The organism is Yeosuana marina (genome assembly GCF_011762485.1).
Taxonomy (GTDB): Bacteria; Bacteroidota; Bacteroidia; order Flavobacteriales; family Flavobacteriaceae; genus Yeosuana; species Yeosuana marina.
The window spans coordinates 116,029-173,699 of the sequence record NZ_JAAKGI010000046.1 but is presented as its reverse complement, the minus strand read 5'-3'; the positions used below and the strand labels follow the sequence as shown (position 1 = coordinate 173,699).

Annotated in this window: 50 protein-coding genes (2 of these 50 only partly in view); 27 read left to right on the top strand and 23 right to left on the bottom strand. The window is 33.3% G+C overall.

The window, feature by feature from the left end:
- The 7 genes in view from G5V56_RS18440 to G5V56_RS18410 are tightly spaced (at most 29 nt apart) and all read left to right on the top strand, a layout consistent with a single transcriptional unit that may run on beyond the window.
- Nucleotides 1-1,313 carry the 3' portion of a helicase HerA-like domain-containing protein gene (locus G5V56_RS18440; RefSeq protein ID WP_166967931.1) on the top strand. 232 nt of this gene lie to the left of the window's left edge, so only the last 1,313 of its 1,545 coding nucleotides appear in the window; its start codon lies beyond the left edge, outside the window; its stop codon occupies nt 1,311-1,313.
- A gap of 29 nt (nt 1,314-1,342) precedes the next feature.
- Nucleotides 1,343-1,903, top strand: coding sequence for a hypothetical protein (locus tag G5V56_RS18435; RefSeq protein WP_166967930.1), 561 nt, complete (start codon nt 1,343-1,345; stop codon nt 1,901-1,903).
- Between the two features lie 12 nt (nt 1,904-1,915).
- The gene (locus tag G5V56_RS18430; protein WP_166967928.1) at nt 1,916-2,890 is read left to right on the top strand and encodes a YitT family protein; all 975 of its coding nucleotides are present in this window, start codon (nt 1,916-1,918) and stop codon (nt 2,888-2,890) included.
- Between the two features lie 12 nt (nt 2,891-2,902).
- Entirely contained in the window at nt 2,903-3,265 is a 363-nt protein-coding gene (locus G5V56_RS18425) for a cupin domain-containing protein (protein WP_166967926.1), read from the top strand.
- Nucleotides 3,265-4,092 carry an alpha/beta fold hydrolase gene (locus G5V56_RS18420; protein WP_166967924.1) on the top strand — a complete coding sequence of 276 codons (828 nt, stop codon included), beginning with the start codon at nt 3,265-3,267 and terminating at the stop codon, nt 4,090-4,092. Before G5V56_RS18425 ends, G5V56_RS18420 begins: the two co-directional genes overlap by 1 nt.
- Nucleotides 4,093-4,110: 18 nt before the next feature.
- Nucleotides 4,111-4,872, top strand: a complete 762-nt coding sequence (gene rluF / locus G5V56_RS18415) for a 23S rRNA pseudouridine(2604) synthase RluF (protein ID WP_166967922.1) — start codon at nt 4,111-4,113, stop codon at nt 4,870-4,872.
- Nucleotides 4,869-5,294, top strand: coding sequence for a VOC family protein (locus tag G5V56_RS18410; protein ID WP_166967921.1), 426 nt, complete (start codon nt 4,869-4,871; stop codon nt 5,292-5,294). The genes rluF and G5V56_RS18410 overlap by 4 nt, the downstream gene beginning before the upstream one ends.
- Nucleotides 5,295-5,298: 4 nt before the next feature.
- On the opposite strand, the gene G5V56_RS18405 is transcribed toward G5V56_RS18410, so the two are convergent.
- The 4 genes from G5V56_RS18405 to G5V56_RS18390 form a co-directional block, all read right to left on the bottom strand.
- Nucleotides 5,299-6,177 (bottom strand): bifunctional 5,10-methylenetetrahydrofolate dehydrogenase/5,10-methenyltetrahydrofolate cyclohydrolase, encoded by an 879-nt coding sequence (locus G5V56_RS18405; protein ID WP_166968025.1) that lies wholly within the window; start codon nt 6,175-6,177, stop codon nt 5,299-5,301.
- A 74-nt stretch (nt 6,178-6,251) separates the two neighbouring features.
- Entirely contained in the window at nt 6,252-6,623 is a 372-nt protein-coding gene (locus G5V56_RS18400; protein WP_166967919.1) for a four helix bundle protein, read from the bottom strand.
- A 44-nt stretch (nt 6,624-6,667) separates the two neighbouring features.
- Entirely contained in the window at nt 6,668-7,996 is a 1,329-nt protein-coding gene (gene ffh, locus G5V56_RS18395) for a signal recognition particle protein (RefSeq protein WP_166967917.1), read from the bottom strand.
- A 171-nt stretch (nt 7,997-8,167) separates the two neighbouring features.
- Nucleotides 8,168-9,916 carry a hypothetical protein gene (locus tag G5V56_RS18390; protein ID WP_166967915.1) on the bottom strand — a complete coding sequence of 583 codons (1,749 nt, stop codon included), beginning with the start codon at nt 9,914-9,916 and terminating at the stop codon, nt 8,168-8,170.
- Nucleotides 9,917-10,030: 114 nt separating this feature from the next.
- Between G5V56_RS18390 and G5V56_RS18385 the strand changes: the two genes are divergently transcribed.
- The 6 genes from G5V56_RS18385 (at nt 10,031) to G5V56_RS18360 (ending at nt 17,865) form a co-directional block, all read left to right on the top strand.
- Complete coding sequence (locus G5V56_RS18385; RefSeq protein ID WP_166967913.1) at nt 10,031-10,546, top strand: RNA polymerase sigma factor; 516 nt, start codon at nt 10,031-10,033, stop codon at nt 10,544-10,546.
- 71 nt (nt 10,547-10,617) lie between these two features.
- Nucleotides 10,618-11,508, top strand: coding sequence for a FecR family protein (locus G5V56_RS18380; RefSeq protein ID WP_166967911.1), 891 nt, complete (start codon nt 10,618-10,620; stop codon nt 11,506-11,508).
- 37 nt (nt 11,509-11,545) lie between these two features.
- Nucleotides 11,546-13,819, top strand: coding sequence for a TonB-dependent receptor plug domain-containing protein (locus G5V56_RS18375; RefSeq protein WP_166967909.1), 2,274 nt, complete (start codon nt 11,546-11,548; stop codon nt 13,817-13,819).
- 61 nt (nt 13,820-13,880) lie between these two features.
- Nucleotides 13,881-14,849: a hypothetical protein gene (locus G5V56_RS18370; RefSeq protein ID WP_166967907.1), complete on the top strand. Its 969-nt coding sequence runs from the start codon at nt 13,881-13,883 to the stop codon at nt 14,847-14,849.
- Nucleotides 14,850-14,863: 14 nt separating this feature from the next.
- On the top strand, nt 14,864-15,751 hold the full coding sequence (locus G5V56_RS18365; RefSeq protein WP_166967905.1) for a dienelactone hydrolase family protein: 888 nt from the start codon (nt 14,864-14,866) through the stop codon (nt 15,749-15,751).
- A gap of 101 nt (nt 15,752-15,852) precedes the next feature.
- Nucleotides 15,853-17,865 carry a M13 family metallopeptidase gene (locus G5V56_RS18360; RefSeq protein WP_166967903.1) on the top strand — a complete coding sequence of 671 codons (2,013 nt, stop codon included), beginning with the start codon at nt 15,853-15,855 and terminating at the stop codon, nt 17,863-17,865.
- Between the two features lie 13 nt (nt 17,866-17,878).
- Here G5V56_RS18360 and G5V56_RS18355 read toward each other — a convergent pair whose 3' ends face one another.
- Nucleotides 17,879-19,234, bottom strand: a complete 1,356-nt coding sequence (locus G5V56_RS18355; protein ID WP_166967902.1) for a UDP-N-acetylmuramate--L-alanine ligase — start codon at nt 19,232-19,234, stop codon at nt 17,879-17,881.
- A gap of 187 nt (nt 19,235-19,421) precedes the next feature.
- Nucleotides 19,422-20,375, bottom strand: a complete 954-nt coding sequence (locus G5V56_RS18350; RefSeq protein WP_166967900.1) for a tetratricopeptide repeat protein — start codon at nt 20,373-20,375, stop codon at nt 19,422-19,424.
- 150 nt (nt 20,376-20,525) lie between these two features.
- Between G5V56_RS18350 and G5V56_RS18345 the strand changes: the two genes are divergently transcribed.
- A complete protein-coding gene (locus G5V56_RS18345; RefSeq protein ID WP_166967898.1) occupies nt 20,526-26,594 on the top strand; it encodes an alpha-2-macroglobulin family protein in 6,069 nt (2,022 codons plus the stop codon).
- 135 nt (nt 26,595-26,729) lie between these two features.
- Here G5V56_RS18345 and G5V56_RS18340 read toward each other — a convergent pair whose 3' ends face one another.
- From G5V56_RS18340 to G5V56_RS18325, 4 genes are all read right to left on the bottom strand, one after another.
- Nucleotides 26,730-27,455, bottom strand: a complete 726-nt coding sequence (locus tag G5V56_RS18340; protein WP_166967896.1) for an SDR family oxidoreductase — start codon at nt 27,453-27,455, stop codon at nt 26,730-26,732.
- 84 nt (nt 27,456-27,539) lie between these two features.
- Nucleotides 27,540-28,061 (bottom strand): DUF4136 domain-containing protein, encoded by a 522-nt coding sequence (locus tag G5V56_RS18335; RefSeq protein WP_166967894.1) that lies wholly within the window; start codon nt 28,059-28,061, stop codon nt 27,540-27,542.
- Between the two features lie 121 nt (nt 28,062-28,182).
- Nucleotides 28,183-29,181 carry a GTPase ObgE gene (obgE, locus tag G5V56_RS18330; protein WP_166967892.1) on the bottom strand — a complete coding sequence of 333 codons (999 nt, stop codon included), beginning with the start codon at nt 29,179-29,181 and terminating at the stop codon, nt 28,183-28,185.
- Between the two features lie 79 nt (nt 29,182-29,260).
- Nucleotides 29,261-30,370 carry an adenylate kinase gene (locus G5V56_RS18325; protein WP_166968024.1) on the bottom strand — a complete coding sequence of 370 codons (1,110 nt, stop codon included), beginning with the start codon at nt 30,368-30,370 and terminating at the stop codon, nt 29,261-29,263.
- Between the two features lie 226 nt (nt 30,371-30,596).
- Between G5V56_RS18325 and G5V56_RS18320 the strand changes: the two genes are divergently transcribed.
- From G5V56_RS18320 to G5V56_RS18300, 5 genes are all read left to right on the top strand, one after another.
- The gene (locus G5V56_RS18320) at nt 30,597-31,751 is read left to right on the top strand and encodes a 5-(carboxyamino)imidazole ribonucleotide synthase (RefSeq protein WP_166967890.1); all 1,155 of its coding nucleotides are present in this window, start codon (nt 30,597-30,599) and stop codon (nt 31,749-31,751) included.
- Between the two features lie 10 nt (nt 31,752-31,761).
- Nucleotides 31,762-32,244 carry a 5-(carboxyamino)imidazole ribonucleotide mutase gene (gene purE / locus G5V56_RS18315; protein ID WP_166967888.1) on the top strand — a complete coding sequence of 161 codons (483 nt, stop codon included), beginning with the start codon at nt 31,762-31,764 and terminating at the stop codon, nt 32,242-32,244.
- A 121-nt stretch (nt 32,245-32,365) separates the two neighbouring features.
- Nucleotides 32,366-34,405, top strand: coding sequence for a M3 family metallopeptidase (locus tag G5V56_RS18310; protein ID WP_166967886.1), 2,040 nt, complete (start codon nt 32,366-32,368; stop codon nt 34,403-34,405).
- Between the two features lie 50 nt (nt 34,406-34,455).
- Entirely contained in the window at nt 34,456-35,010 is a 555-nt protein-coding gene (locus tag G5V56_RS18305) for a sigma-70 family RNA polymerase sigma factor (protein WP_166967884.1), read from the top strand.
- 2 nt (nt 35,011-35,012) lie between these two features.
- On the top strand, nt 35,013-35,282 hold the full coding sequence (locus tag G5V56_RS18300; protein ID WP_166967882.1) for a hypothetical protein: 270 nt from the start codon (nt 35,013-35,015) through the stop codon (nt 35,280-35,282).
- Here G5V56_RS18300 and G5V56_RS18295 read toward each other — a convergent pair.
- Nucleotides 35,257-36,102: a UbiA prenyltransferase family protein gene (locus G5V56_RS18295; protein ID WP_166967880.1), complete on the bottom strand. Its 846-nt coding sequence runs from the start codon at nt 36,100-36,102 to the stop codon at nt 35,257-35,259. The two genes, G5V56_RS18300 and G5V56_RS18295, sit on opposite strands and share 26 nt — an antisense overlap.
- Nucleotides 36,103-36,221: 119 nt before the next feature.
- Between G5V56_RS18295 and gcvP the strand changes: the two genes are divergently transcribed.
- From gcvP to G5V56_RS18275, 4 genes are all read left to right on the top strand, one after another.
- On the top strand, nt 36,222-39,071 hold the full coding sequence (gene gcvP, locus G5V56_RS18290; protein ID WP_166967878.1) for an aminomethyl-transferring glycine dehydrogenase: 2,850 nt from the start codon (nt 36,222-36,224) through the stop codon (nt 39,069-39,071).
- 103 nt (nt 39,072-39,174) lie between these two features.
- The gene (locus tag G5V56_RS18285; protein ID WP_166967875.1) at nt 39,175-40,233 is read left to right on the top strand and encodes a 3-oxoacyl-ACP synthase III family protein; all 1,059 of its coding nucleotides are present in this window, start codon (nt 39,175-39,177) and stop codon (nt 40,231-40,233) included.
- A gap of 61 nt (nt 40,234-40,294) precedes the next feature.
- Nucleotides 40,295-40,822: a class I SAM-dependent methyltransferase gene (locus tag G5V56_RS18280; RefSeq protein ID WP_166968022.1), complete on the top strand. Its 528-nt coding sequence runs from the start codon at nt 40,295-40,297 to the stop codon at nt 40,820-40,822.
- 58 nt (nt 40,823-40,880) lie between these two features.
- Nucleotides 40,881-41,729: a glycosyltransferase family 2 protein gene (locus G5V56_RS18275; protein ID WP_166967873.1), complete on the top strand. Its 849-nt coding sequence runs from the start codon at nt 40,881-40,883 to the stop codon at nt 41,727-41,729.
- On the opposite strand, the gene G5V56_RS18270 is transcribed toward G5V56_RS18275, so the two are convergent.
- Nucleotides 41,722-42,531 (bottom strand): DNA/RNA non-specific endonuclease, encoded by an 810-nt coding sequence (locus G5V56_RS18270; protein ID WP_166967871.1) that lies wholly within the window; start codon nt 42,529-42,531, stop codon nt 41,722-41,724. The genes G5V56_RS18275 and G5V56_RS18270 overlap by 8 nt on opposite strands.
- A 1-nt stretch (nt 42,532) precedes the next feature.
- Nucleotides 42,533-44,197 carry an alkaline phosphatase PafA gene (gene pafA / locus G5V56_RS18265; RefSeq protein ID WP_166967869.1) on the bottom strand — a complete coding sequence of 555 codons (1,665 nt, stop codon included), beginning with the start codon at nt 44,195-44,197 and terminating at the stop codon, nt 42,533-42,535.
- Between the two features lie 111 nt (nt 44,198-44,308).
- Between pafA and G5V56_RS18260 the strand changes: the two genes are divergently transcribed.
- Nucleotides 44,309-45,046, top strand: coding sequence for an MlaE family ABC transporter permease (locus tag G5V56_RS18260; RefSeq protein WP_166967867.1), 738 nt, complete (start codon nt 44,309-44,311; stop codon nt 45,044-45,046).
- Nucleotides 45,046-45,813: an ABC transporter ATP-binding protein gene (locus G5V56_RS18255; protein WP_166967865.1), complete on the top strand. Its 768-nt coding sequence runs from the start codon at nt 45,046-45,048 to the stop codon at nt 45,811-45,813. The genes G5V56_RS18260 and G5V56_RS18255 overlap by 1 nt, the downstream gene beginning before the upstream one ends.
- 54 nt (nt 45,814-45,867) lie before the next feature.
- On the opposite strand, the gene G5V56_RS18250 is transcribed toward G5V56_RS18255, so the two are convergent.
- Genes G5V56_RS18250 through G5V56_RS18240 form a run of 3 tightly spaced genes read right to left on the bottom strand, consistent with a single transcriptional unit; the run spans nt 45,868 to nt 47,135 of the window.
- On the bottom strand, nt 45,868-46,272 hold the full coding sequence (locus tag G5V56_RS18250) for a hypothetical protein (RefSeq protein ID WP_166967863.1): 405 nt from the start codon (nt 46,270-46,272) through the stop codon (nt 45,868-45,870).
- Nucleotides 46,250-46,846, bottom strand: coding sequence for an archaeosortase/exosortase family protein (locus tag G5V56_RS18245; protein WP_166967861.1), 597 nt, complete (start codon nt 46,844-46,846; stop codon nt 46,250-46,252). The genes G5V56_RS18250 and G5V56_RS18245 overlap by 23 nt, the downstream gene beginning before the upstream one ends.
- The gene (locus G5V56_RS18240) at nt 46,833-47,135 is read right to left on the bottom strand and encodes a PID-CTERM protein-sorting domain-containing protein (RefSeq protein WP_166967859.1); all 303 of its coding nucleotides are present in this window, start codon (nt 47,133-47,135) and stop codon (nt 46,833-46,835) included. The genes G5V56_RS18245 and G5V56_RS18240 overlap by 14 nt, the downstream gene beginning before the upstream one ends.
- A gap of 429 nt (nt 47,136-47,564) precedes the next feature.
- Here G5V56_RS18240 and G5V56_RS18235 point away from each other — a divergent pair, with 429 nt between their 5' ends.
- Nucleotides 47,565-48,707 carry a N(5)-(carboxyethyl)ornithine synthase gene (locus G5V56_RS18235; RefSeq protein WP_166967857.1) on the top strand — a complete coding sequence of 381 codons (1,143 nt, stop codon included), beginning with the start codon at nt 47,565-47,567 and terminating at the stop codon, nt 48,705-48,707.
- Nucleotides 48,708-48,752: 45 nt separating this feature from the next.
- Here the strand turns inward: G5V56_RS18235 and G5V56_RS18230 are convergent, their stop codons facing one another.
- From G5V56_RS18230 to G5V56_RS18200, 7 genes are all read right to left on the bottom strand, one after another.
- Complete coding sequence (locus G5V56_RS18230) at nt 48,753-49,478, bottom strand: polysaccharide deacetylase family protein (protein ID WP_166967855.1); 726 nt, start codon at nt 49,476-49,478, stop codon at nt 48,753-48,755.
- Complete coding sequence (locus G5V56_RS18225; RefSeq protein ID WP_166967853.1) at nt 49,471-51,246, bottom strand: glycoside hydrolase family 9 protein; 1,776 nt, start codon at nt 51,244-51,246, stop codon at nt 49,471-49,473. Before G5V56_RS18225 ends, G5V56_RS18230 begins: the two co-directional genes overlap by 8 nt.
- Before the next feature lie 146 nt (nt 51,247-51,392).
- Nucleotides 51,393-52,484 carry an SGNH/GDSL hydrolase family protein gene (locus G5V56_RS18220; protein WP_166967851.1) on the bottom strand — a complete coding sequence of 364 codons (1,092 nt, stop codon included), beginning with the start codon at nt 52,482-52,484 and terminating at the stop codon, nt 51,393-51,395.
- A 33-nt stretch (nt 52,485-52,517) separates the two neighbouring features.
- On the bottom strand, nt 52,518-53,981 hold the full coding sequence (locus G5V56_RS18215) for a DUF389 domain-containing protein (protein WP_166967849.1): 1,464 nt from the start codon (nt 53,979-53,981) through the stop codon (nt 52,518-52,520).
- 64 nt (nt 53,982-54,045) lie between these two features.
- Nucleotides 54,046-55,125, bottom strand: a complete 1,080-nt coding sequence (locus G5V56_RS18210) for a mannose-1-phosphate guanylyltransferase (RefSeq protein WP_166967847.1) — start codon at nt 55,123-55,125, stop codon at nt 54,046-54,048.
- A gap of 1 nt (nt 55,126) precedes the next feature.
- Nucleotides 55,127-55,726, bottom strand: coding sequence for a SprT-like domain-containing protein (locus G5V56_RS18205; RefSeq protein ID WP_166967843.1), 600 nt, complete (start codon nt 55,724-55,726; stop codon nt 55,127-55,129).
- 55 nt (nt 55,727-55,781) lie between these two features.
- Nucleotides 55,782-56,549 (bottom strand): DeoR/GlpR family DNA-binding transcription regulator, encoded by a 768-nt coding sequence (locus tag G5V56_RS18200; RefSeq protein ID WP_166967840.1) that lies wholly within the window; start codon nt 56,547-56,549, stop codon nt 55,782-55,784.
- Nucleotides 56,550-56,833: 284 nt separating this feature from the next.
- Between G5V56_RS18200 and G5V56_RS18195 the strand changes: the two genes are divergently transcribed.
- A protein-coding gene (locus G5V56_RS18195; protein WP_166967837.1) for a glycerol-3-phosphate dehydrogenase/oxidase crosses the window boundary here: on the top strand, nt 56,834-57,671 show its 5' portion. Its footprint extends 722 nt past the window's final position; 838 of the gene's 1,560 nt are visible here — the first part of the coding sequence; the start codon lies at nt 56,834-56,836; its stop codon lies beyond the right edge, outside the window.

Here is a 57,671-nt window from a genome sequence, read left to right as displayed (position 1 = left end):
TTTTACTTATGGACATTAAAGGTGATTTAAGTGGTTTGGCCCAACCAAGTCCTGGTCATCCAAAAATTGATGAACGAATGGAAAAGATTGGCTTACCATTTGAAGCTAAATCGTTTCCTGTAGAGGTTTTAACGTTATCAGAACAAAATGGGGTTCGTTTAAGAGCAACTGTTAGTGAATTTGGACCCGTACTTCTTTCAAGAATTTTAGATTTATCTGAAACGCAAGCTGGCGTTGTTGCTGTTATTTTTCAGTATTGCGACAACAACAAAATGCCTATTCTAGATTTAAAAGATTTTAAAAAGATTTTACAATACGCAACACAAGAAGGTAAAGAAGAATTTGACGACGCGTATGGCAGGATTTCTACCGCTTCTACAGGTGCTATTTTAAGAAAAATCATAGAACTTGAACAACAAGGTGCCGATTTATTTTTTGGAGAAACTTCGTTTGAGGTTGATGATTTGTTGAGAATTAATGACGAAGGTCGTGGCTATATTAATATTATGAGGCTGACTGATATTCAAGATAGACCCAAGTTATTTTCTACGTTTATGTTGAGTTTGTTGGCAGAAATTTATTCTACATTTCCTGAACAAGGTGATAGCGACCGACCAGAATTAATTATCTTTATAGACGAAGCGCATTTAATTTTTAATGAAGCCTCTAAAGCATTACTTAGTCAAATTGAAAGTATTGTAAAATTAATACGAAGTAAAGGCGTTGGCCTCTATTTTGTAACGCAAAACCCAACCGATGTTCCTGAAGCTATTTTAGGACAATTAGGTTTAAAAATTCAACATGCGCTAAGAGCCTTTACAGCCAACGATAGAAAAGCTATTAAATTGACGGCACAAAACTATCCAGACTCTGAGTATTACGACACTACCGAAGTACTTACATCGCTTGGAATTGGTGAAGCGCTGGTTTCTGCTCTTGATGAAAAAGGGCGCCCTACTCCATTAGCCGCGACCATGATGCGCGCTCCAATGAGTAGAATGGATGTTTTAACAGATACCGAATTAAGCAGTTTACTTTCAAAGTCAAAACTAGTTAAAAAGTACAATGAAACTATTGACCGAGAAAGTGCTTATGAAATGCTGAATGAAAAGATAGAAAAAGCTGAAGCTGAAGAAGCCAAAGAAAAAGCAAGACAGGAAAAAGAAGCGCTTAAGAAAGCAGAATCAAAACAAAGAACAACAACAAGTTCAAGAAGACGAAGTACCGCAATGAATCCTGTTGTTAAAGTCCTAACAAGTGCTACTTTTATAAGAAGCGTTTTTGGCATTTTAACCAAAGTTTTAAAAAAATAATTCATTAATCAATTAATTTTAAGTCCCACATGAACAAATCATTTTTATTTTTTAGTCTTATTTTATGTATTGTTTCAAGTTGCAAACAAGAACAAGATCCTTTTCAAATAGGTAAACAACATATTGGATTGCTTACGGATTCAACACAGGTAAAAGATCTTAAAGCTATTTATGCAAATGACTCTCTCGTAAATTATAATGGCAATCAATTTACAGGACTGATTAATGATATTGATGTTTTTGAAAAAGGAGGCAAAAAATTATTAAGCATAAGTCCACGTAACCCGTCTGATTCCACCTCATATATTCAAAGCGTTAGAGTTTTTGATCCTCGCTTTAAAACTGAAAAAAACGTTTCTGCAGAAAGCACATTTAAAGACATTTCTAAAAATTATAAAATATCACGAATCGATAATTTAATAAATACCATTGTTGTTTCCGTGAATGAAATAAATGCTTCATTCACCATTGATAAGGAAGAATTACCTGCCAATATGCGCTTTGATAGGAGTTTATCTATTGAAGCAACTCATATTCCAGACAATGCTAAAATCAAGTATTTTTTCTTGAATTGGAGCAAAACTAAGTAACCAGAAAACACAATGAATCCAATTTTTTCAAAAATATTAATTGATGTTGCTCGTAAAAAACTCGGGGCAAAAAAGGGTTCGAAAAGTGTAAGTGACAAAGAAATTAAACCTATTGTAAAAAATCTTCAGGTAGAATTATCGCATGCTATCCAAGACTATATTTTTATAATTATTGGTGTTTTTTCAGCAGGTTTTGGTTTAAAAGGCTTTTTATTACCCAATAAGTTTATTGATGGTGGTGCTACAGGTATCTCGCTACTTTTAGGAAATATTACAACACTTGATTTAAGCATACTATTGATATTAGTAAACCTTCCTTTTTTGATTCTGGCTTCTAAAACTATTAATTTTAAATTCGCCATTAAAAGCGTCATAGCCATTACACTTTTGGCTATTGTTGTACATTTTGTTGAGTACCCAATTATTACAGAAGACAAATTACTTATTGCTGTATTTGGCGGTTTCTTCTTAGGATTAGGAATTGGGATGTCGATGAGAGGTGGTAGTGTAATTGATGGCACCGAGGTTCTAGCTATTTTTTTAAGCAGAAAATTATCTTTAACGATTGGGGATGTTTTATTAGTTATCAATATTATTATATTTTCTTTTGGCGCCTATATTCTATCTGTTGAGACAGCCCTTTACGCCATTCTTACGTATCTAGCGGCAGCAAAAACGGTAGACTTTGTAGTAGATGGTGTTGAAGAATATGTAGGTGTTACTATTATTTCTAATGAGAATAAAGCAATCCGAACTATGCTTATTGAAAAGTTACAACGCGCTTGCACTATTTACGCTGGAAAAGGAGGATTTGGAAAACATAAAGAAAGTTATGATAAAGATATTATCTACACCGTGGTTACACGTCTGGAACTTGCAAAACTACAAACTGAAATAGATAAGATTGATAGAAATGCCTTTATAGTCATGGGCACAGTAAAAGATTTAAAAGGAGGTATGATTAAAAGAAAACCTCTAAAAAAATAATAAGAAACACAAATGAAAAAATACACTATTCAAAATAATCCTTTTGTAGTGCCAACAACAGATGGCAAAGTCATTAAAGAGCATTTTGGTTTAGCTTCAGATGGAAATTCTAAAATAAGCATTGCTCATATGATTGCACCTGCAGGCTGGAGCGAACCTTTTCAAATACCAGAATTTGAAGAATTCACGTTCATCATAAAAGGAAAAAAACAATTTATTATTGAAGATGAAACCATCGTCTTGGAAGCAGGACAATCTATTAAAATTGAAAAAAACACCAGAGTTCAATATTCCAATCCATTTACAGAACCTTGCGAATATTTAGCGATTTGTAAACCTGCTTTTTCGATAGACAAAGTTAACAGAGAAGATTAATGGCTTCTATTTTTGTAAAACTTGTAGGCCTATCAATTAATGGGTTAAGTTATATTTCAAAAAACTATGCCGCCGATAAAGCCTTATCCTTATTTTCAAAACCTAGAAAAGGTCAAATAACTAAAATACAAACTGAATTTCTGAAAACTTCGGTCAAGGAAACGCTTTATTATGAGGACTTTGAAATAATGACATACAAGTGGCCTGGAAACAAACAAACTATATTATTGGCCCATGGTTGGGAAAGTAATTCGGGCAGATGGAAACCTCTTGCAAAGCACCTAAAAAAGAAAAATTATACTATTATTTGTTTAGATGCGCCAGCGCATGGTAACTCCGGAAGTGCGCATTTCAATGCTATTTTGTATTCAGAATTCATCAATATAGCTGCCCAACATTTTAAACCAGATATTATTATTGGGCATTCTGTTGGTGGTATGGCTGCTGTTTTTTTTCAACACAAATACCAACTACAACATTTAAAAAAATTAGTGCTTCTTGGTGCGCCCTCAGAATTTACAGGTGTTTTCAAAAGCTATACCGACATGTTAAGTTATAATCAACGCGTTATAAAGCAAATTAATAAGATTATTCTAGAACGCTTTGGAGCATTACCTGAATCCTTTTCAACCGCAACATACATTAAAAAAATTGATGCAGAAGGCCTGATTATTCATGATGAAGACGATAAGATTATTCCCTACAACGATGCGCTTCTCATTAAAAATAATTATAAAAACAGTCAACTTATCACCACAAAAGGTTTGGGACATTCTCTTAATCATAAAAGCGTAACATTACATATTTCGGAGTTTATTGATGATTAAACTTATTATCTTTGTTCTATGGAAGAACCTTTAAAACGAATTAATAAATATTTAAGCGAAGTAGGCTATTGTTCTCGTAGAGAAGCGGATAAACTTATTGAAGCAGGCCGTGTTACTATTAATGATGAAGTGCCTGAAATGGGAACCAAAATAACTCCAAACGACCGTGTTTCTGTAGATGGAAAACCCATAGAAAACACTAAAGAATCGTTTGTTTATTTGGCGTTTAACAAACCTGTTGGTATTGTTTGCACTACCGATACCTCTGTTGAAAAAGATAATATTATTGATTTTATTAACTACCCAAAACGTATTTTCCCTATTGGAAGGTTGGACAAACCCAGTGAAGGCTTAATTCTTCTTACTGATGATGGTGACATTGTCAATAAAATTCTTCGCGCTAGTAATAATCACGAAAAAGAATATCTTGTAAAAGTTGATAAACCTATCTCTCAAACCTTCATTGAACGGATGTCTGAAGGCATTCCGTTAGCGGACTTAAACCGAACCACAAAAAAATGTAAGGTTAAAAAAGTAAATACTTACGAATTTAAAATTATTCTAACACAAGGTTTAAACCGGCAAATTCGACGTATGTGTGAGTATTTAAATTATGAAGTTGAGACACTTAAACGTATTCGAATTATGAATATCGAGCTCGATATGCCACTTGGAACGTATCGAGAATTAACAACAGAAGAACTTAAAGAACTGAATGTTTTAATTGAAGATTCAACCAAAAGTTATAGTCCAACATCTCAAAAAACATCTAAAAAATGACATCCATTTCTCCATTTCATTTAGCCATTCCTGTTCATAATTTAGCAGACTGCAGACTATTTTATAGAGACGTTTTAGGCTGCGAAGAAGGACGAAGTAGCGACCATTGGGTAGATTTTAATTTCTTTGGGCACCAATTGGTGATTCATTATAAACCCAAAAAAGAAGAATCAGAATTACATACCAATCCAGTAGACGGAAAAGACGTTCCTGTACCTCATTTTGGAGTAGTGTTGCCTTGGAATGATTTTCAAACGTTTGCAGACCATTTAAAATCGAAAAACATTCAATTTGTTATTGAACCTTATATTCGATTTGAGGGACAAGTTGGAGAACAAGCTACCATGTTTTTTTATGACCCTGCAGGAAATGCTTTAGAATTTAAAGCTTTTAAAGATTTAAGTCAGTTGTTTGCTAAATAAACTGTTACTTTAAGTGACGCTCTCTTGCTAACAATGTGTTTTTTAACAACATAGCAATTGTCATTGGACCTACACCTCCTGGCACAGGCGTTATATAACTGGCCTTTTTACTAACACTTTCAAAATGAACATCTCCAGCAAGACGATATCCAGTCTTTTTTGTGGCGTCTGGTACTCGTGTAATTCCCACATCAATAATTACAACGTCCTCTTTAACCATGCCACCAGTTAAAAATTCAGATATTCCAATGGCAGCAACAATAATATCGGCATTTCGTGTAATCTCTTCTAAATTTTTAGAGCGACTATGAACTACTGTAACGGTAGCATCACCAGCCTTACGTTTTTGACTCATAAGGATACTCATTGGGCGGCCAACAATATGACTTCTACCCATAACGACTACATTTTTTCCTGAAGTTTCAACTTGATAACGCTCCAATAATTCTAATATTCCAAACGGTGTAGCTGGTAAAAATGTTGGTAAGTCTAAAGCCATTTTCCCAACGTTTACAGGATGAAATCCGTCAACATCCTTATCTGGGTTTACAGCCATTAAAACTTTTTGCTCGTCGATTTGTTTTGGCAATGGTAGCTGTACAATAAAGCCATCTATATCAGTATTGCTATTGAGTTCTTGTATTTTTTCGAGTAATTCGCTTTCGGTAGTATATTCAGGTAATTCAATTAGCGTGGAGTTAAATCCAATACGCTCGCATGCTTTTACCTTTGCGTTTACGTAGGTCATACTAGCGCCATCAGACCCAACTAAAATAGCGGCTAGGTGAGGTACTTTTTCGCCTTTAGAAATCATTGCTGATACATGCTCTGCAATTTCATCTTTTATGTCGTTACTAACTTTTTTACCGTCTAAAATTGTCATATTCATTAAGTTTTCAGTCACAGTCATGGTCGAAGTTTTTCACTCTCCTGAACACCTTTCCTGCAAATAATTATCTATTCTATTTTTACTCCAAACTTCGATGGATTATGAATCATAAAATTTAGTAGTTTACCAATCTCTTTTCCTTCTTTAGAAAATTTAGAATAATCTTCATCTGAAATATATTTACAGGACAATGCAAAATCTAACCAGGTATTAGTTTCTGAATTTTCAGCATCAGCATCAGTAAGTTTACTAACAAAATGTTTAGGATATCTTCTCTTTCTATAAGCTTCAGATATGTTTGCACAAACTGAACGCGAGCTTCGTCTTATTTGATCTGTCAAAGAATATGTCTCCTCTTTTGGAAAAGATTTTGAAATTTCAAAAATAGCCATCGCTAAATCAAACGATTTTTGATAAGCTAGTAGTTTTTTGAAATCCATTACTTTTATTATATAAAACTGAAAACTGCGACTGCAAACTTATATTAACGCATATTCTGCATCATTTGCATCATTTTCTTTCCGCCGCCGCCTTGCATCATTTTCATCATTTTGCTCATTTGGTTAAATTGCTTTAACAACTGATTAACTTGCTGAACAGAAGTTCCTGAACCTTTTCCAATACGCTTTTTTCTACTTGCATTAATAACCGAAGGATTTGTTCTTTCTAATGGAGTCATAGAATGAATAATGGCTTCAATTCCTTTAAAGGCATCATCGTCAATATCAACATCTTTAAGCATTTTTCCAGCACCAGGAATCATCCCCATCAAATCTTTCATGTTCCCCATTTTCTTGATTTGCTGAATTTGCTTTAAGAAATCATCAAACCCAAACTGGTTTTTGGCTATTTTCTTTTGAAGTTTTCTCGCCTCGACTTCATCAAACTGCTCTTGTGCCCGTTCAACTAAAGACACTACATCACCCATACCAAGAATACGGTCTGCCATACGTGACGGATAGAACACATCAATCGCTTCCATTTTCTCGCCTGTACCAATAAACTTAATTGGTTTATTAACTACAGATTTTATAGATATAGCAGCTCCACCGCGGGTATCACCATCTAATTTAGTAAGAATAACACCATCAAAATTCAACACATCGTTAAACGACTTTGCTGTATTGACGGCATCTTGCCCTGTCATTGAATCAACTACAAACAATGTTTCTTGTGGTTGAATAGCTTTATGAATGTTTGATATCTCGGTCATCATCACCTCATCAACAGCTAAACGACCAGCAGTATCTATAATAACCACATTAAACCCGTTAGCTTTTGCATGGGCAATACCAGCTTTTGCTATGGCGACAGGATCTGTATTTCCTTTATCACTAAAAACCTCAACATTAATTTGATCTCCAACAACATGCAATTGGTCTATTGCCGCAGGACGATACACATCGCAGGCGACTAACAAAGGCTTTTTTGTTTTTTTATTTTTAAGATAATTGGCGAGTTTACCAGAAAACGTTGTTTTACCAGAACCCTGTAAACCCGACATTAAAATAACACTTGGCGTTCCAGAAAGATTGATACCTTCAGCATCGCCTCCCATCAATTCGGTTAACTCGTCTTTAACGATTTTCACCATTAATTGACCAGGCTGTAATGTTGTTAATACATTTTGACCGAGTGCTTTTTCCTTAACTTTTACAGTAAATTCTTTAGCTATTTTAAAGTTAACATCGGCATCTAAAAGGGCTCTCCTCACCTCTTTTAGAGTCTCTGCAACATTTACTTCTGTAATACTTCCATGTCCTTTTAAAACATGTAACGCTTTATCTAACTTCTCGCTTAAATTATTAAACATAGTTCCTTTTCAATTTTTAAGATGCGCAAATTTAAGGATTTGAAGTGTATTATAGAAGTATCATTCTATAAAAATAAAAAGCTGCCAAAACATATGTTTTGACAGCCTTTATAAAGGAAACTTAAATAAATAATTAACCTAACCAACCGAATATGAAAGTCTCCCTTTTATTTATTTTATTTCAAGAACTAATATTCGTTCTACCTCACCAGTAAAACTATAATCTTTAAGCTCTATTCTGGTTTGTGAAATTTCTTTAATTCTCCAACGATGGTTTAATACTTGAAATGGTACTTCTATGCCAAAGTTTAATCCTAAAAATAAGCCATCATTTCTGTATGCTAACCACGATCCATCAATTAAACCGTTATTAGGATCGGTTACTGCAACAGCACCACTTTCAAGGAAATTTATAGTATACATAAAATAGTCGCTTGTTTTATCAACATCACCATCTTGATATAGGGCTACTTGCCAATCTGATGAAATAATGACATCATTGATATAGTTTATATCATTATCTCCATCAGGACAATATCGTCTTATAATCATAGAGTTGGTTAAACTTTCGAGCTTTATTAAATCTGGTTCTAAAAATGCTACTAACCATTCTAATTCTAAATCTGGCCTTCCATCTAAATGAATTTGTAATACAAACCCAAGATTAGCGTCTTGGACTTCCCATGTTCCTGTTACAAGTTCTCCTTGCACTCTTAATTTTACAACGCCATCATCTTCAAATTTTAATGGAGTTCCTATATAATCGCTTTCCTTATCGGTTCCAGCAATTCTTAAACGTTCAATACGCCAGAAACATTCTTTTAAATAGTTTTCTATTCTAGTTTTAGTTTGATCAAAAACGATATCGCAATTTTTTGCTAAAATAATTTTGTTTCCACCTTCTGCTAGAAGTTTGATTCTTCCGTATTCAATATCATACACTAACCATTCTAATGTAAAATCCTCTGCACCTTCTAATTGAAGATTAATCATAGCGCCCTTATCTGTGAGTCTTGTAGTCCAAGTTCCTGAATACACTTCACCATTTCTAGCTCGTACTTTAACAACACCATCTTCATTAAATATCATCAAATATTCACGGTATTTATCACTTAATTCAACGGCATTTCTATTAAAATCTCGCACAACCCATGGGCAGGTTACCAATAAAGCATCTAAGCGCTCTAAGGTAAAGTCTGTATCATGGTAATCATTATCATCATCTTCATCACAAGCATTTTTAGCTTCTTCAATAGTGTTTTGTAATTCTAAATTATTATACACAGAAATTGTAGATCCATCTGATAAAACCATTGTTACAGGAAAATCAAGACTTGCAAATACTTCACCTTGCTTAACTCGGTGAATAAACATAAATAACTGTCTATCGTTTTCTATTGTAATATTATCAATAACCTGAAATTGGGTGTTATAAACTGAAAACGAAATAGGGTATTGAAAATCGATACATTCTATATCATCATCAGGCTGGTTATTATCTTGGCATTGAGCAATTAGATTTTCTAAGGCCTGACGATCTTCAAGAACTATTTCAGAATGATCTGCTAAAATAATGGTAATTGGAAAAACAATATCAAGATTATCATTATCATCTTCAAATTCATCAAAAATGGTTTTAATAACTTGATAATCGTCTTCAGAATCTATAGTAATTTCAACACCATTAGCTATCACTGTTACTGGTAATTCAACAGACATGCAACTGGCTTTGTCAATTATATTGTCTTTAGACCCATCCATTTTGGCAGCAGAACTGATTAATGTTGTTAATTCTGAATCGGCAACCAACGCTTCTGATTCTGCTGGTGGCGTTACATCAACAACTTCTTGTTGACAAGACATTAAAAAAGAAAGGGCAAAAAGAGGTAATAAGAAAAGAAATTTAAGTTTAGTTTTCATATTTAGTAATTTTGGGTTAAACATAGCATTTTGATTATAGAACATCTTAATAATAAAAATTCCTACCCTATGTTTAGTTTTTTTTTACTTTAGTGCAAACTATCACCAATAATAATGGGGAAACAGCTACATGACACTATTTGCGAAGAGTCTATTTTTTCGTCAATATTCAATAAACACTCTAAAGATTTACATAACTTTTTATATTATAAGTTTGGCGAGTTGCTTAACCCTAAAGATAAAGTACAAGAAGCTTTTATTAAACTTTGGCAAAATTGCTCAAAAATATCTCCTGATAAAGCTAAAAGTTTTTTGTTCACCACCGCGAATAATTTAATGCTTAATGAAATTGCCCACCAAAAGGTCGTTTTAAAACACCAACAAACAAAGCCAAAAACATACACCAATGAAAATCCTGAATTTTTAATGCAGGAAGATGAATATATGCAAAAACTCCAAAAGGCACTTTCTAATTTAACAGAAGCGCAACGGGTTGCTTTTTTAATGAATAGAATTGAAGGAAAACGTTTTAAAGAAATAGCAGAACTATTAAACATATCGACTAAGGCTGTTGAAAAACGTATTTACGGAGCTTTAGAAAAATTACGGAAGGATATTAAAGAATTATAAGTAATAAAAATAATTTTAATTCTAGGTAGGAAAAAAATAAAGTTAACTGTTATATAGTTGTATTAAAGATTATGAAACGAGAAATTTTAATATCAAAATGGCTAGATAATGATCTGAATGATCAAGATCTTGAAGCGTTTAAAAACCTTGAAGACTATGATGATTTGGTAAAATTATCTAATAATGTTAAAGCTTTTAAAGCAGATGATTACAATGCTTCTGAAGAGCTAGATCGTGCTTTAAAGACTATTAGAGAGAATACAACAACACATTGGTTTAAACCCGCCGTGCGTGTTGCAGCCATACTTGCTGTTTGTTTTAGTTTATACTATTACACAACTACTTTAGATACTACTATTTCTACAGATGTAGCTCAAAAAACAACTATTGAATTACCTGATGCGTCTATCGTTTCCTTAAATGCTAAAACGGTTTTGTCCTATAATAAAAAATCTTGGAAAGATGAACGTGATGTTGAACTCAATGGCGAAGCGTTTTTTAAGGTAGCCAAAGGTTCTTCGTTTAACGTAAAAACAACCTCTGGAACAGTTACCGTATATGGCACTCAATTTAATGTAAAACAAAGAAACCACTATTTTGAAGTTATTTGCTACGAAGGCATCGTTGGCGTTACTTATAATTCTCAACTTACAAAATTAAAGGCTGGAGACAGCTTTTTAATTATTGATGGGAAACTAATTGCTAAAGAAAAAGAAGCTAGTTCAACGCCTTCGTGGTTAAATAATGAAAGTCAGTTTAAAAGTTTGCCGTATAAAGAGGTATTGTCTGAGTTTGAAAGACAATACAAGGTGACCTTTAAACTTGAAAACATTGATATAAACCAATTATTTACTGGTAGTTTTGCTCATAATAATATAGATATTGCATTAAAATCAATTACACTTCCCTTACATTTAACATTTAGTAAAACCAATAATACTGTTATACTTAAACGTGAGTAGTAAAGGTTATCTTTCTCTTTTCATTTTTTTATTTTTTTTGAATGTTACGATACTAAAAGCGCAAACTATTCAAGAAGAAAAGCAATCTCTTATTGCTGTTTTAAAAACTCTAGAAAGGCGATACAATATTCGTTTTTCATATATAGATAAAACTATTAAAGACAAGAAAACCATCTTACCATCAGATGGATTAACTATTGAAGATGTTTTAAATATTTTAAAGAATGAAACCGATTTAGACTTTCAGATTTTAGATAACCGATTTGTGGTTATTAAAGATTTTGACACCCCAAAAGTATCTGTTATAACACAACAACTTGATGAAATTATTATAAACAATTACCTTACTAAAGGTATTACTAAACTCAATGATGGAACAACAACCATAAAACCAGAAACTTTTGGAATTCTTCCCGGACTTATTGAACCAGATATTCTACAAACTATACAAGCGCTCCCGGGGGTTTATAGTATTGATGAAACGGTTTCAAATATTAATATAAGAGGTGGCACCCACGATCAGAATTTATTTCTTTGGGATGGTATAAAAATGTACCAATCTGGTCATTTCTTCGGATTAATTTCTGCTTTCAATCCATACACAACCAAACAGGTTAATATCTCTAAAAATGGTACAAGAGCAAAATATGGCGACGGTATATCAAGTGTTATCGATATGCAACTTTCAGATAATATTGATAATAAATTTAAAGCCGGAGCGGGTTTTAATTTAATTAATGCAGATGCCTATGCTAAAATTCCTTTGTCAAAAAAGACCGAACTACAACTATCAACAAGACGTTCATTAACCGATTTAATTGTTACACCAACCTATGACCAATATTTTAAACGGGTTTTTCAAGATTCTGATTTAACTGATACCAAAGATGACAATTATTCTATCTCAAAAAATGAAGACTTCTATTTTTATGATGTCACCGCAAAATTTTTATACGATATCACCAAAAAAGATCGCATTAGAGTTCATTTTTTAAATGTCAATAACAACTTAAATTATGATGAACAGTCTACTGTCAATGATAATAGCGAAGCTCTAAACAGTAAATTATCACAACAAAATCTTGCCACAGGAATTACTTACACCAAAGATTGGAGCAACACTTTATCAACTTCAGCTCAAGTTTACATGTCTAATTACAATTTAGACGCCACTAATTTTGACATCCTTAACAATCAGCGCTTAATTCAAGAAAACAAAGTCACTGATTACTCTTCTAAACTTGATGTTAATTATGAAGTCAATCATCAATTAAAATTTAATAGTGGTTATCAATTTTCTGAAATAGGTGTTAGCAATCTTGAAGACGTAAATAATCCTATTTTTAGAAGCTATATCAAAGAAGTGATTCGAAGTCATGCTCTTTATGCTGAAACCTCTCTTCTATCTAATAGTGCAAAAACCAATTTAAAATTGGGTACACGCGTTAATTATTACCAAAAATTTAATCTTATTTTGGTAGAACCACGTCTTAGTTTTAGTCAACGATTTTTAAACGATTTCAGATTTGAAATTTTAGGAGAATTAAAAAGTCAGACAACCTCTCAAATTATAGACTTACAAAATGACTTTTTAGGCATTGAAAAACGTCGATGGATTTTATCAAATAATAGTGATATCCCTGTTATTAAGAGCAAGCAACTATCCGCAGGCATTCACTATCACAAAAATAAGTTGCTCGTTAGTGCCGAAACCTATATAAAATATGTCGAAGGAGTTACGACACGAAGTCAAGGATTTCAAAACCAATATCAATTTGTAAAAGACATTGGAAGCTACCAAATTAAAGGAGTTGATCTGCTAGTGAACAAACAATTTAATGATGTGGTTAGCACCTGGATTGGCTATTCTTACAGTAAAAATGATTATACATTTAGCACCGTAAACAATGGCAACTCCTTCCCTAACAATGTTGACATTCGTCATACCCTTACTTTGGCAGGAACCTATACGTATAACAACCTTAAGTTAGCTTTGGGTCTCAACTGGCATTCAGGAAAACCTACTACTAATCCAATAGTTAATAACGAAATGGTGGATGGCTCTATTAATTATGAATCGCCAAACAGTTCTCATTTAAAAGATTATTTGCGTACAGATTGTTCTGCAACGTATGATTTTAACATATCAAATAATACGCTTGCAACTATTGGCGCTTCCATTTGGAACGTTACCAATAAAAAAAATGTAATTAACACCTACTATACTTTAGAAGACAACGATGTTGTGAGTAAAATTGAAAATCTGTCACTTGGTATTACCCCAAATGTTAGCTTCAGATTGCAGTTTTAACCTAATATTCTTATATTTATTAAGTTACATAAGCAATTTCAACCAACCAATATTTTAAATTATGAAAACTCAACCACATCTTTTCCCTTTCAAGAACATCTTATTGCCACTTTTAATTATAAGTTTTACGGCGACTTTGTATTCCTGTAAATTTGATAAAAAAGAAAGAAAACCTGAAGAACCTAAAATTGAAAACGAGCAGGTTATTAATATTCTTACTGAAAATATGGATTTTCAAATGGCTGATACCATTCCTTCAGGTTGGAACACTTTTAGATACAAAAATGCCTCAACACAAACTCACTTTTTTCTGATAGATAAATATCCTGAAGGCATAACTTTAGATAGCGTAAAAGCTCGCGTTTTACCTCCATTTGACAAAGGCATGAAGCTTATTAATGAAGGCAATGCAGAAGAGGGCTTTGCGCAATTTGGAAAACTTCCAGCTTGGTTTATGGAAATGAAAAATTATGGAGGCTCTGGTTTAATTTCACCTGGTCTTGTCACTGAAACAACCGTAAAACTTAATCCTGGATATTATATTATAGAATGTTATGTAAAAATGAGTAATGGTGTTTGGCATACCTCAATGGGAATGGCAACAGAGGTTATCGTTTCTGAAACTAATTCTGGAAACATAGAGCCTAAAGCTGATATTGCAATTACTATTTCAAGTACAGAAGGTATTGTTTTTAATGACTCCATTAGCAAAGGGCCTCATACATTTTCAGTTTTTTATAAAGATCAAATTGCACATGAAAACTTTACAGGTCATGATGTCAATTTAGCTAAATTGAGCGACAATGCTGATTTAGATGAAATTAATAATTGGATGGATTGGTCTAAACCAAAAGGTCTCATTGAACCTGCTCCAAAAGGAGTTACTTTTCTAGGAGGTGTTAATAACATGATAGCCGGAGATACAGGATATTTTACTGTAAATCTAGAGCCAGGTCGTTACATCTTGATATCAGAAGTACCAAATCCGGCAAGTAAGAATATGCTAAAAACATTTATAGTCTCAGAGTAAGTAACATATATTTTATGAAACCACTAAAAAAAGAAGATATCAATCAAGACGTTTTTGATTTATACGACGATTATGCTCATAACAAAATAGACAGACGTCAGTTTGTTGAAAAATTATCCCTTTACGCTATTGGCGGATTAACCGTGTCTTCTTTGCTAAGTTTTATTAATCCTAATTATGTGGATAACCTTTTAGTAAAACCAGACGATAATCGTATCGATTCTGATTATATTACTTACGATTCTCCAAAAGGTGGAGGCACAATCAAAGGACTTTTATCAAAACCTAATAATAGCAAAACGAAATTTCCAGGTATTATTGTCGTGCATGAAAACCGTGGTTTAAATCCTTATATTGAAGACGTTGGAAGACGTACAGCCGTTGATGGTTTTATTTCCTTAGCTCCAGATGCTTTAACACCACTTGGTGGGTATCCGGGCAATGATGATGATGGTAGGGCTTTACAACGCCAACGTGACCGCTACGAGATGCTTGAAGATTTTATCGCAGCTTTTAACTATTTAAAAACTCATGAACATTGCGATGGCAATATAGGTGTTGTTGGTTTTTGTTTTGGTGGCTGGATTGCCAATATGATGGCTGTAAAACTTCCCGACCTTAAAGCGGCCGTGCCTTTTTATGGCGGACAACCATCTGCCGAAGAAACAGCACAAATAAAAGCACCATTATTGTTGCAATATGCTGGATTAGATACACGAGTTAATGCGGGTTGGCCAGATTATGAAATTGCTTTAAAAGAAAACAATGTTGAACATACTGCTTATATCTATCCTGATGTTAATCACGGGTTTCATAACAATACCACTCCGCGATATGATGAAGCAGCAGCCACTTTAGCTTGGGAGCGTACGATTGCTTTTTTTAAGGAGAAGCTTGCATAAATTTAATATCCATTCTTAAACAATTATTTTGTTAGAAAAAAAATTATAACTTCGTTTACAAATATGCTAATTACTAGTATTTCGAAAAATTAATCGGGCCAATGAAAAATTTTATAATTCTTTGCGTTGTTATTCTATCATCAGGAGCATGCACCAATCCATCAGAAAAAAAGTTTGCAAACATAAAGGGAATAGATTCTTCAATACGCCCTGGCGATAATTTTTTTAAATATGTAAATGGCAAATGGTACGATTCTATACAAATTCCAAACACCCAAGCAGGCGTTGGGGCTTATATGTTTATGAACTATCCCCAAAGGATTCGCTTACAAAGTATTTTAGATAGCGTTTCAAAAAGTAATAACAAAGCAGGAAGCATTGGACAAAAAGTAGGTGATTTTTACGCATCGGGTATGGATACCGTTACCATTAACAAACGCGGTTATAATCCAATCAAGCCTATACTAGACAAAATTGAGTCTATTAATGATATTCACTCATTATTGATGTTCGTAGCTGATGAAACTAAAGTATACAATACTTCTATGGTAGCTTTTGGAGTATCTCCCGATGATCAAAATAGCAATATGAATATTGCCCATGTATATCAAACAGGTATAGGCTTGCCCGATAGAGATTATTATTTCAAATCAGATTCATCAACCGTGGTCATACAAGAAGCCTACAAAAAATATCTTGCTACTTTATTTGAACTAACCGGTAGTAATGCCGAGGATGGAAAAAAAGAGGCTAATCTAGTTTACAATATTGACAAGCAACTCGCCGCTTCTCATAAAACAAGGGTTGAACTTCGAGATGTAAAAGCAAATTACAATAAGATGTCTGTCACTGATCTTGAAAAAAGCCATCCCAACATTGGTTGGACTAATTTCCTAAAGCATTTAGGTGCCCAAACCGATTCTATCGATGTCGGCCAACCTGCTTATTATGACAAACTGAACGAACTTCTAAAGTCTATACCAATTCAAGATTGGAAAGTTTACCTGAAAGCAAATTCTATCAGTAATTATGCAACCGACTTGAGTAATACTTTTGTCGATGCTGCATTTGAGTTTACCAAAGTACTCTCAGGACAGTCAGTACAAAAGTCACGTGGCGAAAAAATGGCCAATGCTGTAGACAATTATCTGGGCGAAGCCCTAGGACAATTGTATGTAAAGAAATATTTTTCAGAAGATGCCAAGAAACGGATGCTAGAACTGGTGAATAATGTACAAAAGGCATATGCAGTTAGAATCGATAAGTTAGAGTGGATGAGCGACAGCACTAAACAAAAAGCTAAGGAAAAACTGTTTGCCATCACCAAAAAAATAGGGTATCCCGATACATGGAAAGATTACAACGCTGTGCATGTTACAAGAACTACCTATTTTGAGAATGTGGTATCGGCTTCCGCTGCTGCATATCAGCGTAAATTGAGAAAATTAGGTAAACCTGTTGATAAGACAGAATGGTTTACAACACCTTCAACCGTTACCGCCTATAATAATCCTTCTGCTAATGAGATTGTCTTTCCTGCTGGTATTTTACAAGCTCCTTATTTTGATAACCTTGCAGATGATGCGCTTAATTATGGCGGAATTGGTATGGTTATAGGACATGAAATAACTCATACTTTTGATGATCAGGGTGCACAATATGATAAAAATGGTAACGTAAAAAATTGGTGGACAACAGATGATTACATAAAGTTCAAATCAAGAATACAGCAGGTTATCGATTTATACAGTACGTTTACTGTATTAGATAGTTTACATGTTAAAGGCGCCATGACCGTTGGTGAAAATACGGCTGATAATGCTGGAATTGCTGTTGCATACGATGCTTTTAAAATGACCCAAGAAGGACAAGACTCCACAAAAATTGGTGGTTTTACTCCTGATCAACGCTTCTTTCTGTCAGTTGCCAAAATATGGAGAGTGAAAATGAAAGATGAGTACCTTCGTCTGTGGATTAACAACAACCCGCATTCACCACCAATCTGGCGAGTCAATGGTCCATTAATGAATACTTCGCCTTTTTACAAAGCTTTCAGTGTGGAACCTGGAGACAATATGTTTTTACCTGAAAAGGATAGAATAACAATCTGGTAGGAGAACAAAAAAATTATACAATCAACCCCTTAAGCTCATTAAAATTTAGTCCGCCATAATCGCCAGAACTCATCAATAATAAGGCTTTGTTTTTAAAATCTTGTGAAAACAAGAAGTTTTTAAAATCGTCTGGGTGGGTGTAAATAATTAAGTCATCACGTTCAAAAGCGTTAGCAATTTGTTCATGGGTTACTTTTTCTAGCTTTTTAATTTCTACCGCATGTGGTGAATAAAATACAACAGCCACATCGGCTGCATCTAATGTTCCTTTGTATTCTTTTAAAAATTCAGCATTCAAACTGCTATAAGTATGCAACTCTAAACAGGCCACAACGGTTCGGTCTTGATATTGCGCTTTAACCGCTTTAGTAGTAGCTTCTACTTTACTTGGTGAATGAGCAAAATCTTTGTAGGCTACACTATTTTTTCCTTCAGCTATTTTTTCTAAACGCTTACTAGCACCTTTAAAACTAGCAATAGCTTCGTAAAAATCGTCTTCATCAACACCCATATGTTGGCAAATCCACTTAGCTCCTGCTAGGTTATTTAAATTATGAGCACCAAACACTTCGATAGGCAATGGACCTTCTGGAGTTTCTAAAAGTGTTTGTCCATTTTCAACCGTATATTCTGGTGTATGATATGGCAGTTTTCTAATCGTGTTTTCTGAGGCTTCAACGACACGTTTCACTTCTAAATCTTCTTCGTTGTAGGTAATACTTCCGCCATTTACAATAGAATCTACAAAAATGCGAAACTGCTCGACATAATTATCGTAGGTTGGGAATACATTAATATGATCCCAGGCAATACCACTTAACAAGGCAATATTGGGTTTGTACAGGTGAAATTTTGGTCGTCTGTCTATGGGAGAACTTAAATATTCATCGCCTTCCAAAACTATAAAATCATTGTCTTCTGTTAATTTTACCATGACATCAAAACCATCTAATTGGGCTCCAACCATATAATCGACATCAATATCATGATAATGCATAACATGTAAAATCATGGATGTAATGGTCGTTTTACCATGACTTCCACCAATAACCACGCGAGTTTTATATTTAGATTGTTCGTACAAAAACTCTGGATAGCTATAAATTTTCAAGTCTAATTCTTGAGCTTTAAGCAACTCTGGATTGTCTGCCTTGGCATGCATCCCTAAAACGACAGCATCTAAACCTTTGGTAATCTTTTCTGGAAACCAACCAAATGATTCTGGCAAAATACCTTTGACTGCTAATCGCGATTTTGAGGGTTCAAAAATTTCATCATCACTTCCTGTGACGTTATATCCTTTGTTATGCAACGCAATGGCTAAATTGTGCATAGCACTTCCGCCAATGGCGATAAAATGTACATTCATAAACTTATTTTGAACCGTAAAGATACGGATTGAATTACTAATTTTTATATGGAATCGTGATTTCTGCGTTAGGGATTGAACGGTTTGACTGCGCTCAACGCAGGCTAAATGTTTGAGCTCTTTTTTGTTTAAAAAAAACAAAAAAAGCGAGTAGTGAAAGCCCGACCCTTGTGGTAACGCCCAAACATTAAAGATTTAAAATTTTTTCCTTTTCTTTTTTGAACGGTTTTATTTCGGGTAGCTCTGCCAATGCCAAATCGATATGCTTGAGGGCTTCGGACTTATTTTTTTTATACATATAAATCTGAGCCAAACGATAATGCGCCCACGCTCTAGGGACACCATCTCTTGAAGAAAAGTTTTTTAGATATGTTTGTAAGCAGGCTTCTCCTTTTTGCAACTCAATATTGTATTCGGCCGCCACTTTACCTATTTGATAATGCAAGGCATTGCGCTGGTGGGTTTTTTGCGCCTCTTCGATATTCTGGATTGCTTTTTCTGGCTGATTTTTACTTTCGTAGAAACTGGTGAGTTTATCAAAACAGGTTATAGAGCCGCCTTCTTTGATAGCTTTTTTATAATAGGTTTCAGCTAATTCTGGTTCATTATCATATTCATAAATATAGCCTTTGGCTAAATAGCCATCCACTTTAGAAAGTTGTTCTAACTCATTGGCGTATTTTAAAGACGCACTTTTACTACCACCAAATATACCAGGTAATTGCATGTATAATTCCACCAAGGCCCAACGAGCATCTATGTGATTCGGATCTAACTCGGCGGCTTTTAAAAAGGCCTGTTTTACATCTCCAATAATTCCTAAGGCTCTTACTTTACTTACCGATAATGCTTTCATACCTAGGGCTCCGCCATATTTATACTGGTAATTTGCGACTTTTGGATTACTTTCTACTAGCTTTCCATAAGCATTAATGGCGTCATCCCATCTTTTTTGAAACCCATAAATATCACCTAACAATTCAATTGCTTTTAAATTATTTGCATCAGTTTCTAAATAGTCTTTTGCTAAAGATTCTGCTTGTATAAATTGTTTGTCGTTAATGAGTGCTTCAACCCTGTCAAGATTTACTTGACTGGTTATTACCAGAGGAATAAATAAAAATAAACACGCTATTTTCATATGACGATCCATATACTATGCAAAAATAAACTTTCTAATTAAATGCTAAAATAAGTAACTTCACTCATCCAAAAATATTGTTTACTCATTTAATGTTTTTTGGAATGGCTTTTGAATGTAATTTAGAAATAAATTTTATACACTAACTAAATGAAACATCTATATTCTGTATTAGTAATTTTACTTTTTGCTCATTTTTCTCAAGCGCAAAATAATACGTATAATTTGCAATGGCGTCAAGTTGAACAATTTGAAATGGATGGTTTACCAAAATCGGCCTTAAAAATTGTAGAAAACATTTCAAAACAAGCTAAAAAGGATAAAAACACTTCCCAACAAATTAAATGCCTAGTTTATAAAAGTAAATTTTCATTAGTTTTAGAAGAAGATGCGCAGTTGAAAATTATAAACGATTTTAAAACTGCTATTTCGGAAAGCACATTTCCTACTAAAAATATTTTAGAAAGTTTGCTCGCTAATATGTATTGGCAATATTTTAACCAAAACAGATGGCAATTTTATAATCGCACCAAAACAGAAGAAAAAGTAGATGCTACCGATTTTAGAACGTGGGATTTGCAAACTCTTTTTAATGAAATTAATACGCACTTTCAGAAGTCGTTAAAGAATGCCTCGATGCTTCAACTAGAGCCTTTAAGCAACTATGACGACCTATTGGTTCTTCAAAAAGATTCTAAAATATACAGACCAACGTTATTTGATTTTTTAAATCATGAAGCTTTAGACTTTTATAAAACTCCTGAAACAAGTATTACCAAACCTGTCTATAAATTTGAGATTGACAATCCTGATTTTTTATGTGATGATTTTACATTTTCTAATTTAGAAATAGAATCTAAAGATTCAACCTCCCTCCAATTGAAGGCTTTAAAAATTTATCAAGATGTAATTGCTTTTCATTTAAAAGACAAGCAGCCTTTTGCTTTAGCAGATATTAATATTGAACGCTTAAAATTAGTAAATCAATATGGTACGTTTAGTAATAAAGAATCCCTTTTACTCGACGTTCTTAAAACGGAAAGTGAAAAACTGAAATCTCATGAGGTTTCTGGTTTATATGATTTTGAAATTGCCTCTGTATACTTTCAACAAAGCGCTCAATATAAACCTAAAACAAATGAAGAAAACCGTTGGAAAGCTAAGGCTGCTATTGATATTTGCAACTCGGTTATAACTAAATTTCCGAAAAGCAAAGGCGCTGAAAAATGCACCGTTTTAAAACAACAAATTGAACAACAATCACTTAAAATTACAACGGAGAGCTATTTACCAATTCAACAACATGCACGTCTATTAGTGAGTTACAAAAACTTAGAAACTCTTGAGTTTTCAATGTTTAAATTAACCAGAAGCGAGCTAAAGAAATTCAACGAAAATTACAGAAAAGACGAGCAATTAGCCTTTATTAAAAAGTTAGATGTGTTTTCGCAATGGGAAAGTAAGCTACGCAATGAACATGACTATCAAAATCACGCTACCGAAGTTGCAATTCCCAAACTTAATAATGGCTCCTATTTAGTTTTCGCTTCAACAAAAGACGATCCAGAAATTGTTGCTTTCAGCACACTCCAAGTGACCAATTTAGCACTGGTTGAAAATGAAAGTAACCAACATAAAACTTTCCAAGTTATTGACAGAACCAATGGTAAGCCTATAAGCAATGCGTCTATTGAATTGAGTTATACCGAAAACAATAGCAGAGGTATACAAACAGAGACGTTTTCAACAAACAGTTATGGACAAATAAACATTGAAAAAACTAAAGACCAATATAAAAATATAAGCACCAAAGTAACCTACGGAAATGATACGGCGTATTTTGGAGACTATTACGTCAATCCATATTATAAAAGAGAAAAGGAAGAAACTAACTACAAAGCGTTTTTATTTACAGACCGTAGTATTTACAGACCAGGACAAACCGTTTATTTTAAAGCCATTGCCATAAAAACAAACATTGGCAAATCTGAAGTGGTTCCAAACGAGCCTGTTTATGCCACTTTATATGATGTTAATGATGTTGAAATTTCAGAACTTGAGTTTAAAACCAATGAATTTGGCTCAGTATCTGGCGAATTTATCTTGCCAAATAATGGGGTAAATGGAGAATATCATATTGAATTTGATGGTGATAAAGAAGACTTTAACTTAGAACACTATTTTTCTGTAGAAGAATACAAGCGTCCTAAGTTTGAAACCAAATTTAATCCAATTAGAGAAACCTTTAAAGTTAATGATTCGGTAACTGTAAAAGGAACCGCCCTAGCCTATGCCGGCAGCTCTATTACAGACGCCAAAGTGGTTTATAGAGTTCATCGAAAAGTGGAATATCCACAATGGTATTTTTGGTATCGCCCATGGTTTAATAGCGAACCCCAAGAAATCACACATGGAGAAACCACGACCAACGATAAAGGTGAATTTGAAATTACCTTTAAAGCACAACCAGACCAAAGTGTCGATAAAAGTAGTTTACCTATTTTCAATTACGAAATCACTGCTGATGTGACCGATTTGAATGGTGAAACCCGAAGTGCTACAACCCTTGTAAAGGTAGGATATCATGCGTTGATTGCTCATATGAGTCTTGAAGATAAGCTCGACAAAAACAAAAAGGATCAAACTATTAAAATAGACACTAAGAATCTTAATGGAGAATTTGTTCCTGCAACTGGTGTTGTTAAAATATACAAGCTACAGGCTCCAAAAACTGTTTTAAGACAACGTCCTTGGGCATCACCCGATTATCAAGAATTTTCAGAAGAAGCTTTTAAAAACCTCTTTCCGCATGATGCTTATACTAATGAACACGATTCTAATAATTGGAAAAAAGGAAATTTGGTTTTTGAAAAACAATTTAACACAGAAAAATCAAAAGAACTTGTTTTAGGAAATATTAAAAAATGGCAATCCGGACAATACATCATCACTCTAGAAAGCAAAGATAAATTCGGTCAGTTAGTAAAAGATGAAATTAAAACCACTTTGTATAGCGATTATGATACATTGTTAGCTGATAATCAATTATTCAGCGTAACGACCGATAAATCTAATTACAAAGCAGGAGAAAATGCAGTTGTAACGTTTGCTTCTGCAGCAGAAAATCTGAATGTAACAGTAACTGTTGAAAAAGACCATCAAATTGTAAAAACACAAATCATTCAACTTAACAATAATAAAAAATCAATTTCTATTCCTATCACAACAAAAGACGTTGGTGGCTTTGCGGTAAACTATAGTTTTGCCGCATTCAATAGTTTCCAGTCAGGAACTGAAATTATTTCTGTCCCCTACCCCAAAACCGATTTAGAGATTGAAACCACCACCTTTAGGGATAAATTACAACCCGGAACCGATGAAACCTGGAGTTTTACAATTAAAGGACCTCAAGGCGATAAAGTGAGTGCTGAATTGTTGGCAAGTATGTACGATGCCTCATTAGATCAGTTTAAATCCCATACTTGGAGTTTTAATCCTATTAATACACCAGCCTATTATTCATACAACCAAAGTAGAGCTTATCAAAGTTTTGGAATTCAAAATTTTAGAGTGCACAATAAACGAGTTTATTATAACTATCAACAGCAAAACTATGACACATTCAATTGGTTTGGATTTTATTTTGGGAATAATAATTCTATAAGAATTAGAGATAATGCAAGTATTTCTAAAACATTAAGCGGAATAGTTTCTGGCGTTCAAATTGTAGAAGCTGAAGAGGTAGAAGAAGATATAGATGTTCCATTCATAAAAGTAAGTGGCAATAACACTTTAGATGAAGTAGTAACGGTTGGTTATGGGGAGAAAAAAGAAAAAAATTCAGAAGATAAAGAACAGAGTGAAGATTTAAATTTCGACAACATTCAAATCCGTAAAAATCTTCAAGAAACAGCCTTTTTCTTTCCACAATTACAAACCGATAAAGATGGCAATGTTAGCTTCAGTTTCACCACTCCTGAAGCCTTAACACAATGGAAGCTGCAATTATTAGCCCATACCAAAAACTTAGAGAGTACTACCAAAACCTTAACAACGGTTACGCAAAAAGAATTGATGGTAATCCCCAATGTACCACGATTTTTACGTCAAGGTGACCAAATAACTATCAGCTCTAAAATTGCTAATTTGACTGACAAGCAATTGTCAGGGCAAGCGATTTTGCTTTTAACTGATGCTGTTTCAGGAAATGAGATCAATGTAAAACTTAATAATTCAGAAAACAATAAATCCTTCACGGTAGAGACAAAAGGAAATACCCAAGTTTCTTGGGACTTAACTATCCCAGACGACGTTGATGCCGTTCAATACAAAATTATAGCAAAAGCTGGAGATTTTAGCGATGGTGAACAAAATGCCTTGCCTGTTTTAAGTAACCGTATGTTAGTTACCGAAACACTTCCAATGTGGGTTCGTAGTAATGAAACCAGAACATTTACTTTAGATAAACTTAAAACAAATACCTCAACCACGCTTAAAAACCATAAGTTAACTCTTGAAATAACTTCCAACCCAGCGTGGTATGTGGTTCAGGCATTACCGTATTTAATGGAATATCCTTATGAATGTAACGAGCAAACGTTTAGCAGATATTATGCGAATGTATTGGCAAGTCATATCGCAAATTCGAATCCTAGAATTCAGGAGGTATTCAATCAATGGAAAAATTCTGATGCGCTTATTTCAAATCTTGAAAAAAACGAAGAACTAAAATCAATCCTTATCCAAGAAACACCTTGGTTACGTGACGCACAAAGTGACACCGAACAGAAAAAACGCATGGCCTTGTTATTCGATTTGAATAAAATGACTAATGAATTGCAATCGGCTATCCAAAAATTAGAAAACAATCAAATGAATTCTGGTGGTTGGGCTTGGTTTAATGGCGGACGTGAAAACCGATACATTACCCAACATATTATAACAGGTTTTGGACACCTTTCAAAACTTGGTGTCACGTCGAGCACAGTCGAGACGTCTCAAATGATTGAAAAAGCTATCAACTATTTGGATGTTGAATTTGTAAAAGAATACAAAAACCTAAAAAAATATGATGCTAAAGCAGATTTAAGTAAAGACCATTTAAGCTATACACAGCTGCATTACTTGTATATGCGAAGTTTTTATCCAGAGATTAAAAAATCAAAAGAGGTTGAAGACATTACCAACTATTATCAAACCCAAATTCAGAAATACTGGTTATCACGGTCATTATACGCCAAAGGATTAATGGCTTTGGTTTCTGATCGATTCGGTGATAAAAAAACGGCTAAAAGCATTTTAAAATCACTCAAAGAAACAAGTATCACAAGTGACGTGTTAGGCATGTATTGGAAAGAAAACACCAATTCGTGGTACTGGTATCAAGCTCCTATTGAAACACAGTCTTTACTGATTGAAGCTTTTTCTGAAATAGAAAATGACACTAAAACCATTGATAACTTAAAAATCTGGTTACTTAAAAATAAGCAAACTAACCGTTGGAAAACTACGAAAGCGACCACTGATGCTGTTTACGCCTTATTGCTTCAAGGAAGCGATTGGTTAAGCGTTAGTAATATGGTTGATGTTGTTATTGGCGGAAAAAAAATAGAACCATCAAAACTTGAAAATGTTCAAGTTGAAGCTGGAACAGGATATTACCAAACCTCTTGGAACTCTTCTGAAATAAAACCGGAAATGAGCAAAGTGACACTTACTAAAAAAGGAGACGGTATTGCCTGGGGAAGTTTATATTGGCAATATTTTGAAGATTTAGATAAGATAACATCAGCCGAAACACCTCTTAAATTGAAGAAAAAACTGTTCTTAAAAACCAATACAGATAACGGTGAACAGATTTCGGAAATAACTAAAGACACTGGATTACACGTAGGTGATTTAGTTCGTGTTCGTATTGAATTACGAAGTGATAGAAATATGGAATTTGTACATATGAAGGATATGCGCGCTGCTGGTTTAGAACCCATCAATGTATTATCACAATACAAATGGCAAGACGGGTTGGGTTATTATGAAAGCACCAAAGATGCATCCACTAATTTCTTTTTTGATTATTTACCTAAAGGTGTGTATGTATTTGAATATGATTTAAGAGTTAATAACTCAGGAAACATGAGCAATGGCATCACCACGATTCAAAGCATGTATGCTCCAGAATTTAGTAGTCATAGCGAAGGAACACGTGTTTCTGTAGAATAAAAAAGGTTGTCTAAAAAGTAGATAAAATTCGTCATTACGAACGCAGTGAAGTAATCTGTTTATTAATTACTAAAACTTTCAGATTGCTTCCTGCCTCGCAATGACGTGAAAGAATACGCATTAGACAACCTTATATTATTTTGAAGGTGGCATCGTTGGCCTCACTTCTATTTTACTTGGTAACGTTCTTGGATTCATTTTAATTAAATCAACCACCAATTCGCCTATATCTTCACTTTGAATTTTCCAAGCATCATCAGGATTTGGCGTATGATTATTAAAATGTGTCGCCACAGAACCTGGCATAATGGTACTCACCTTAATATCATGTTTACGTAAATCTAACATAACGGATTGCGTAAATCCTGTAACTCCAAATTTACTAGCGTTATAAGCAGACCCGTTCGCAAAGAAATTGGTTCCTGCTAAACTTGAAATCGTAATAAAATACCCTTTTGATTCTTTTAAAGCTTCAACAGATGATTTAATAGAATAAAAAACACCTGTTAAATTAGTATCGATAGTTTCTTGCCATTGTTCAACAGATAAGTCTTCTATACTAGCAAAATGTCCTAAACCAGCATTAGCAATCACAATATCTAATTGTTTGAAATGTTCTAAAACAGTTTGAACGGCTTGTTGCTGACTTTTATAATTTCTAACATCTGCTTCTACACCAATGGCTTTTGCTCCTTTTTCTGAATGAGAATTTAAAGCATCAGCAGCTTTCTGGGCTGAAGATTTTGTTCTGCTTGTAACAGCTACATGGATTCCTTCATTAAGAAGCGCTTGTGCAATTCCGTAACCTATTCCTTTTGTACCACCTGTAACAAGTGCCACCTTATTTTTTAATTCATTCATAGTTTTCTGATTTACGTAAAATTACAAAATGAAAATGCTATGACTAAATTTAAAATGTTATGATAATTATAAAATTTTGGATACTTACTGCTTAGGCGGATACTGTGATAATATTTTTTCAACAACTGCATTTAATTGTGCTTCTCGGTCTTTAGGAATACTATTAGGGTTATAATTAGATTCACTTACTGCTTGCCAAAACAATTGCTTCTTGTTTTCATCTACAAAATCAATAGTGATTTGTCTGTTTGCAGAAGATTGACCTATAGGCAAACCTATGGAAATACCTCCACCCATATTTCGTCCGCCGCCGCCTAAACCAACGCCAACAGTGTTACGTTGAGCCGATTGAAACGTGCTACTTTTGATATCGATAAAGAAGTCTGGTGTTTCAGAAAATAGGATTCCAAGTGTTTCTAATTTAGCATCTAGTGCTTCTAATAAGCGTTTGGTATCCAATTCACTTAAACCTGTTTTCATATCACTATAATAGTTGTATGTTTTGTATTTAGTGAAGTTTGTTCCTTTGTCGTAATCATAATTGACACGTATTGGGGCACATGAAACGACAACAAATACCAAAACTAAAATCAATACTCTTTTCATGGGTTTATTTTTAATTAAAGTTAATCAAAAATTATTTCATGAAGAGAATCCCAGTAAAAAATTGTGTTATGGATTAAAATGAAAAGCTTAAAATTTTATAACATCAAACGAAACACCCAAATTAAGCATTCAGCATTTTCCACAACGTATCTTTTAACTCGGTAAGTCCTTGTTGTGCAACTGATGAAATAAATAAATAAGGAATAGGCAACTCGTTATCTAGCTCCTCTTTTAATTCTGCTTTTAATTCATCATCTAACATATCACATTTTGAAATAGCAATGATACGCTCTTTATCAAGCATTTCTGGATTGTACCGTCGCAATTCATCTAACAAAATATCGTATTGCTTTTTGATGTCTTCGGCATCTGCCGGAATTAAAAACAGTAAAATAGAATTACGTTCAATATGGCGTAAGAAGTAATGACCCAAACCTTTTCCTTCGGCAGCTCCTTCGATAATCCCCGGAATATCGGCCATAACAAAGGTCTGAAAATCACGATATTCTACAATTCCCAAATTAGGTTTTAACGTGGTGAATTCGTAATCGGCTATTTTTGGTTTAGCTGATGTTATCACTGACAAAAGTGTGGATTTTCCAGCATTAGGAAATCCTACCAAACCAACATCTGCTAATACCTTTAATTCTAAGGTAATATGCCGCTCTTCTAGTGGAAGTCCCGGTTGTGCATAGCGAGGTGTTTGGTTAGTAGACGATCTAAAATGCCAGTTTCCTAGCCCCCCTTTTCCACCTTCAGCTATTATTTTTTCTTCACCTTCTTCAGTAATTTCAAAAATAATATCGTTAGTCTCGGTATCGCGTACAACAGTTCCTAAAGGCACATCAACATACACATCTTCACCATCGGCTCCAAAACTTCGGCTTTTGCTTCCGTGTTCGCCATGACCTGCTCTAATATGCTTTTTGAATTTTAAATGCAGTAAGGTCCATAAATTTGAATTACCGCGCAGAATAACATGACCTCCACGACCACCATCTCCGCCATCTGGCCCTCCTTTAGTAATAAATTTTTCACGATGTAAATGTGAAGATCCTTTGCCTCCATTACCTGAAGACACAAACATTTTTACATAATCAACAAAATTTCCTTCTGTCATCCTTTTGTTTATTTTTTGTTGAATTGTTAAATTAAATACCCTTTAATTGTACAAATAGAGCAGCAAATAAATGAATAGCTTAAAGCGTATCTATAACTTTACTTAAACGCTCGGTAATATCTTCAATACTACCAACGCCATCTACCCCAAAATATTTGTTTTGAGTTGAATAATAATCTTTTAAAATAGCAGTTTTTTTGTAGTATTCAGTAATTCTGTTTCTTATAACAGATTCATTGGAATCATCGGCTCTCCCACTAGTTTTACCTCGTTCTAGCAAACGATTAACCAAAACATCGTCTTCTACTTCTAAAGCTACCATCGCGCTAATCTCAGAATCTTTAGCATCCATTAATATATCGAGTGCTTCTGCCTGCGCATTAGTACGTGGAAATCCGTCAAAAATAAACCCATTAGCATCGGCATTTTTCTCAACTTCAGCATTCAACATATCTATAGTAACTTGATCGGGAACTAATTCACCTTTATCCATATACGATTTGGCTAGCATGCCTAAAGCCGTTTCATTTTTTATATTAAATCTGAACACATCACCTGTTGAAATATGTACTAGGTTGTATTTTTCCTTTAAAAAATTGGCCTGAGTTCCTTTGCCTGCGCCCGGAGGTCCAAATAGCACTAAATTTGTCATATGTTGTGTTTCTTTTATTTGATAAACTTCTGGTAAATTTCGTCCTAATCCATCATAGTCAAGTCCATAACCAACTATAAATTTATTCGGAATTTCTATACCAACATAATGTAGCTTAAAATCTTTTTTATACGCCGCAGGCTTGTAAAACAATGTCGCTATTTTTAGTGCTTTAACCTGTTCGTTTTTAAAAATTCTATGAATTTCTGCCAAGGTGTTACCCGTATCAATAATATCTTCAAGTATAACAACAGTTCGTCCTTTTAAATCTTGCGTTAATCCTATAAGCCTTTGTATATCTTCAGTAGATTTAACACCTTCATAAGAGGCTAGTTTTATAAACGTGACTTCGCATGGTTTTGGATATTTTTTCACAAAATCACTTACCACCATAAAAGATCCATTTAAAACACCTACAAACACAGGTATCTCCTCTCCAATATCGTTATGAATTTCTTTAGCTAAACGTTCAATAGCCGTCTCTATTTCTTGAGCAGAAATAAACGGTTTAAAATATTTGTCATGAAGTTTTATCACTCGTCTCAAATTTTAAAAGACGCAAAGTTAAGGAAATCATTGACTAATACCGATTTTTTGATTTAGGAATTAAGAAGTAATTTCATCTAATCACATCTATTTTAATAATTGATAGGTGAAATCTGTATCGATAATTCGTTTATTACATCCATATTATTACTATGCTCATTTCATTTTTAAATGTATTTTTGCATATTCATAAATCAGTTTAGCAAAAAATAATTTCATGAATTACTTTTCTTCAAATTTTAAACTAGGTATCCTTGGCGGCGGACAATTAGGCAAAATGCTGCTTAATGACACCAGAAAATTTGACATTTACACCTGTGTTTTAGATGCCAGCAAAGAAGCCCCTTGTAAGGTTGCAAGTAATGAATTTCACTTAGGTGATTTAATGGATTACGATGCGGTTTATAATTTTGGAAAACAAGTAGATGTTCTTACTATTGAAATTGAAAACGTTAATGTTGCTGCTTTAGAAACTCTTGAAAAAGAAGGTGTAAAAGTCTTTCCTTCTTCAAAAACATTAAGAACTATTCAAAATAAAGCAACCCAAAAATTGTTTTATGTGGACCATAATTTACCTACGGCATCTTTTTCTCGTTTTGCCTATACTTCAGAAATTAAAGACGCTGTAAATCACGGTGGTTTAAATTTACCGTTTGTCTGGAAAAGTGCTCAATTTGGTTATGACGGTCAAGGTGTGAAAATTGTAAGAAGTATTGAAGATTTACAAGGCTTACCCAACGTAGAATGTATCGCAGAAACTTTAATCCCATTTAAAAATGAATTAGCAGTTATTGTTGCCAGAAATGTATCTGGAGAAACCAAAGCGTATCCTGTTGTTGAAATGGAATTTCATCCCGAAGCGAATCAAGTAGAATATGTTATTTGTCCCGCCAGAATATCTGATGACGTCGCCAAAAAAGCTAAAGCGATTGCCTTAAAAACGTCTGAAGCTTATAATCATGTTGGCTTGTTAGCCGTTGAAATGTTTCAAACACAAGACGATACTATTTTAATCAATGAAGTGGCTCCACGACCGCATAATTCTGGTCATCACACTATCGAATCCAGTTACACATCCCAGTTTGAACAACATATAAGAGCGATTCTTAACTTACCATTAGGAAGAATAGACAGTAAAGTTGGTGGCATTATGGTTAATTTGGTTGGTGCCGAAGGATTTAACGGTGATGTAGTTTATCAAAATATTGAAGCTATTATGCATATGGATGGCGTTACACCCCATATTTATGGCAAAAAACAAACACGCCCTTTTAGAAAAATGGGACACGTAACTATTGTTAATGAAGATTTAAGTAAAGCAAGACAAATTGCCGAAGACGTAAAAAACACGATTAAAGTAATTTCAAAATAAAAATTAAGTTATGAGTAAAGTAGGAGTTATTATGGGAAGTAAAAGTGACCTTCCTGTTATGCAAGATGCCATAGATATTTTAAAAAGTTTTGATATTAATGTTGAAGTTGACATCGTATCTGCCCACAGAACCCCAGAAAAATTATTTGATTATGGTAAACATGCTCATACCAAAGGGTTTTCTGTAATCATAGCGGGTGCTGGTGGTGCGGCTCATTTACCAGGAATGATTGCTTCGTTATCGCCACTTCCTGTTATTGGCGTTCCTATAAAAAGTAGCAATTCTATTGATGGTTGGGATTCTATCCTTTCTATTCTTCAAATGCCGGGAGGTGTTCCTGTGGCAACCGTAGCGCTTAACGGTGCTAAGAACGCAGGTATTTTAGCGACTCAAATTATAGGTTCAAGCGATACTTCTGTTTTAGATAAAATTCTTGCTTACAAGGAAGACTTAAAACAAATGGTGATTACTTCTGCGAAGGACTTAAAATAAAAAACCCCGAATACAATCCGGGGCCTTTCGAGTATTAATTTGAATTAGTCACTCTTCAAAACAATGAGTGCAAATATACAAAAAAAACTATGCACGCATAGTTCTCTTTAAATTTTATAAAATGAATCAGAATATATTAACAAAACCGTTTGTAACTAAATACAATACAGCTCCTTTTTCAAAAATAAGAAACGACGATTTTCTTCCAGCCTTTAAACAAGCTATTCAAGATGCAAAGGCTGAAATTGATACGATTGTAAACAATACCGAAGCGCCTTCTTTTGAAAATACGATTGAAGCTTTAGATTTTTCGGGTGAACAATTGGATAGAATTTCGAGTATATTTTTCAATCTTAATTCTGCCGAAACGAACGAAGATATTCAAAAAATTGCTCAGGAAGTTTCTCCTTTATTATCAGAATTTAGTAATGATATCGCTTTAAACAAAGAGCTTTTTAAACGTGTTAAGGCTGTTTACAAACAAAAAGATTCTCTCGATTTAACCGTTGAACAACAAACTCTTCTTGATAATAAATATAAAAGTTTCTCAAGAAATGGTGCTAATTTACCTGAAGACAAGAAACTAAAACTCCGTGATATAGACAAAAAACTAAGTCAGTTAAAACTTAAGTTTGGAGAAAATGTGTTAGCTGAAACCAATAAGTTTGAAATGCTAATCACCAATGAAGATGACTTATCTGGACTTCCAGAGGGCACTATTGAAGCAGCTAAACAATTAGCAGAATCAAAAGACAAAGAAGGTTGGTTATTTACACTGGACTACCCCAGTTATATTCCTTTTATGACTTATGCTGACAACAGAGAATTAAGGAAAAAGTTAGCTATTGCAGCAGGCAAAAAGGGATTTCATAACGATGCTCTCGACAATCAAGCACATGTATTAGATATTGCTAAACTTCGTTTTGAGCGTGCTCAATTATTGGGCTACAAAACTCATGCACATTTTGTACTAGAAGAACGTATGGCAAAAACACCCGAAAAGGTTTCTTCTTTTTTAAATGAATTATTAGAAAAGGCTAAGCCAGCAGCTCAAAAGGAATTTGAAAATCTTCAAAAATTCGCCAAAGAAATAGATGGTATCGAAGAATTAGAAAAATGGGACAGTGCTTATTATTCAGAAAAACTAAAACAAAAACTGTTTGATTTAGATGATGAAAAACTAAAACCTTACTTCAAACTAGAAAATGTGATTAATGGCGTGTTTACAGTAGCACAAAAATTGTACGGATTACATTTTGAAGAAATAACCAGTATTGATAAATACCATCAAGATGTTCTCACCTATAAAGTGGTTGATAATCAAGGTGATTTAGTTTCCATTTTTTATGCCGATTTTTTCCCAAGAGCAGGAAAACGAAATGGCGCTTGGATGACCTCTTTTAAACCTCAATACGTTAAAAACGGAGACAACAGCAGACCGCATATATCGATAGTTTGCAACTTTACAAAGCCAACAAAGAGCAAACCATCGTTATTAACTTTTAATGAAGTTACTACCTTATTTCATGAGTTTGGTCATGCCCTTCATGGCATGTTAGCCAACACCACATATCCAAGTTTATCAGGCACAAGCGTATTTTGGGATTTTGTAGAATTACCTAGCCAAGTGCTTGAAAATTGGTGCTACGAAAAAGAAGCTTTAGAATTATTTGCTACCCATTACGAAACGGGAGATGTAATTCCAATGGAATTAATTGAAAAAATTAAAAACTCTGCAACCTTTCATGAAGGGATGCAAACACTTCGACAATTAAGCTTTGGACTACTAGATATGAGTTGGCACGGCGTCGATCCGACTATTATAACAAATGTAAAAGCGCATGAAGTTGAAGCTTTTAAAAATACAAAACTATACCCAGATGTTGCTGAAAACTGCATGAGCACCTCGTTTTCTCATATCTTTCAAGGTGGTTATTCTTCAGGATATTACAGTTATAAATGGGCTGAAGTATTAGATGCTGATGCCTTTGAATATTTTAAAGAAGCTGGAATTTTCAATAAAGAAGTTGCTACAAAATTTAAAGATAATGTATTATCTCAAGGTGGTACTGAAGATCCAATGATACTCTACAAACGCTTTCGCGGAAAAGAACCTCAGCCAGAAGCCTTGTTAAGGAGAGCGGGATTGATTAAAAATTAGATACCAATTTATTTTACGCTATTTTTGATTATAAATATTTTAAATACTACATGCCAAAGCACCTTTTAAATCCTAACAAGTGGATAGATTTATATGCCGATTACTTATTCAATTACACGATTACTCGCGTAAATGATAAGGAAATGGCGCAGGATTTAGTGCAGGAAACTTTTTTGGCTGGTTTAAAATCAATGAAGAATTTTAAAGGAGAAGCGAGTGAACGTACGTGGCTCATTTCAATTTTAAAACGAAAAATTATTGATCATTATCGTAAAATAAATTCTAATAAAGGAAAAGCTGAAGTTAGAATAACCTATAATAGTGATACAGAAACTGAAGGCGATTGGCTTGAAGAACAAGTGGCTGACCCTTTTGACAAAACAGCCGAAGATAAAATACAAAACGAAGAACTTAGTGACGCCATATATAACTGCTTATCTAAATTACCAGAAAAACAAGCAACAATTTTTAGAATGAAAACTATTGAAGGCTATGAAACTGAAGTTATTTGTAATGAATTAAATATTACGTCGTCTAATCTTTGGGTAATTATTCACAGAGCCCGAACAGCTTTAGCGGCTTGTCTTGAAGAAAATTGGTTTTAATTATGGGTAAAAAACTTAAAATAGGCATTCCTTGTAGTGAAGCAAACTGTGTTTGTGATAAAGCGCAGTACGATGAATCTTCTTTCTTAGAAAAAATTAAACTCAACATTCATTTACTTTACTGTAAAGCATGTAGAAAATATTCTAAAACTAATTCTAAACTTTCATCAGTCATAAAACATTCAAAAATTACCTGCATGAATAAAAAAGACAAGGAGTGCTTAAAGAAAGATTTTGAAAAAGCCATTAAAGAAAATAACCTTGAACTATAAGGTATAACAATAGCCATAAAACTGGTATACCTTCCACCCAAAATGAACAGTAATATTTTCCTTGTCCTTTTTTAGAAAAGACTACAAACAAAATTGATATAATTGTTATAATAAGTAAAGACTCTACCTGGCTTTCTTGTGCATCATCTTTAAAAAATTCTAAAAAAAAGAAAAGCATGCCTAAAACAAACCCCATTATTTTTGTCCTTTTAACACCTATTTTTTGAGGAATTGTAGCAAGTTTTAAGCTATCAAACTGTAAATCTCTAATTTCAAATGGTAACATCAATATGATAACAAATAGAAAGCGTTGAGCACCTGTTATAAGAACATCTTGGTTAATATGATATGTATTATTTAGTAACGGAAGAAAGACAGTTACACCGCTCCATACCAATGCAATTAAATAAACTTTCAATCCTGCAATACTTCGTAAATTATTTTTTTCATCTCTAAAAAATCGCGTAGGCAAAAAAGGTATCGCATATAAAAACGTAATAAGACCAAAACCTGCTATATATAGCATAGTGCTTTCTTCAAGCATTACCCCATAATAACACATCAAAATAAAGCATATAAGCGAAAAAATCTGAATCAATTTCAACCATGTTGTTAAACTACGATGGTGGAATTTTGCTATTCCAAAAAACTTAACAAAATTATACCCTGTTATAGACGCATAAAATATAAAATACAACACATTAGCATCATAGGATATATTAAAATCCATTAGTGTAATCCATGCCATCGAAAACACCGCTAAAGCAACATGTATACTGCTATTGATATAAAAATTTAAAATCTGTTTAAACACATTCATCTTACAAAAGTAATTAAACTGTTAATAAAGCTATTAAATGGTTAAAAACTTTCATGTGTATTACCAAAAAAGGGCTTTTAATTATGTAATTTTGCTCATAAATTTTCAATAAAATTTCTATGAATACAAACGCTTTTGCACTGCGTCATATCGGTCCAAGAGAACACGACCAAAACCTTATGTTAAAAACCATAGGTGTAGACTCTTTAGATCAATTAATTTATGAAACTATTCCTGATGACATTCGTTTAAAAAAAGACTTACAACTTGATGAACCTATGACAGAACACGAATATTTACTTCATATTCACGAACTATCTAAAAAAAATAAAGCATATAAAACATACATTGGCTTAGGCTATCATCCAACGATTATGCCTGCCGTGATTCAAAGAAATATTCTTGAAAATCCAGGATGGTATACCGCTTATACACCGTATCAAGCTGAAATTGCACAAGGCCGATTAGAAGCGTTATTGAATTTTCAAACGATGATTACCGACTTAACGGGTATGGAAATAGCTAACGCATCGCTTTTAGATGAAAGTACAGCGGCGGCTGAAGCTATGAGTTTGTTATTTTCAGTAAGAGAACGAGACCAAAAGAAAAATAACGTCAATAAGTTTTTTGTTTCTGACGCCATATTACCACAAACCTTATCGTTGCTTGAAACACGTTCAAAACCAATAGGAATTGAATTGGTTGTTGGAGATGAAAGCAGTTTTGACTTTTCTAATGAGTTCTTTGGAGCGATTTTACAATATCCTGGCAAAGATGGTCAGATAACGGATATTAAATCCTTTATCAGTACAGCCAACGACAACCAAATTAAAGTTGCTGTTGCAGCAGATATTCTAAGTTTAATAAAGCTTGAAGCACCCGGGAAATTTGGTGCAGATGTTGTTTTAGGAACCACACAACGTTTTGGTATCCCCATGGGATATGGTGGTCCTCACGCAGCTTATTTTGCAACTAAAGAAGCTTATAAGCGTGATTTACCTGGTAGAATTATTGGTGTAACAAAAGACGCTAATGGTAATAGAGCGCTACGAATGGCTTTACAAACACGTGAACAACACATTAAGCGCGATAAAGCTACTTCAAACATTTGTACAGCACAAGTGTTATTAGCCGTAATGGCGAGTATGTATGCTGTATATCACGGACCAAAAGGCTTAAAATTTATAGCAAATAAAGTTCACAATACAGCCTCGACGCTTTCAAATGCCTTAGCAAAATTAGGATTTAAACAGGTTAATAATTCCTTTTTTGATACGCTTCAAATAAAAACAGATTCAAAAAAAATCAAGAAAATTGCCAAAGAGAAAAAGGTAAATTTCTTTTATCCAGATAAGGAAACGGTCACTATTTCCATAAACGAAACAACAGCTGTTAGAGACGTCAACTATATTATTTCTGTTTTTGCTGAAGCCGCTAAAAAAGACACAATTAAAATAGAATATATTTCTGAATCCAATAATATTTCTGAAACGCTTCAAAGACATTCAGATTTTTTAACGCTTGATGTTTTTAACAAACACCATTCTGAAACGGAATTAATGCGTTATATAAAAATGCTTGAGCGCAAAGATTTATCATTAAATCATTCTATGATTTCTTTAGGATCTTGCACCATGAAACTCAATGCTGCTGCAGAAATGCTGCCACTAAGTTGGTTTAAATGGGGTAATATTCACCCGTTTGCACCACTAAAACAAGCTAAAGGCTATCTAACTGTTTTAAAAGAATTAGAAGATCAACTAACCGAAATTACTGGTTTTGCAGCGACTTCATTACAACCCAATTCAGGTGCTCAAGGGGAATACGCTGGCCTTATGGTTATTAAAGCATATCATGAGTCTAATGGAGAAGGACACCGAAATATTTGTTTAATTCCGTCTTCGGCACACGGTACCAACCCTGCAAGTGCTGTTATGGCCGGTATGAAAGTTGTGGTCACAAAATCTACAGCTGAAGGTAATATTGATGTTGAAGATTTACGAGAAAAAGCAGAATTACACAAAGATAATTTGTCGGCATTAATGGTAACTTATCCATCAACTCATGGAGTTTACGAATCTGCTATCAAAGAGATTACAAAGATTATTCATGATAACGGGGGACAAGTTTATATGGATGGTGCTAACATGAACGCCCAAGTAGGATTAACCAATCCAGGAAATATTGGTGCTGATGTTTGTCATTTAAACCTACATAAAACCTTTGCTATTCCTCATGGCGGAGGTGGCCCAGGTGTTGGCCCTATTTGTGTTGCTAAACAACTAGTTCCGTTTTTACCTGGTAATCCTATTGTAAAAACTGGAGGTAGCAAAGCGATTACAGCAATTTCTGCTGCGCCTTTTGGATCGGCATTGGCTTGTTTAATTTCTTATGGATATATTAAAATGCTTGGAGCCGAGGGGTTAACCGAATCTACCAAAATAGCCATTTTAAATGCCAATTATGTTAAGCATCGTTTACAAGGAAGTTTTGACACCTTATACTCTGGAGAATGCGGAAGAGCAGCACATGAAATGATTGTTGACTGTAGACCTTTTAAAGAACATGGCATTGAAGTAACCGATATTGCGAAACGCCTCATGGATTATGGTTTTCATGCACCTACGGTGTCGTTTCCTGTTGCAGGAACCTTAATGATAGAACCTACTGAAAGTGAAAGCAAACAAGAAATGGATCGTTTTTGTGATGCTATGATTTCAATTAAAAAAGAAATTGATGAATCCTCTAAAAATGACATGCATAATATTTTAAAAAACGCCCCTCATACTTTAGAGATGATAACTTCGGATGAGTGGACATTTCCATACTCAAGAGAAGCTGCAGCATTTCCGTTAGACTATGTAAAAGAGAATAAGTTTTGGCCCACTGTAAGACGTGTCGATGATGCTTATGGAGACAGGAATTTAATATGTACCTGTGCTCCAATTGAAGCCTATATTGAGGCATAATTGACACGATGAACATCGTAAAATTTTATACATTTTAATTGGCCTTTAATTTTAACTATGTACTTTCGTATGATGACTAAATTAAAGGCATAATTTTATAATTATGAATATTAAAATTACTGGTACTGGTAGCTATATTCCAGATATCATTGAAAAAAACGAAAGTTTTAATAAGAACACTTTTTTAAATACAGATGGCACACCAATTAATAGTGAAAACACTGTTATCATTGAAAAATTTAAAGCCATTACAGGAATTTCAGAAAGACGCTATGCAAAAGAACATCTAAACTCATCAGATTTAGGTTTTTTTGCCGCCGAAAAAGCTATTATAGACGCGAAAATAGATCCTGAAACTATAGACTATATTATTGTTGCTCATAATTTTGGAGATGTAAAACATAACACTATTCAAAGTGATATGTTACCAGCATTGTCATCCAGAATCAAGCATAGTCTGGGTATTAAAAACCCAAAATGTGTTGCTTACGACATCCTTTTTGGTTGCCCTGGCTGGATTGAAACAGTTATTCAAGCCAAAGCGTTTATAACCGCTGGAATGGCCAAGCGCTGTTTGGTTATTGGAACCGAGACTTTATCAAGAGTTATTGACAAATATGATAGAGATGCTATGATATTCTCAGATGGTGCAGGTGCTGCTATTATTGAAGCTACAGACGATAAGGGAGGCATTTTAGCGCATGAATCCGCTACCTATACTTATGATGAAGCTTATTATTTATACTTTGGAAATTCTAATAATCAAGAATTAGATAGAAATACGCGCTATATAAAAATGGCTGGTCGTAAAATTTACGAATTCGGACTCAATTATGTACCACAAGCCATGAAAACGTGTTTGGATAATAGTGGTGTTGATATAAAAGATGTCAAAAAGATTTTTATACATCAAGCTAACGAAAAAATGGATGAAGCCATTTTAAAACGTTTTTACAGACTTTACAAAACCAATATTCCCGACAATATTATGCCGATGAGCATTCAAAACTTAGGAAATAGTTCGGTTGCTACGGTGCCTACACTTTTTGATTTAGTGAGGAATAACAAATTAGAAAACCACAGCTTAAATAAAGGTGATGTTATTATATTTGCAAGTGTTGGCTCAGGAATGAGCGTTAATGCATTAGTTTACAAATATTAATAACTAAAATTTTCATTTATTTGAAAATTATTAAACCATCCCATTTTATATGGGAATGATTATGTACGAGAAAAGCTATCCAAATAAACGTTATAAACACACTATAGAATTTTTAAATGCTCATGTTTCTAATACTCAGTCTATATTAGATTTAGGTGTTGAAAATCCGTTTACAGACATTTTAAAATCCGAAGGATTCAACGTAGAAAATACCAAAGGTGAGGATTTAGATATTGATACTTCTTCTATTGAAAATTCTAAAGCAGATGTAGTGACCGCTTTTGAAATTTTTGAACATTTATTATCGCCTTTCACCGTTTTAAAATCTATTAAAGCTGATAAATTAGTAGCGAGCATTCCGCTTAGATTATGGTTTTCAACAGCCTATAGAAGCAAAACCGATATGTGGGACAGGCATTATCATGAATTTGAAGACTGGCAGTTTGATTGGTTGCTTGAGAAAGCTGGATGGGAAATAAAAGCGCGCCAAAAATGGACCAATCCAACCAAGAAACTTGGTATTAGACCTCTATTAAGATGGTTTACGCCACGTTATTATATTGTGTATGCTGAGCGCATCAATAATTAAATTCTAAAGGAAAGATATAGAGAAATAAATTTTAACTTTGAGTCCTAAACTCAGGAGTTTGAATTTCTATATAGTCATACCCGCACACAACGAACAAGATTCTATTGGGTTAACCTTAGATTCTTTAGTTCACCAAACACTTTTACCAAAACAAGTTGTTGTAGTAAATGATAATTCAACTGATAATACTCAAGATATTGTAGAAAGTTACAGCACTAAATATCATTGGATTCAATTAGTAAATTCCAAATCGTCTAACGAACACTTACCAGGTTCAAAAATAATCAATGCCTTTTATAAAGGTTTTGAAACTTTAGATAGTGATTATGATGTGATTTGCAAATTTGACGCCGACTTAATTTTTCCGAACAATTATGTAGAGCAGATTGCATTACACTTTAAAAATAACGAACGCTTAGGAATGGCTGCTGGATTTTGTTATGTTCAAAAAAATAATGACTGGATTGTTGAAAACTTAACCAGAAAAGACCATATTCGAGGCGCCTTAAAAGCTTATCGTAAAGATTGCTTTATTCAAATTGGAAAACTGAAACCTTCAATGGGATGGGATACTATTGATGAGCTACTTGCCAAGTATTACAACTGGGAAATTTTAACCGATGAAACACTTCATATAAAACATTTAAAACCAACTGGTATTAATTATAACAAGGCCTCCAAATATTTACAAGGTGAAGCCATGTATAAAATGCGATATGGATTTTTAATTACCTTAATTTCTGCATTAAAACTCGCCTACAGAAAACAACGTTTTTCTTTATTTAAAGATTATATATCTGGTTATTTCAAAGCTAAAAAAGACAAAATACCTTATCTGGTGACTGAAGAACAAGGAATGTTTATTAGAAAATTGAGATGGAAAGGCATGCTAAATAAGTTTATTTAAAACTCCAGTTTTTATAATTACTTGATGCTTCAAGTTTATTTTCTACAGAATCATCTAACTCGGGAAAGAAATCTATACCAGTTAGTTTTTCAATAGAATCGACTGATACGACAAACGAATACAAAGGCTTATTGGAATTTTCATGAGGCATTAAAAAAGCAATCATTTTAATTTTTCCATGGTTATTATCCAAAATGATTTTGTAAAATTGATTGGGCACAGCAACATGCTCATCACCTATCGTTTTTAAACCATCTTGTAAAATACCCCCTGTAACTACGAAAACACCGTCATATTTATTTGCCCAATATCTAGTTTTCTGTTCTAATGTATTCCAAATACCTGCATTAAAATCATGTTCTTGTGGAGATATATTGCTTGTTAAAAAGGTTTCATTATAGGCATTAATATCATACTCTCTATCTCCTGCTGGACATAAATGTCCACGATCATACCCTGAATTCTTGTAGTTCTTCCAACTAGCCGCACCAGTTTTTACAGCCTTATCGATTTCAAAATAAGGTCTTTCAAAATTATTATTAGAAAGTTGAGATTTCTTTAATTCGTAAGCAACCCATTCAGCCTGTTCGTAAGGTTCATTATAGGATAAAGAATAACCGTTATGATGCACAATTTGTCCTGTTGTACTTGTAGGTAAGAAATACTCGTTTGTTTGATCCTTTATGGTTGAACCTTCCTCAACAATGTTGTTTTGCTCTTCGTTATCTAAAAAATACTCATATCCATAAACACCTAAAACAATGAGTATCGCTACAATAGAATATATGTTTCTTTTACTCAAACTAATTAAAAACAAATTCTAAAGGTTTCCCAATATTCCCACTTGGATAGCTTATGTTTAACAGCGCCGACATAGTTGGAGCAATATCTGTTATTTCTGTTTTCTGTAAGGTTTGACCATGTTTGATGCCTTTCCCGAAAAATAATAAAGGTACGTGCGTATCATACTCAAACGCCGATCCGTGTGTTGAACCTGTTTTACTATAAGAAATAACCGCTGGATCGAGCACATAAATAACATCGCCAGAACGCTTTTGACTAAATCCATTTTGAATCAATCGTTCTATTCCTGTGGAAAACGACGTATTACTCATTGCTGTTGCAGTGTATGCTTTATCAATATATTGATAGCCAATAATTTCATTAACAATAGCTTCTTGAACATCATCCAAATCCAAATCTAACTCCTGTATTTTTTTTCTGTTTAAAAATATTTGATTATTCATTATGCTTTCAATCAAATCAGAAGCTCCAAAAGTAGTTTCCATAAAGTTATTTATTTTTTTACTAAAATCTCTAGAATCAAAATACCCAGCAGGAATTTTTACACTTTGCAAATAAGCAGGCACATTAACTGCGGCATGGTCGGCAGTTAAAAATACCGTGTAATTTCCTTTTCCCACTTGATCATCTAAAGATTTAAAAAGTCTTTCAAGATCTAAATCTAATCGTAAGTACGTATCTTCAATTTCTTTAGAGTTAACACCAAAATTATGTCCAACATAATCTGTACAGGAAAAACTTACGGTTAACACATCAGTAATATCATCACTTCCCAATTGTTCTCCCTTAATAGCAGCAATAGCAAAATCAGTCGTTAAGCTATTTCCATAAGGAGTAGATTTTAAGATATCATATCCGCTATTTTCATTTTTTAATGTTGCTAAATCATATGGAAATGTTGCCGTTTCTTTTCCTTTAAAACCACCTTCAAAATTATTTAAGTCACTTCCACTCTCAGTATATGTTGTAATGTTATATAAGGTATTCCATTCTTTTAAATACGAATCTACCGAATGCTTTTTGTTAAAGTTTGTTACCCATTTTGGAAGTTCTTTTATATAAAATGTACTTGAAATCCAGTTCCCTTCATTCTTACCTTGAAACCAATAGGCAGCATTTGCTGTATGTCCTGCAGGTAAAATAGATGCTCTGTCTTTAATTGAAACACCTATTGTTTTTCCTCGCATCTGCGTAAACAATCTGTTTTCATCTCCAAAAGTGGTTGTTTTCATTCTTTGTGGAGACATTTGTCCTGCACTACTTGAAGTCCCAACAGACTGCACAGAATCATCTTCGGTACAATACACACTCTTTTTTAATTCCTTATCATACCAATCATTAGCAATAATACCATGATATTTTGGCGTAGTTCCTGTATAAATTGAGGTATGACCAGGCCCTGTATATGTAGGAATATAATTAAAATGATTATTTTTACAATTAAATCCTTCATTCATCATACGTTTAAAACCTCCATCGCCGTATTTATTGTAAAAACGCGTTAAATAATCATATCGCATTTGGTCGACAACTATCCCAACCACTAACTTAGGTCGTTCATTCAAGTTAGTTGATTTATAGTTCTGTTTGACTTCTACACTATTTTGAGCAACAGAAAACGTGCTGTAAATAACGAATACTATTAAAGTAAATAAATGCTTCATTTTTATTGTTTATTATTAATTTTTCAAAAATACTATTTTTAAAACATCATAATTTAAAATTAAAGTTAAATACCTGTAACTTTTTTTTACTTTAGCACTAATAAATTTAATATGAAATACCTCCATTATATAGGCACTTATTTTTTAATGATTGTCGAAATGTTTCGTAAACCAACTAAATGGTCGGTTATGAAGCAGCTCATTTTAAAAGATATTGACGATTTAATTATAGGCTCGCTTGGTATCGTTGCTTTCATTTCCTTTTTTGTAGGTGGCGTTGTTACCATTCAAACAGCACTAAATATAAGCAACCCATTAATTCCTAAATACCTAGTAGGTTTTGCAACCAGACAATCTGTTATTCTGGAATTTGCACCCACATTTATTTCTATTATTATGGCTGGTAAAGTAGGCTCTTTTATTACATCAAGTATTGGAACCATGCGTGTAACTGAGCAAATTGACGCCCTTGAAGTGATGGGAATTAATTCTTTAAACTACTTAGTATTCCCTAAGTTTATTTCACTTCTACTTTACCCTTTTGTTATATCCATTGCTATGTTTTTAGGTATTTTAGGTGGTATGGCAGCTTGTGTTTATGGTGGGTTTAGTTCGCTTAGCGATTACATTATTGGTATTCAAACAGATTTTATTCCGTTTCATATAACCTATGCCTTTATTAAAACAACAATATTTGCATTTGTTTTAGCAACCATCCCATCGTATCATGGATATTACATGACTGGAGGTGCTCTTGAAGTTGGAAAAGCCAGTACAACCTCGTTTGTTTGGACCAGTGTTGTTATTATATTGTTAAACTATATTTTAACCCAAATGTTGCTGAGCTAATGATAGAGGTAAAAAACATACATAAATCGTTTTCTGGAGTTGAAGTTTTAAAAGGCATTAGTACGTCTTTTGAAAAAGGGAAAACCAATTTAATAATTGGCCAAAGTGGCTCAGGAAAAACTGTTTTTATAAAATGCTTGTTAGGGCTATTTGATTATGAAGAAGGATGTATTGCATATGATGGTAAAGTATTTTCTGAGTTAAGTGAAGATCAAAAGAGAAATTTACGCGCCGAAATTGGGATGGTATTTCAAGGTAGTGCATTGTTTGATTCAATGACTATTGCTCAAAACGTCATGTTTCCCTTAAAAATGTTTACCAAACAAAGTAGAAGCGAAATGGAGGACCGCGTTGATTTTGTTTTGAAACGCGTTAACTTAATTGATGCCCATAATAAAATGCCTAGCGAAGCTTCTGGAGGTATGCAAAAACGTGTTGCCATTGCTCGAGCCATAGTAAATAATCCGAAATACTTATTTTGCGATGAACCCAACTCTGGTCTTGATCCCAAAACATCTATTATTATTGATAATTTGATTCAAGAAATCACCGATGAATATAACATTACAACTGTTATCAATTCTCATGATATGAATTCGGTAATGGAAATTGGTGAAAAGATTGTCTTTTTAAAAGATGGCTTAAAAGCATGGGAAGGTTCTAAAGACACTATTTTTAAAACCGATAACGAAGTAGTAACTGATTTTGTTTATTCTTCTGAGCTCATGAAAAAAGTGCGCCAAATGTATATTGAAGAGAAACAGTAGTTTTATTTTATGCTTGTTATTTTTTTTACAATTTGAAATAAATAGTTTTAAAGTTTAGGCAACTGAGCTTTTCTTTAAACTTCTATTAAGTAATCCCATAGCGACATATAAAAGAGGTGAAATTAATATCTCTTGAATACTACCTGCAAAAACTCTTAAATTTAAGCTAATTGGAGAAATAAACCAATCAAATAAACCCACTGATGTTAGAATACTTAATCCTGAAATATGAACTATATGCCAAATAAAAGACATCCATCTATCGGTTAATTTTCCAAGGTGAAAAGTCCCAACCATATAGACTGCAATTGTAGTTGAAAACTTAATAACATGTCTTATTTTCGAAGTTAATATTAAATCACCATTTTCTAAAAAACAAATGTAATACGCCGAATAAATGACTAAAATAAATACTAGTCCAGAAATGAAGCGAACCTTATCCGATTTGTATAGATTCATTTTTAAAGTTGATTTTACGACTATAAAACACCCAAATTAAAAAAGTAGCTGTATAAACGATAATTTTAAATAAATAATGATGAGCAAACTGGAAGTAAGCGTGAAAATATTCTTGTAAATATATTAAGCCCACACATCTAAGTATGTTAATAAAGTCCAGAAGTATCACCCCTAGAATAATATACAGTATTTTACGAACAATCTTTGAAGGCATACATACAATAAAACCTATATATAAAACCAACAATTCTAAACCATTACAAGCGTGCGCAATATTTAAAACCTTGTAATTATTATGATATATAACAGAACTTTTAATGTTTGTTGTTTCTCCTCCTAAAACTTCAGTATAAATTTCCTCTTTTGCAGTAAAGCCAGACATAGGGCTCAAATTATTTAAAACAAAAGCGGAAGATACAGCAACATGCGATGTTAGCAGATTATTTAATACGTTTGAATCTAACAAAAAAACTCCGTAAATAATTTCCCAAGCAATAAAAAACAATAAGGCTTTTCCTAGAAAAAGCCTTATTGGTAACGGAATTTCATTTTTTAATGAATTAAATTTCATCATTTTTACTTCCACGTAATTTTTTAACTCCAAAAGCAGCAGCACCAATTAATAGAATACTAAGACCTCCATCTAATGGAACGCTTGGTGTTTCACACTCTCCTTCTCTTTGGCGTTCTCTTTTGTGTTCTCTTTCTACTTTCTTAGGTTTTTTAGGTTTCCAATCATTATGCTTTTCCCTTTTTGGTTTATTTCCTCCAAAAGTAGTTGCATTCGTGTTAGTTGAAAATGTTAAAGCTAATAGTATTAAAATTGCCCTAATGGTTTTTAAAAAAGTTTTGTTAATCTTCATAATTTATTTTAACGAGGTTAATAGCAAGACTAAATTATACACTATTTTAATTTGAAAGGAATTTTTCCGACAAAATTCAAATTAAAACTTTAAAATGTGTTTCCTAAGTAGTAACAGATTTTGTTAATTCTTCGGAACTCATGAAAAAAGTGCGCCAAATGTATATTGAAGAGAAACAATAATACATTATATATTAATTTTTTATCTTATAGTTTTATTGAATTGTTTTAATAACTCTAAAACTCTAAGTTAAATAGCTTATCTTTAACAATGGATATATATCCGTTGATGTCAATATAATTCTTTACGCATCTCTAGTAATCAACTTAATGCCTTATTACTAGAGGAAAATCCACAACAAGAAATTTCAATTTAACGCTTTACTTAACTCATTAATCTGTGATTCGTTTCAATTTAAAACAGAATTATATGGCTTTATTAAAAATGGGAGTTATTGGTACCTCAAAAAAAGAAGACGAAAGACGTGTCCCAATCCATCCTGAACATTTAAAAAGACTTCCAGAACACATACGCAAGCAACTCATCTTTGAGAGGGGCTATGGCAAACCGTTTAATATTGAAGATGAGGAAATTATTGAACTTACTGGAGGCATGGCCACTCGCGGTGAAATATTATCTGATATAGGATCCGTGATTATAGCCAAACCAATCCTCTCAGATTTAGAAGAATTAAAGACAGGAGGTGTTTTATGGGGGTATCCACATTGTGCCCAACAAATGCAGATCACACAAACAGCCATTGATAAAAAATTAACCTTGATCGCTTTTGAAGATATGTATGTCTGGGGTCCAAATGGCCAAATTGGTAGACACACCTTTTACAAAAATAATGAAATGGCTGGATACTGTGCAGTTATACATGCCCTACAATTAAAGGGAATTGACGGTCATTATGGGAATCAAAGAAAGGCTATCATATTCAGTTTTGGAGCCGTTAGCCGAGGCGCTATTTATGCGTTAAAAGCTCATGGGTTTAGAGATATTACTATCTGCATTCAAAGACCAGATCATGAAGTACGAGAAGAAGTTTTGGATGTTCATTATGCAAGAATTAGAAACGGGAACAACAATGAACCGCGATTAGTTTTAGTAGAACACGATGGGTCTGAACGACCTTTATTGGATTTAATTCATGAATCTGAAATCATCATTAATGGAACCTATCAAGATGTAGACGACCCTATTAATTATGTAAATGAAGATGAAAAATCAATGCTAAAACCTGGTACGCTAATAATTGATGTGAGCTGCGATGAAGGCATGGGGTTCTATTTTGCTAAACCCACTACATTTAAAAATCCTATCATTTCAATAGATACAATTGATTATTATGCGGTAGACCACACCCCTAGTTATTTTTGGGAAAGTGCGTCTAGATCAATTTCAGCAGCTATGATTGTGCATTTACCTTCGGTTATTGGTGGTCGAGACCAATGGCCGGAAAACAAAACCATCAAAAACGCCATCAATATTGATAAAGGAGTTATTGTTAAAGATACAATTCTTAGATTTCAGAATCGTGAAAAAGACTATCCACATTACGTGAAATAATTGGCATGTGTTTTATGAAAATTATTATCGGCAGTATTTTTCTAATTAGAATTTTTTGAATTGGTATCCTTTAGACATCAACTTATGTATTAATTCATCTAAATGTAAATACAATTTATCTTTTCTTAATGGATTTGTACCTGGATGAATAAGTAAATGAAAACCATTCATTCCTTTTAATTTTTCGTAGTTATAAATGCTTTCTAAAATAGCCTCACTTGAAATATAGTTTGACATATCAGGAGTTGTATAATCGGCATTAGATCTTGTTCCTGGCGAATAATTTACTGTTGTTTGATTAAGTTCTTTCGCTATTTGTACAACCTTTGTATTACACCATTCATAAGGAGGTATAAAATAAGAAGCATTAGCCCCTAAGTCTTGTAATATCTTTAAGTTATTCAGTATATCCTCCTTTATTACATTTGGAGTATGTAGTAAGCTATCTTTTTTTGACCAATCGCAGTACAAAAGATGCTTATCTGAATGAGCTCCAACATAATGTCCTTGACTTATAATACGTTTTACCAAATCAGTGTGATTGCGAACAAAATCACCAGTAAGAAAAAATGAAGCCTTAATTTTTTTATTTTGTAAAACCCCTAGAACATGGTCAAAACCTTCATAATAATCATGTCCAGTAAAACATAAATAAATGTTTTTTTGCAAGGTATCGGACCTTATTAAAGCACCTTCTTGATCAATTATGTTTTGTGCTTTTGCAATATTAAGCACCCCTAAAATAAAAATAGATAGAATAATTCTATTCATTACTTAAGCGTGTTAATATGAGTAATAGTTCGGCAGAACCATCAAGTGTAGGCTCATTAGTGCTATAGTCCATCCAATCGTCTCTATATTTGATATGATGTGGTTGAAAATTCTCATATTCATCAGGTTCAGAAAGGTTAATGGCTATCATTTTTTCTAAAATAGTTGTCCAAATTGGACCATCAACCAAACTTCCTTTAATAGATTCCTTATTGATTTTCCAAAAAGGCATATGAACATCTACTGGTGTATCGGCATTTTCGGGAATCTCTGTAATCATGCTAGAATTCCACGGGTTAAGACCGAGCAACCAATTAACGTGATTCTGCATTAAAGATCTATATTCTTTTGATCCAGTCATTTCTTCATACAGCATACATTGCGTCGCCACAGCAGCAGCAAGATTGTTTGAACACCAAACAAATAAGTGTCCAACACCATAAGGATTGTCATCTGCTTTTTTTTGGATTCTTTCTAAGTTATGCTTGTAATACGCAATCATTTGCTGTTTGTCTTTGGCAGACCCCACTTGCCATAATGCATAATGCCCGATGTTAACAAAAGGATACATTTCATAATGGCCAGTTGTATCACGTTCCATCCAAGACCACGTTCCAATAATTTTGGCATATTTACGAGCATCCTTCAAAAGCTTCTCCTTTTTAGAAACCTTGTACAGTTGTGCAGCGGCCCATTCCATATCGTCTGCCCAGGTATTCTCTTCATAGCGGTAGGGTGCTCCAAAGCTATTGCCCTGCTGATATCCTTCATTTTCCTGACCCATTTTATAAAGTTCAAGAGCAGCTTGCAAGCAAGTTTTTGCAAACGCTTCATAGCCCTCTAAATTATTAAAAACCTCGTAACCTAAAGCTAAAGTAGCTGCAGAACGCCCTGCTAAATTTGAAACACCAGTGGCCTGACTTTTATATTTTGAAAGACCTTGAGGTTTTCCATTTGCAAAATAAACAGGTCGAAAACTATTGGGTCCCCAACCATAATCGGCATTTTCCTCATGCGGTAATTTAAACCCACGATGATCTCTGTCATCCGCAACTTGATGATATAGCTCATTGGGTTTAGGATGGAGTTTTAATATCCATTCAAGACCCCACTTTGCTTCATCTAAAATATCAGGTAAATCATTTGCACCCTCTAATCCTTTTGAGTTAAATTTATCTTCAAACTTTTTGGGGTTCATCTGATATGCCATAAGCAATCGTGCAGTTGTATTGCTTCCTGTGATAAGATATTTTAATTGGTCGCCTGCATCATGCCAACCGCCAGTAGCGTCAATTTGTGTTGAATCTGGTCTGATTCCAAAAAAACTCAATCCATCTTTTTGGTGACAGAACTTTTTAGTATGTGGATTAAAACCACATCGTTGCGTTCTAATAAACCCAACGACATCTTCTTGCCAATTTGGATAATTACCAATATGAAACGTACTACTTACAATATTCTCGTCGTTGAATTCAAAATAATAGGTGCCTTCTTTCCTGAAATCCGAAAAGTCTATAACATAATAATTTGAAAATGGATACCATCCATTTTCAACAAGCAATCCTGAATATTCTTTTAATGCGACTCCCTTTTCATCTTTTAAAATCAATAAAGGCTTTATCAATTCTTTTTTACTTAATATGATTGCTTTTTTTGGATTATCTATTGGATATCCAGCTAAATTGATTCTTATCTCAACATCCTGACCTGCTTTAGAGAAATTATAGCAAAAACAAAGCAGTATTATAATAATTCGAGTAATCTTCATATCCAATCTTTTTAAAAAATATAATGAACTCTAGTAATTTAAGGTTTTCAGTACGTTAAATCTAAATTCATTTTCTTAAAAGTATCAATCCTTTTAATATAAATACAGTAACAAAAAACGATTTTATAAAATTGATATGGTAAATATTACCAATCAATATTTTTATCAATAAATTGAATTAAACTTTCTGCTATTTCTTCCTGCTCTTTTAAAGAAGGATGTCCACTTGTTTCTTTGTAGGGAATAAAATGCGTATATATCTTATTATCATTTAACTTAGCAACGGCTTCTTTAATATAACTTACCCATTTTGAACCTTTTTGGGTAGCATCCATACTTCCTAGAATACATATAATCTTTGATTTGGGATAATGCTTCCTTATGTTCTCTACAAATTGTTGATATGACTTAATAAAATAGTCGTCATTAGGAACAGTAGAGCCAAATCGCTTCTTAAATTCATTTGAACCAGGCATATTAACTAACCAAGAATCATTCTGAAAAATATTAATAACAACTATATCCGGATTATACAAAGAAAAATCCCATTTACTATTTTCATCGGTAGGAATTAATCTATCATACATTTCAGGCATAATTAAGGGAAACCAGCTAATTGTCATACCAATTCCACTTTTACAAATACATTGATATTTTGCATTGTAGTGCCTTGCAGTAATTGCTGCATAGCTTAAATAGTTATTAGTATACGTACTATCTGGTATATCTCTACCAGATGTATCTTCAACAGCATAGCCAGCGGTAATAGAATTTCCGTAAAATTCTATTTTCTTTTTTTGAGGCAAAGATTTTGGCAATACTTTTGAATGTCCTTGAATATGAAATCCGTAAAAAGAAGATTTTCCTCTATTCCATTCCGTTCGTTTAAAAATTTCAACAGTATGCTTTCCTTCTGGCAGTTTTGAAGCAAATTGATAATATTGTTTGGTTGTGTCTGGTCTAAAAATTGAAAGACTATCATTATCAATCATAACATTATAATAATTATCTCCTGTTTCATCTTTAAATAATGCCGATATGGATTTCCCTTCAAAATTTAATTTTATTGAAGTTCCAGACCAATATAAATCTACACCTTTAATTTTTGATGAATCTATTCTACCAGAATAGTCTATTTGTGAATTTGTATAGCCTACAAATAAACCTCGTTGAGTCGAACAAGCACAGAGTAAGATTAGCGTTACAAGTAAAAAAAAATTATTATATAAAATTTTCATGCTTTTATATGGTAAATTGTTTTAATTGATTCTTCAATTTTCACGTTTTATAACCAACGTATCTAAACTTAATTTTAGCTTTAACCACTTTTTTAGTTTTTCACTATCTTTTACTTTAGATTGTTCATTTGATAAGGAATCAATCCATTTTACAGTAAAAACAGGAATTGTGTCAGTCTTTGTGAAATTGGTATTAATAACATTGGCAAAGGAAAACTGATCTAAATTTTCATAATTAATCTTCACCTCTTTCGTTAATTCATCAAAGGGAATATAATTCTTTTCTAGTTTAGACAACTGCCTTACCTTACTCTCTAAAAATATAATTTTTTGACTTTGAGATAACAAATCTAATGAGTCTCTAGAACGAAGTTCTTCCATATATTTGAAATTATCCAAATTCTTTGATTTGTTTTGATTGAATACTAACTGCGTATTATGTAAAGCGTGATATTGAGTCATTCGTTTCTTAAGAAGTTCAATCGTAGAATCTGGAATTTCATCCAAACCAAATGTATTTAGTTCTATGGAGTGTGTTTGGCTATCAGTATAATTATAAATAGCATTTTGTTTTATGTATTCAAAATGTGGTAATACAGCTAGTTCATTATCAACAAAGGCCCTAGCATCTCTGTTAAAATTACTTTCTTGTAACACCGATATAAATGTCCATACTGCAGGCACCATAACCACAATAGCAACTAAAGAAGCTATTCTTCCTATAAGTTTACGTTTAGCGGAATTAACATACTTAAGCATAGGAAACCTGAGGACTTTTAAAACTAAAAAAGTTGCTAAACCAATAAAAATGGTATTAATGGTGAATAAGTACATAGCACCACCAAAATATTGCCAATTACCTTTTGCTAACCCATAACCCGCAGTACACAGTGGCGGCATTAAAGCCGTTGCGATAGCAACTCCAAAAATAACTGAGGCGATGGTACCGCGTTTAGTTCGTGCAATAATTAATGCTAGACCACCAAAAAATGCAATAAGAACGTCACGAATATCAGGTTTTACACGACCTAAAAGTTCTGAAGTATCCTCACTCAGTGGAAATAAATAAAAGAATAAAAAAGCAGTGATTAAACTAAGAACAATCATGATTCCTAGGTTAATTAATGATCGCCTTAAAGTATCAACATCGTTAATGGCAATAGATAACCCAACACCAAGAATAGGCCCCATAAGTGGCGAAATTAACATGGCGCCGATAACTACTGCTGTAGAATTAGCATTTAAACCAATAGACGCCACAAATATGGAGCAAACCAAGATCCAAGCTGTAGCACCTTTAAATGGAATATCATTTTTAATAGCTTGTATTGTTGCGTCTCTGTCTGTATCTTCTCTAAAATCTAATAATTCTTTTAAGAACTTTTTGACACTATCAAACAGACCTTGAGCATCTTTTTTAACGTCTTCTTTAGATTGCTCTACCGACTCGTCTCTTTTGGTATTTTCATCCGAGACATTTAATTTATTTTCCTCCATGTTGATTAATTAGCACTTGCCGACTAATATAAATATAAATTTTAGATATTTAAGTACTCCTTAATTAACCATATTGCTCTCCAAACGTGTCTTTTACTTTGTTAAGCACTTTTTTAATATCCTGCTCTTTTGATTTAGGATAAATTAATAATACATCTTCCTTATCAACTATAATATAATCCTGCAACCCGTCAACAACTACAATTTTATCCTTTTTGGTACGTATCATATTGCCTGTAGCTTCTTCGGTTAATGTTCTTGAATTAACAATCGCATTTCCGTTAGAATCTTTCCCTAACTTGTCATACAAGCTCCCCCAAGTACCAAGATCGTTCCAATCAAATTCTGCTGCAATTACAAACACATTTTTAGACATTTCCATAATGGCGTAATCGACCGAAATGTTTTCTGCCTTAGCATAATTTTCTTGGATAAAGTCATTCTCTTCATCCGTATTATAAACAGGAATTCCTTTTTTAAATAATTCAAAAAGTGCTGGTTGATTATTTTGGAATGCTGTAATTACACTTTTTACACTCCACATAAAAATACCTGCATTCCAAAGAAAATTTCCTTGTGCAATGAATTCTTTAGCCGTTTCATAATCTGGTTTTTCTCTAAATTGATTTACTGATTTAATATCACTAGCGGCTGTTTTATCAAACTCAATATAACCATAACCAGTATTTGGAAACGTTGGCTGAATACCCAAAGTCATTAATGCATCATTTTCAGCACAAAAATCAAAAGCTTGTTGTACATTATTTGAAAAGGTTGTTTCATCTTCAATCCAATGATCACTTGGCGCCACAATCATAACGGCATCTGGATTTTCCTTTTGAATTTTTAAAGACGCATATAAAATGCATGGTGCTGTATTTCGCATAGCAGGTTCTAAAACTACTTGGCGTTCTGTGACGTTTGGTAATTGCTCAAAAACTAAATCATTATAACTCTCGTTAGTTAGAATGAAAATATTTTCTTGCGGAATTAACTTTGCTAATCGTTGAAAGGTTTTTTGAATGAGCGTATCTCCTGTCCCTAACATATCATGAAATTGTTTTGGAAAATCTTGTGTACTCACTGGCCAAAATCTAGATCCTACGCCTCCTGCCATTAAAATGGCATAATAATTTTTATTCATATTATTCGTTTAATAATTCGACTTCTGCATTTGGATTAAACAGATACAACTTTCCCGTATTTATTTCTATACACTCATAACGTTTTACGCGTTTTTGAGATTTTTTAAATACTTTACCATTGTACAGTTTAAATGTGCTACCAATTGGCACTTCAAAAATATACGTTTTATTATTCGGTCTATCAAATTGCTTCAATGCTAGTGCTAAATTAACATCTGTATCACTGGACGCCTTTGGGTTTTTAAAATGTTTTGCCAAAAGAGATAACAAGTCATTTGGAAAAATTGTAGGATTTAAAAATGGTAACATCAAGTGTTGAAACGTTCGTTTCCACTCTATACCGTGCGGTTTTATAAAACGTCCATAAGCTTTATAAGCTTCAAAGTGAGCGATTTCATGAATGAGCGTGACTAAAAATCGATATTGATTTAAGTTGGAATTAACTGTAATTTGATGCTTACCATTGGGTAAGCGCATATAATCGCCATGACGTGTTTTGCGCTCCTTTTTAATTGTTACGGTAAGATTATCATGTTTTAACAGGTTTAAAACCTGTGCCATAGATTGTTCTGGAATATACCCTTGGAGCATGTCTTGCATATTACAAAAATACAGGATTTTTTAGAAGAAAAAACAATAGATTATTTATTAAAAATCAAACAATGGTGACTTCAATACCAAGTTCAAAAAGTCTGTTTTTAGTTTTTTCGTCAATACCAGTATCTGTAATTATTTGGTCAACATCGTCTAGTCCACAAATTCTTCCAAACCCTTTTTTTCCAAATTTAGATGAATCGGCCAAAACAATAATTTTTTGAGCCGCTTTAATCATTTCCTTATTTAGCGATGCTTCCATTGCGCTAGTGGTTGTCAGGCCAAATTCTAAATCTATCCCATCAACTCCTAAAAATAATTTTGTAAAAGTAAATTCTGACAGCATTTTTTCACTAATTGAACCAACAACAGACAAAGAACTATTTCGAAGAATTCCACCCAGTTGAATAATGTCAATATTAGGTTTTTCTGATAAAATTAATGCTACATTAAGAGATGCAGTTAACGCTGTCAATCCAGCCGTCGGCTTCAAATGCTTTGCGAATTCAATAACAGAAGTTCCAGAGGCTATTATAATACTGTCGTGAGGTTTTAAAATTTGGCCTGCATGAATTGCTATTCTAACTTTTTCATCTGTTTTAAGCTGTTTTTTGAAATTAACATGATAGTCGGTTGTGTACGGATTTTTTAAAAAAGCTCTACCATGAGATCTGAAAAGTAAATTTTTTTCTTCTAAGACTTTAAGGTCTTTTCTGATTGTAACAAGAGACACATTAAATTCTTTACTTAGATCTGACACATCAACAAATTCATTTTCTTCTAATTTTTTTAATATCAGTTTATGGCGCTCAGCTATATTTAAAACCATCTTATTTCTATTTACTATCAAATATACATCAATATTAATAATGTTCGAAACATTTCAAAACTTTCGTAAGTTATTATATTTCTATTTATTTAAAAATAATCAGCTTATTAATACCCTTCTACACTGTTCCAAATACAAAATATCGAATTCCACTTGATATCGTACTAGGCGACAGTTAACTCTATTATAATAATAACTAAAAAAAACATTGTATAACTTTTTTTTTGTTTCGTTTTGTTTTTATATTTGTTTCATCATCATATAACCTTTTAAATTATAGAGAAGTGAAAAGAAATGAAATGATAGATAAAATTAATGACAACTCTAAGGAGTATGACTTTATAATTATAGGAGGAGGCGCTACTGGTATTGGAATTGCTCTTGAAGCCTCTGCAAGAGGTTATTCTGTTGTTTTGTTAGAAAAATCAGATTTTACCAAATCAACTTCTAGTAAAAGTACAAAACTTGTACATGGAGGTGTTAGATATTTAGAACAGGGAAATATAGGTCTTGTTAGGGAAGCTGTAACCGAAAGAGGATTGCTACTAAAAAACGCGCCACATTTAGTTGAAAATTTGTCATTTATAATACCAACTCATGGTTTTTTTGATGAAGTACTATATACAGTAGGATTAACTTTTTACGATTTATTGGCTGGAAAATTAAGTTTAGGACGGTCTAAATGGATATCTAAATCTAAGACCTTAAAACGTATTTCAACTATTAACCCTAACAAAATATCGGCTGGCGTTGCATACCATGATGGTCAGTTTGATGATACTCGTTTAGCTATAAACACCTTACAAACTGCGGTTGGCTTAGGCGCTATTGTCTTAAATTATTGCGACGTAAAAGGATTAGTTAAAAATAGTAGCGGCAAGGTTACGGGTGTTAAATTTATAGATCAAGAAAAAAAGAAAGACTATAAAATAAAAGGAAAACAAGTTGTAAATGCAACTGGAGTGTTTGCCGATGATATTTTAAAAATGGATTCGCCTCATGCTGAAAAAACAATAGCTCCAAGTCAAGGTGTTCATTTAGTTTTAGATAAATCTTTTTTACCAGATAATGATGCTATCATGATTCCAAAAACAGATGATGGAAGAGTATTGTTTTTAGTTC

Bases quoted from the DNA above. Each gene is read 5' to 3' on its own strand.
- G5V56_RS18435 (WP_166967930.1), top strand. From the start codon at position 1,343: ATGAACAAATCATTTTTATTTTTTAGTCTTATTTTATGTATTGTTTCA.
- G5V56_RS18430 (WP_166967928.1), top strand. From the start codon at position 1,916: ATGAATCCAATTTTTTCAAAAATATTAATTGATGTTGCTCGTAAAAAA.
- G5V56_RS18425 (WP_166967926.1), top strand. From the start codon at position 2,903: ATGAAAAAATACACTATTCAAAATAATCCTTTTGTAGTGCCAACAACA.
- G5V56_RS18420 (WP_166967924.1), top strand. From the start codon at position 3,265: ATGGCTTCTATTTTTGTAAAACTTGTAGGCCTATCAATTAATGGGTTA.
- rluF (WP_166967922.1), top strand. From the start codon at position 4,111: ATGGAAGAACCTTTAAAACGAATTAATAAATATTTAAGCGAAGTAGGC.
- G5V56_RS18410 (WP_166967921.1), top strand. From the start codon at position 4,869: ATGACATCCATTTCTCCATTTCATTTAGCCATTCCTGTTCATAATTTA.
- G5V56_RS18405 (WP_166968025.1), bottom strand. From the start codon at position 6,177: ATGACAATTTTAGACGGTAAAAAAGTTAGTAACGACATAAAAGATGAA.
- G5V56_RS18400 (WP_166967919.1), bottom strand. From the start codon at position 6,623: ATGGATTTCAAAAAACTACTAGCTTATCAAAAATCGTTTGATTTAGCG.
- ffh (WP_166967917.1), bottom strand. From the start codon at position 7,996: ATGTTTAATAATTTAAGCGAGAAGTTAGATAAAGCGTTACATGTTTTA.
- G5V56_RS18390 (WP_166967915.1), bottom strand. From the start codon at position 9,916: ATGAAAACTAAACTTAAATTTCTTTTCTTATTACCTCTTTTTGCCCTT.
- G5V56_RS18385 (WP_166967913.1), top strand. From the start codon at position 10,031: ATGGGGAAACAGCTACATGACACTATTTGCGAAGAGTCTATTTTTTCG.
- G5V56_RS18380 (WP_166967911.1), top strand. From the start codon at position 10,618: ATGAAACGAGAAATTTTAATATCAAAATGGCTAGATAATGATCTGAAT.
- G5V56_RS18370 (WP_166967907.1), top strand. From the start codon at position 13,881: ATGAAAACTCAACCACATCTTTTCCCTTTCAAGAACATCTTATTGCCA.
- G5V56_RS18365 (WP_166967905.1), top strand. From the start codon at position 14,864: ATGAAACCACTAAAAAAAGAAGATATCAATCAAGACGTTTTTGATTTA.
- G5V56_RS18360 (WP_166967903.1), top strand. From the start codon at position 15,853: ATGAAAAATTTTATAATTCTTTGCGTTGTTATTCTATCATCAGGAGCA.
- G5V56_RS18355 (WP_166967902.1), bottom strand. From the start codon at position 19,234: ATGAATGTACATTTTATCGCCATTGGCGGAAGTGCTATGCACAATTTA.
- G5V56_RS18350 (WP_166967900.1), bottom strand. From the start codon at position 20,375: ATGAAAATAGCGTGTTTATTTTTATTTATTCCTCTGGTAATAACCAGT.
- G5V56_RS18345 (WP_166967898.1), top strand. From the start codon at position 20,526: ATGAAACATCTATATTCTGTATTAGTAATTTTACTTTTTGCTCATTTT.
- G5V56_RS18340 (WP_166967896.1), bottom strand. From the start codon at position 27,455: ATGAATGAATTAAAAAATAAGGTGGCACTTGTTACAGGTGGTACAAAA.
- G5V56_RS18335 (WP_166967894.1), bottom strand. From the start codon at position 28,061: ATGAAAAGAGTATTGATTTTAGTTTTGGTATTTGTTGTCGTTTCATGT.
- obgE (WP_166967892.1), bottom strand. From the start codon at position 29,181: ATGACAGAAGGAAATTTTGTTGATTATGTAAAAATGTTTGTGTCTTCA.
- G5V56_RS18320 (WP_166967890.1), top strand. From the start codon at position 30,597: ATGAATTACTTTTCTTCAAATTTTAAACTAGGTATCCTTGGCGGCGGA.
- purE (WP_166967888.1), top strand. From the start codon at position 31,762: ATGAGTAAAGTAGGAGTTATTATGGGAAGTAAAAGTGACCTTCCTGTT.
- G5V56_RS18310 (WP_166967886.1), top strand. From the start codon at position 32,366: ATGAATCAGAATATATTAACAAAACCGTTTGTAACTAAATACAATACA.
- G5V56_RS18305 (WP_166967884.1), top strand. From the start codon at position 34,456: ATGCCAAAGCACCTTTTAAATCCTAACAAGTGGATAGATTTATATGCC.
- G5V56_RS18300 (WP_166967882.1), top strand. From the start codon at position 35,013: ATGGGTAAAAAACTTAAAATAGGCATTCCTTGTAGTGAAGCAAACTGT.
- G5V56_RS18295 (WP_166967880.1), bottom strand. From the start codon at position 36,102: ATGAATGTGTTTAAACAGATTTTAAATTTTTATATCAATAGCAGTATA.
- gcvP (WP_166967878.1), top strand. From the start codon at position 36,222: ATGAATACAAACGCTTTTGCACTGCGTCATATCGGTCCAAGAGAACAC.
- G5V56_RS18285 (WP_166967875.1), top strand. From the start codon at position 39,175: ATGAATATTAAAATTACTGGTACTGGTAGCTATATTCCAGATATCATT.
- G5V56_RS18280 (WP_166968022.1), top strand. From the start codon at position 40,295: ATGTACGAGAAAAGCTATCCAAATAAACGTTATAAACACACTATAGAA.
- pafA (WP_166967869.1), bottom strand. From the start codon at position 44,197: ATGAAGCATTTATTTACTTTAATAGTATTCGTTATTTACAGCACGTTT.
- G5V56_RS18260 (WP_166967867.1), top strand. From the start codon at position 44,309: ATGAAATACCTCCATTATATAGGCACTTATTTTTTAATGATTGTCGAA.
- G5V56_RS18255 (WP_166967865.1), top strand. From the start codon at position 45,046: ATGATAGAGGTAAAAAACATACATAAATCGTTTTCTGGAGTTGAAGTT.
- G5V56_RS18250 (WP_166967863.1), bottom strand. From the start codon at position 46,272: ATGAATCTATACAAATCGGATAAGGTTCGCTTCATTTCTGGACTAGTA.
- G5V56_RS18245 (WP_166967861.1), bottom strand. From the start codon at position 46,846: ATGATGAAATTTAATTCATTAAAAAATGAAATTCCGTTACCAATAAGG.
- G5V56_RS18240 (WP_166967859.1), bottom strand. From the start codon at position 47,135: ATGAAGATTAACAAAACTTTTTTAAAAACCATTAGGGCAATTTTAATA.
- G5V56_RS18235 (WP_166967857.1), top strand. From the start codon at position 47,565: ATGGCTTTATTAAAAATGGGAGTTATTGGTACCTCAAAAAAAGAAGAC.
- G5V56_RS18230 (WP_166967855.1), bottom strand. From the start codon at position 49,478: ATGAATAGAATTATTCTATCTATTTTTATTTTAGGGGTGCTTAATATT.
- G5V56_RS18225 (WP_166967853.1), bottom strand. From the start codon at position 51,246: ATGAAGATTACTCGAATTATTATAATACTGCTTTGTTTTTGCTATAAT.
- G5V56_RS18220 (WP_166967851.1), bottom strand. From the start codon at position 52,484: ATGAAAATTTTATATAATAATTTTTTTTTACTTGTAACGCTAATCTTA.
- G5V56_RS18215 (WP_166967849.1), bottom strand. From the start codon at position 53,981: ATGGAGGAAAATAAATTAAATGTCTCGGATGAAAATACCAAAAGAGAC.
- G5V56_RS18210 (WP_166967847.1), bottom strand. From the start codon at position 55,125: ATGAATAAAAATTATTATGCCATTTTAATGGCAGGAGGCGTAGGATCT.
- G5V56_RS18205 (WP_166967843.1), bottom strand. From the start codon at position 55,726: ATGCAAGACATGCTCCAAGGGTATATTCCAGAACAATCTATGGCACAG.
- G5V56_RS18200 (WP_166967840.1), bottom strand. From the start codon at position 56,549: ATGGTTTTAAATATAGCTGAGCGCCATAAACTGATATTAAAAAAATTA.